At 72.2% G+C, this 57,671-nt stretch carries 46 protein-coding genes, 2 rRNA genes and 3 pseudogenes (1 of these 51 running past the window's edge); 35 read left to right on the forward strand and 16 right to left on the reverse strand.

The genetic code is table 11. The features are described 5' to 3' along the window. The 5 genes and pseudogenes from KPF47_RS25510 to KPF47_RS39760 all read right to left on the reverse strand — a co-directional run. Positions 1–2,266: ribosomal RNA gene (locus KPF47_RS25510) — 23S ribosomal RNA — on the reverse strand; the annotation flags it as partial. A 331-nt stretch (positions 2,267–2,597) separates the two neighbouring features. Continuing rightward, positions 2,598–4,117: ribosomal RNA gene (locus KPF47_RS25515) — 16S ribosomal RNA — on the reverse strand. A 513-nt stretch (positions 4,118–4,630) separates the two neighbouring features. Then, positions 4,631–5,776, reverse strand: coding sequence for a fatty acid desaturase (locus KPF47_RS25520; RefSeq protein ID WP_224391334.1), 1,146 nt, complete (start codon positions 5,774–5,776; stop codon positions 4,631–4,633). A gap of 27 nt (positions 5,777–5,803) precedes the next feature. Next, positions 5,804–5,959, reverse strand: coding sequence for a hypothetical protein (locus tag KPF47_RS39755; protein WP_305080470.1), 156 nt, complete (start codon positions 5,957–5,959; stop codon positions 5,804–5,806). A 286-nt stretch (positions 5,960–6,245) separates the two neighbouring features. Further along, a pseudogene (locus tag KPF47_RS39760) lies at positions 6,246–7,148 on the reverse strand (ferredoxin reductase); the annotation flags it as partial. Between KPF47_RS39760 and KPF47_RS25530 the strand changes: the two are divergent. The 7 genes from KPF47_RS25530 to KPF47_RS25560 all read left to right on the forward strand — a co-directional run bounded on the left by KPF47_RS25530 (position 7,105) and on the right by KPF47_RS25560 (position 14,887). Beyond that, the gene (locus tag KPF47_RS25530; protein ID WP_224391338.1) at positions 7,105–7,890 is read left to right on the forward strand and encodes a MerR family transcriptional regulator; all 786 of its coding nucleotides are present in this window, start codon (positions 7,105–7,107) and stop codon (positions 7,888–7,890) included. The pseudogene KPF47_RS39760 and the gene KPF47_RS25530 sit on opposite strands and share 44 nt — an antisense overlap. A 22-nt stretch (positions 7,891–7,912) precedes the next feature. After that, positions 7,913–9,676, forward strand: coding sequence for an FAD-dependent monooxygenase (locus tag KPF47_RS25535; protein ID WP_224391339.1), 1,764 nt, complete (start codon positions 7,913–7,915; stop codon positions 9,674–9,676). Continuing rightward, positions 9,673–11,559 (forward strand): maleylacetate reductase and hydroxyquinol 1,2-dioxygenase domain-containing protein, encoded by a 1,887-nt coding sequence (locus tag KPF47_RS25540; protein ID WP_224391341.1) that lies wholly within the window; start codon positions 9,673–9,675, stop codon positions 11,557–11,559. Before KPF47_RS25535 ends, KPF47_RS25540 begins: the two co-directional genes overlap by 4 nt. Before the next feature lie 91 nt (positions 11,560–11,650). Continuing rightward, positions 11,651–11,908 (forward strand): hypothetical protein, encoded by a 258-nt coding sequence (locus KPF47_RS25545; RefSeq protein ID WP_224391343.1) that lies wholly within the window; start codon positions 11,651–11,653, stop codon positions 11,906–11,908. Between the two features lie 21 nt (positions 11,909–11,929). Next, a complete protein-coding gene (gene glmS, locus KPF47_RS25550) occupies positions 11,930–13,750 on the forward strand; it encodes a glutamine--fructose-6-phosphate transaminase (isomerizing) (protein ID WP_224391345.1) in 1,821 nt (606 codons plus the stop codon). Next, positions 13,747–14,184 (forward strand): MOSC domain-containing protein, encoded by a 438-nt coding sequence (locus tag KPF47_RS25555; protein WP_224391347.1) that lies wholly within the window; start codon positions 13,747–13,749, stop codon positions 14,182–14,184. The genes glmS and KPF47_RS25555 overlap by 4 nt, the downstream gene beginning before the upstream one ends. Before the next feature lie 115 nt (positions 14,185–14,299). Then, positions 14,300–14,887 (forward strand): L,D-transpeptidase, encoded by a 588-nt coding sequence (locus KPF47_RS25560; RefSeq protein WP_224391349.1) that lies wholly within the window; start codon positions 14,300–14,302, stop codon positions 14,885–14,887. Here the strand turns inward: KPF47_RS25560 and KPF47_RS25565 are convergent. Both KPF47_RS25565 and KPF47_RS25570 read right to left on the reverse strand, forming a co-directional pair. Further along, a complete protein-coding gene (locus KPF47_RS25565) occupies positions 14,880–16,304 on the reverse strand; it encodes a DHA2 family efflux MFS transporter permease subunit (RefSeq protein WP_224391351.1) in 1,425 nt (474 codons plus the stop codon). The genes KPF47_RS25560 and KPF47_RS25565 overlap by 8 nt on opposite strands. Then, positions 16,301–16,900 carry a TetR/AcrR family transcriptional regulator gene (locus KPF47_RS25570; RefSeq protein WP_224391353.1) on the reverse strand — a complete coding sequence of 200 codons (600 nt, stop codon included), beginning with the start codon at positions 16,898–16,900 and terminating at the stop codon, positions 16,301–16,303. Before KPF47_RS25570 ends, KPF47_RS25565 begins: the two co-directional genes overlap by 4 nt. Positions 16,901–17,065: 165 nt before the next feature. On the opposite strand from KPF47_RS25570, the gene KPF47_RS25575 reads away from it, so the two are divergent. Both KPF47_RS25575 and KPF47_RS25580 read left to right on the forward strand, forming a co-directional pair. Then, positions 17,066–18,871, forward strand: coding sequence for an NAD(P)/FAD-dependent oxidoreductase (locus KPF47_RS25575; protein WP_224391354.1), 1,806 nt, complete (start codon positions 17,066–17,068; stop codon positions 18,869–18,871). Next, positions 18,868–20,463, forward strand: coding sequence for a hypothetical protein (locus KPF47_RS25580; protein WP_224391355.1), 1,596 nt, complete (start codon positions 18,868–18,870; stop codon positions 20,461–20,463). Before KPF47_RS25575 ends, KPF47_RS25580 begins: the two co-directional genes overlap by 4 nt. On the opposite strand, the gene KPF47_RS25585 is transcribed toward KPF47_RS25580, so the two are convergent. Then, on the reverse strand, positions 20,439–21,068 hold the full coding sequence (locus tag KPF47_RS25585) for a TetR/AcrR family transcriptional regulator (RefSeq protein WP_224391356.1): 630 nt from the start codon (positions 21,066–21,068) through the stop codon (positions 20,439–20,441). The genes KPF47_RS25580 and KPF47_RS25585 overlap by 25 nt on opposite strands. Before the next feature lie 68 nt (positions 21,069–21,136). Continuing rightward, positions 21,137–21,412: a hypothetical protein gene (locus KPF47_RS25590; RefSeq protein WP_224391357.1), complete on the reverse strand. Its 276-nt coding sequence runs from the start codon at positions 21,410–21,412 to the stop codon at positions 21,137–21,139. 166 nt (positions 21,413–21,578) lie between these two features. On the opposite strand from KPF47_RS25590, the gene KPF47_RS25595 reads away from it, so the two are divergent. The 7 genes from KPF47_RS25595 (at position 21,579) to istB (ending at position 30,129) form a co-directional block, all read left to right on the forward strand. Further along, complete coding sequence (locus tag KPF47_RS25595) at positions 21,579–23,738, forward strand: WD40 repeat domain-containing protein (protein ID WP_224391358.1); 2,160 nt, start codon at positions 21,579–21,581, stop codon at positions 23,736–23,738. Between the two features lie 29 nt (positions 23,739–23,767). Beyond that, positions 23,768–24,400, forward strand: a complete 633-nt coding sequence (locus KPF47_RS25600; protein ID WP_224391359.1) for a LysE family translocator — start codon at positions 23,768–23,770, stop codon at positions 24,398–24,400. Positions 24,401–24,575: 175 nt separating this feature from the next. Beyond that, entirely contained in the window at positions 24,576–25,016 is a 441-nt protein-coding gene (locus tag KPF47_RS25605; protein WP_224391360.1) for a cupin domain-containing protein, read from the forward strand. Between the two features lie 605 nt (positions 25,017–25,621). Further along, the gene (locus tag KPF47_RS25610) at positions 25,622–26,854 is read left to right on the forward strand and encodes an IS110 family transposase (protein WP_224386690.1); all 1,233 of its coding nucleotides are present in this window, start codon (positions 25,622–25,624) and stop codon (positions 26,852–26,854) included. 181 nt (positions 26,855–27,035) lie between these two features. After that, on the forward strand, positions 27,036–27,662 hold the full coding sequence (locus KPF47_RS25615; protein ID WP_224391361.1) for a maleylpyruvate isomerase family mycothiol-dependent enzyme: 627 nt from the start codon (positions 27,036–27,038) through the stop codon (positions 27,660–27,662). 365 nt (positions 27,663–28,027) lie between these two features. After that, entirely contained in the window at positions 28,028–29,329 is a 1,302-nt protein-coding gene (istA, locus tag KPF47_RS25620) for an IS21 family transposase (protein WP_224391363.1), read from the forward strand. Beyond that, entirely contained in the window at positions 29,326–30,129 is an 804-nt protein-coding gene (gene istB / locus KPF47_RS25625) for an IS21-like element helper ATPase IstB (protein ID WP_224388405.1), read from the forward strand. Before istA ends, istB begins: the two co-directional genes overlap by 4 nt. A gap of 261 nt (positions 30,130–30,390) precedes the next feature. On the opposite strand, the gene KPF47_RS25630 is transcribed toward istB, so the two are convergent. Then, positions 30,391–31,233, reverse strand: a complete 843-nt coding sequence (locus KPF47_RS25630) for an IS5 family transposase (protein ID WP_224386276.1) — start codon at positions 31,231–31,233, stop codon at positions 30,391–30,393. A 260-nt stretch (positions 31,234–31,493) separates the two neighbouring features. After that, positions 31,494–32,351, reverse strand: a pseudogene (locus tag KPF47_RS25635) (IS5 family transposase). Between the two features lie 401 nt (positions 32,352–32,752). Between KPF47_RS25635 and KPF47_RS25640 the strand changes: the two are divergent. Next, complete coding sequence (locus tag KPF47_RS25640; RefSeq protein WP_224386384.1) at positions 32,753–34,177, forward strand: NF041680 family putative transposase; 1,425 nt, start codon at positions 32,753–32,755, stop codon at positions 34,175–34,177. Positions 34,178–34,253: 76 nt separating this feature from the next. After that, complete coding sequence (locus KPF47_RS25645) at positions 34,254–34,847, forward strand: plasmid pRiA4b ORF-3 family protein (RefSeq protein ID WP_224386178.1); 594 nt, start codon at positions 34,254–34,256, stop codon at positions 34,845–34,847. Positions 34,848–34,878: 31 nt separating this feature from the next. Here KPF47_RS25645 and KPF47_RS25650 read toward each other — a convergent pair whose 3' ends face one another. After that, on the reverse strand, positions 34,879–35,724 hold the full coding sequence (locus KPF47_RS25650; protein ID WP_224386382.1) for an IS5 family transposase: 846 nt from the start codon (positions 35,722–35,724) through the stop codon (positions 34,879–34,881). A 190-nt stretch (positions 35,725–35,914) separates the two neighbouring features. Between KPF47_RS25650 and KPF47_RS25655 the strand changes: the two are divergent. The 4 genes and pseudogenes from KPF47_RS25655 to KPF47_RS25670 form a co-directional block, all read left to right on the forward strand. Further along, positions 35,915–36,250, forward strand: a pseudogene (locus KPF47_RS25655) (hypothetical protein); the annotation flags it as partial. Further along, positions 36,247–37,911, forward strand: a complete 1,665-nt coding sequence (locus tag KPF47_RS25660; RefSeq protein WP_224391365.1) for a helitron helicase-like domain-containing protein — start codon at positions 36,247–36,249, stop codon at positions 37,909–37,911. The pseudogene KPF47_RS25655 and the gene KPF47_RS25660, both read left to right, overlap by 4 nt. Further along, on the forward strand, positions 37,908–38,123 hold the full coding sequence (locus KPF47_RS25665; protein WP_224391366.1) for an AlpA family transcriptional regulator: 216 nt from the start codon (positions 37,908–37,910) through the stop codon (positions 38,121–38,123). Before KPF47_RS25660 ends, KPF47_RS25665 begins: the two co-directional genes overlap by 4 nt. Further along, the gene (locus KPF47_RS25670) at positions 38,123–39,520 is read left to right on the forward strand and encodes an integrase (protein ID WP_224391367.1); all 1,398 of its coding nucleotides are present in this window, start codon (positions 38,123–38,125) and stop codon (positions 39,518–39,520) included. Before KPF47_RS25665 ends, KPF47_RS25670 begins: the two co-directional genes overlap by 1 nt. Before the next feature lie 123 nt (positions 39,521–39,643). Here KPF47_RS25670 and KPF47_RS25675 read toward each other — a convergent pair whose 3' ends face one another. Beyond that, positions 39,644–41,284 (reverse strand): long-chain fatty acid--CoA ligase, encoded by a 1,641-nt coding sequence (locus tag KPF47_RS25675; RefSeq protein WP_224391368.1) that lies wholly within the window; start codon positions 41,282–41,284, stop codon positions 39,644–39,646. Positions 41,285–41,633: 349 nt separating this feature from the next. Here KPF47_RS25675 and KPF47_RS25680 point away from each other — a divergent pair, with 349 nt between their 5' ends. The 7 genes from KPF47_RS25680 to KPF47_RS25710 all read left to right on the forward strand — a co-directional run bounded on the left by KPF47_RS25680 (position 41,634) and on the right by KPF47_RS25710 (position 47,714). Next, the gene (locus KPF47_RS25680; protein ID WP_224391369.1) at positions 41,634–42,317 is read left to right on the forward strand and encodes an ANTAR domain-containing protein; all 684 of its coding nucleotides are present in this window, start codon (positions 41,634–41,636) and stop codon (positions 42,315–42,317) included. Between the two features lie 88 nt (positions 42,318–42,405). Further along, positions 42,406–43,683: a S8 family serine peptidase gene (locus KPF47_RS25685; RefSeq protein ID WP_224391370.1), complete on the forward strand. Its 1,278-nt coding sequence runs from the start codon at positions 42,406–42,408 to the stop codon at positions 43,681–43,683. After that, a complete protein-coding gene (locus tag KPF47_RS25690; protein ID WP_224391371.1) occupies positions 43,680–43,910 on the forward strand; it encodes a hypothetical protein in 231 nt (76 codons plus the stop codon). Before KPF47_RS25685 ends, KPF47_RS25690 begins: the two co-directional genes overlap by 4 nt. A 228-nt stretch (positions 43,911–44,138) precedes the next feature. After that, on the forward strand, positions 44,139–44,348 hold the full coding sequence (locus KPF47_RS25695) for a hypothetical protein (RefSeq protein ID WP_224391372.1): 210 nt from the start codon (positions 44,139–44,141) through the stop codon (positions 44,346–44,348). 34 nt (positions 44,349–44,382) lie between these two features. Continuing rightward, positions 44,383–45,588, forward strand: a complete 1,206-nt coding sequence (locus KPF47_RS25700; RefSeq protein ID WP_224391373.1) for a CoA transferase — start codon at positions 44,383–44,385, stop codon at positions 45,586–45,588. A 10-nt stretch (positions 45,589–45,598) separates the two neighbouring features. Next, complete coding sequence (locus KPF47_RS25705) at positions 45,599–46,048, forward strand: VOC family protein (protein ID WP_224391375.1); 450 nt, start codon at positions 45,599–45,601, stop codon at positions 46,046–46,048. 373 nt (positions 46,049–46,421) lie between these two features. Next, positions 46,422–47,714: an HNH endonuclease signature motif containing protein gene (locus tag KPF47_RS25710; protein ID WP_224391377.1), complete on the forward strand. Its 1,293-nt coding sequence runs from the start codon at positions 46,422–46,424 to the stop codon at positions 47,712–47,714. A gap of 110 nt (positions 47,715–47,824) precedes the next feature. On the opposite strand, the gene KPF47_RS25715 is transcribed toward KPF47_RS25710, so the two are convergent. Continuing rightward, the gene (locus tag KPF47_RS25715; RefSeq protein ID WP_308015489.1) at positions 47,825–49,915 is read right to left on the reverse strand and encodes a glycosyltransferase family 39 protein; all 2,091 of its coding nucleotides are present in this window, start codon (positions 49,913–49,915) and stop codon (positions 47,825–47,827) included. A 128-nt stretch (positions 49,916–50,043) separates the two neighbouring features. Between KPF47_RS25715 and KPF47_RS25720 the strand changes: the two genes are divergently transcribed. Next, entirely contained in the window at positions 50,044–50,733 is a 690-nt protein-coding gene (locus KPF47_RS25720; protein WP_224391379.1) for a DUF899 family protein, read from the forward strand. Here KPF47_RS25720 and KPF47_RS40450 read toward each other — a convergent pair. Then, positions 50,718–51,332 carry a TetR/AcrR family transcriptional regulator gene (locus tag KPF47_RS40450; RefSeq protein ID WP_224391381.1) on the reverse strand — a complete coding sequence of 205 codons (615 nt, stop codon included), beginning with the start codon at positions 51,330–51,332 and terminating at the stop codon, positions 50,718–50,720. The two genes, KPF47_RS25720 and KPF47_RS40450, sit on opposite strands and share 16 nt — an antisense overlap. A 92-nt stretch (positions 51,333–51,424) precedes the next feature. Between KPF47_RS40450 and KPF47_RS25730 the strand changes: the two genes are divergently transcribed. From KPF47_RS25730 to KPF47_RS25740, 3 genes are read left to right on the forward strand one after another with little or no spacing between them, the layout of a single operon-like run. Then, on the forward strand, positions 51,425–52,537 hold the full coding sequence (locus tag KPF47_RS25730; RefSeq protein ID WP_255660475.1) for a nitronate monooxygenase family protein: 1,113 nt from the start codon (positions 51,425–51,427) through the stop codon (positions 52,535–52,537). Beyond that, positions 52,534–54,069, forward strand: coding sequence for an acetyl-CoA acetyltransferase (locus KPF47_RS25735; RefSeq protein ID WP_224391385.1), 1,536 nt, complete (start codon positions 52,534–52,536; stop codon positions 54,067–54,069). The genes KPF47_RS25730 and KPF47_RS25735 overlap by 4 nt, the downstream gene beginning before the upstream one ends. 16 nt (positions 54,070–54,085) lie before the next feature. After that, positions 54,086–54,535 (forward strand): SRPBCC family protein, encoded by a 450-nt coding sequence (locus KPF47_RS25740; protein ID WP_224391387.1) that lies wholly within the window; start codon positions 54,086–54,088, stop codon positions 54,533–54,535. Here the strand turns inward: KPF47_RS25740 and KPF47_RS25745 are convergent. Continuing rightward, positions 54,463–55,797: an aspartate aminotransferase family protein gene (locus tag KPF47_RS25745; protein ID WP_224391424.1), complete on the reverse strand. Its 1,335-nt coding sequence runs from the start codon at positions 55,795–55,797 to the stop codon at positions 54,463–54,465. The genes KPF47_RS25740 and KPF47_RS25745 overlap by 73 nt on opposite strands. Positions 55,798–56,005: 208 nt before the next feature. Here KPF47_RS25745 and KPF47_RS25750 point away from each other — a divergent pair, with 208 nt between their 5' ends. Continuing rightward, complete coding sequence (locus tag KPF47_RS25750) at positions 56,006–56,740, forward strand: MerR family transcriptional regulator (protein WP_224391389.1); 735 nt, start codon at positions 56,006–56,008, stop codon at positions 56,738–56,740. 164 nt (positions 56,741–56,904) lie between these two features. Continuing rightward, positions 56,905–57,671, forward strand: the 5' portion of a protein-coding gene (locus KPF47_RS25755) for a thermonuclease family protein (protein WP_224391391.1). The gene runs 313 nt beyond the window's last position; only the first 767 of its 1,080 coding nucleotides appear in the window; its start codon is at positions 56,905–56,907; the stop codon falls past the right edge of the window.

Here is a 57,671-nt window from a genome sequence, read left to right on the forward strand (position 1 = left end):
GTCCCGGGGTCTTTCCGTCCTGCCGCGCGTAACGAGCATCTTTACTCGTAGTGCAATTTCGCCGAGTCTGTGGTCGAGACAGCGCCCAAGTCGTTACGCCATTCGTGCAGGTCGGAACTTACCCGACAAGGAATTTCGCTACCTTAGGATGGTTATAGTTACCACCGCCGTTTACTGGCGCTTAAATTCTCCGCTTCGACCCCGAAGGAGCTAACAGGTCCTCTTAACGTTCCAGCACCGGGCAGGCGTCAGTCCGTATACATCGTCTTGCGACTTCGCACGGACCTGTGTTTTTAGTAAACAGTCGCTTGGGCCTGGTCTCTGCGACCGGCCGTCCCTAGCCCGCAAGGAGCCTCAAGACAACCGGCCCTCCTTCTCCCGAAGTTACGGAGGTATTTTGCCGAATTCCTTAACCACAGTTCGCTCGATCGCCTCGGTATTCTCTACCTGACCACCTGTGTCGGTTTGGGGTACGGGCCGCAACAGCACTCGCTAGAGGCTTTTCTCGACAGCATGGGATCACTCTCTTCGCCTCAATCGGCTACGCATCACCTCTCACCCTTCACGATCCCCCGGATTTACCTAGGAAATCAGGCTACAGGCTTACACCACGACAACCACCGCGTGGCGGAGCTACCCTCCTGCGTCACCCCATCACTTACCTACTACCAGATCGGATCCCACGCTCCCCCACAAACAACACTCCCGAAGGAGCGAAGGTGGGTTCGGATGGTTAGCATCACCGGCCTCGGCATGGACGCACTATCACGAGCACGGGAATATCAACCCGTTGTCCATCGACTACGCCTGACGGCCTCGCCTTAGGTCCCGGCTCACCCTGGGCGGAACAACCTGGCCCAGGAACCCTTGGTCATCCGGCGGCAGAGATTCTCACTCTGCATTCGCTACTCATGCCTGCATTCTCACTCCCACACCCTCCACCCGTAAATCACTCCCGGGCTTCACCAGATGCAGGACGCTCCCCTACCCAACAACACAACAGTGTCATTGCCACGGCTTCGGCGGTGCGCTTGAGCCCCGCTACATTGTCGGCGCAGGACCACTTGACCAGTGAGCTATTACGCACTCTTTCAAGGGTGGCTGCTTCTAAGCCAACCTCCTGGCTGTCCGGGCGATCCCACATCCTTTCCCACTTAGCGCACGCTTAGGGGCCTTAGCCGGTGATCTGGGCTGTTTCCCTCTCGACCACGAAGCTTATCCCCCGCAGTCTCACTGCCGCGCTCTCACTCACCGGCATTCGGAGTTTGGCTGACTTCGGTAAGCTTGTCGGCCCCCTAGGCCATCCAGTGCTCTACCTCCGGTAAGAAACACACGACGCTGCACCTAAATGCATTTCGGGGAGAACCAGCTATCACGAAGTTTGATTGGCCTTTCACCCCTACCCACAGCTCATCCCCCAGGTTTTCAACCCTGGTGGGTTCGGGCCTCCACGACGTCTTACCGACGCTTCACCCTGGCCATGGGTAGATCACTCCGCTTCGGGTCTACACCCCGCGACTACAACGCCCTATTCGGACTCGCTTTCGCTACGGCTACCCCACACAGGTTAACCTCGCCACGAAGCATAACTCGCAGGCTCATTCTTCAAAAGGCACGCCATCACCCCGTCCGAAGACTCAAGGCTCTGACGGCTTGTAAGCACACGGTTTCAGGTACTATTTCACTCCCCTCCCGGGGTACTTTTCACCTTTCCCTCACGGTACTTGTCCGCTATCGGTCATCAGGTAGTATTTAGGCTTGACGGGTGGTCCCGCCAGATTCACAGCGAATTTCACGGGCTCGCTGCTACTCGAGAACACGCCCACAACAGAACCAGACATTTTCGCGTACGGGGCTATCACCCACTACGGCCGACCATCCCAGAGTCGTTCCGCTAACACCGGCTCTTGCTGTCCCATCCTCGGCAGAAGATGAACGACACGTCTCACAACCCCGCACCCGCAACACCTGCCGGCTTGACACGGACACGGTTTAGCCTCTTCCGCTTTCGCTCGCCACTACTCACGGAATCACTATTGTTTTCTCTTCCTGTGGGTACTGAGATGTTTCACTTCCCCACGTTCCCTCCACGCACCCTATGAATTCAGGTACGGGTAACGCCCCATGACGGGCGCTGGGTTTCCCCATTCGGACACCCTCGGATCACAGCTCGGTTGACAGCTCCCCGAGGCCTATCGCGGCCTCCCACGTCCTTCATCGGCTCCTGATGCCCAGGCATCCACCATGTGCTCTTAACAACTTGACCACAACAAGATGCTCGCATCCACTATGCAACACTCAACCCACAACCACACCAGACCAAGAAGAAGCCACCACACCCGGAACCAACCGGGGCGTTAGGACAACCCTCAACCTGAGCGGCCAAAGAAAACAACCCACAGCTCCGAAGAACCTCGGGGTGTCCCCTCAGGACCCAACAGTGTGCCAAGCCAAACGGTCCGACGACCTGCGTTCCACCCAACGCACCCGACCCACGAACGGGGCCGCAAATGCGATTCAATGAAGGAACCACAGACACCTTATGAGCAGAACTCACAGAGTATTGTGGTGCCCCATCACATGATGGGACTCCTTAGAAAGGAGGTGATCCAGCCGCACCTTCCGGTACGGCTACCTTGTTACGACTTCGTCCCAATCGCCAGTCCCACCTTCGACAGCTCCCTCCACAAGGGTTGGGCCGCCGGCTTCGGGTGTTACCAACTTTCGTGACGTGACGGGCGGTGTGTACAAGGCCCGGGAACGTATTCACCGCAGCGTTGCTGATCTGCGATTACTAGCGACTCCAACTTCACGGGGTCGAGTTGCAGACCCCGATCCGAACTGAGACTCACTTTAAGGGATTCGCTCCACCTCACGGTCTCGCAGCCCTCTGTATGAGCCATTGTAGCATGTGTGAAGCCCTGGACATAAGGGGCATGATGACTTGACGTCATCCCCACCTTCCTCCGAGTTGACCCCGGCAGTCTCCCATGAGTCCCCACCATTACGTGCTGGCAACATGGAACAAGGGTTGCGCTCGTTGCGGGACTTAACCCAACATCTCACGACACGAGCTGACGACAGCCATGCACCACCTGCACACCAACCACAAGGGAAGCCCTATCTCTAGGGATGTCTGGTGCATGTCAAACCCAGGTAAGGTTCTTCGCGTTGCATCGAATTAATCCACATGCTCCGCCGCTTGTGCGGGCCCCCGTCAATTCCTTTGAGTTTTAGCCTTGCGGCCGTACTCCCCAGGCGGGGCGCTTAATGCGTTAGCTGCGGCACAGAAACCGTGGAATGGTCCCCACACCTAGCGCCCAACGTTTACGGCGTGGACTACCAGGGTATCTAATCCTGTTCGCTCCCCACGCTTTCGCTCCTCAGCGTCAGTATCGGCCCAGAGACCCGCCTTCGCCACCGGTGTTCCTCCTGATATCTGCGCATTTCACCGCTACACCAGGAATTCCAGTCTCCCCTGCCGAACTCAAGTGATGCCCGTATCGACCGCACGCTCAGAGTTAAGCCCCAAGTTTTCACGGCCGACGCGACACACCGCCTACGAGCTCTTTACGCCCAATAATTCCGGACAACGCTCGCACCCTACGTGTTACCGCGGCTGCTGGCACGTAGTTGGCCGGTGCTTCTTCTCCAGGTACCGTCAATTGCTCTTCGTCCCTGGCGAAAGAGGTTTACAACCCGAAGGCCGTCATCCCCCACGCGGCGTCGCTGCGTCAGGCTTCCGCCCATTGCGCAATATTCCCCACTGCTGCCTCCCGTAGGAGTCTGGGCCGTGTCTCAGTCCCAGTGTGGCCGGTCGCCCTCTCAGGCCGGCTACCCGTCACCGCCTTGGTAGGCCATCACCCCACCAACAAGCTGATAGGCCGCAGGCCCATCCCCCACCGAAAAAACTTTCCACCACCAACCATGCGATCAATGGTCCTATCCGGTATTAGACCCAGTTTCCCGGGCTTATCCCAGAGTGGAGGGCAGGTCACCCACGTGTTACTCACCCGTTCGCCGCTCGTGTACCCCCGAAAGGGCCTTACCGCTCGACTTGCATGTGTTAAGCACGCCGCCAGCGTTCGTCCTGAGCCAGGATCAAACTCTCCAACAAAACCCTGACAAACAAACAACTGGCCACAACACCCGACGGGGTCGAATGCTGCAACCACAATTTGGCACAAAACGCCAAACCGAATAAAAATAGCTCGACACACTGTTGAGTTCTCAAAAGACCCCCGCACCGCACTCACCCACCCCCACACAAGGAGCAGGATCCTGAAGACGGATCATCTCGACCCACCAAGACAATCACACCGAGAAACTCGGCGAACCACCGGGGGTCATGTCCGCGGGGCCTGTTGACCGGGCCTCCCAGGCCCGTTCTGTCCGGCTCACTCGCTGACAGAGAGAAAGTTACACGGCCCGTCGGGCGCCGTTCACAGGGGGGTCGGTTTTCGGCATCGTCGCAGGTCAGCCCCCATGTCGGCGGCCGGGACGACGCAGCCGCCGCGGGTCCGGCTGCTCGTCGCCGGGGGTACCCCACGCCGACCGAGCCCCCTCGGTCGTCCTGACCCGGCGGGCACGCTCGCGGCCGCCGCGCAACGGCGGCCGCGATCGCGGTGGCTCAGGCCGCGCGGGCGGCCGGTCGGCGCAGCAGCCCTCGGCGCTCACGGCGGTGCTCGGACTCGCGGATCCCGCGCGCCGGCAACGACAGCCGCCAGATCGAGCGGGTCGCCTGCCAGAACTGCCGCGGGAACGGCCCGGTCGTGTAGGGCAGGTCGTACTTCTCGCAGAGCGCCCGGACCTTCACCGCGATCTCCGGGTACCGGTTCGACGGCAGGTCCGGGAACAGGTGGTGCTCGATCTGGTAGCCGAGGCTGCCGGACATGACGTGCATCAGGCGGTTACCGGTGAAGTTGGCCGACCCGAGCAGCTGCCGCAGGTACCACTCGCCGCGGGTCTCCCCGTCCAGCTCCTCCTCGGTGAAGACCTCGGCCCCGTCCGGGAAGTGCCCGCAGAAGATGATCGCGTAGGACCAGATGTTGCGGACGACGTTCGCGGTGGCGTTCGCGGTCAGCGGCGAGACCGCCGCGGGGCCGGTGAGCAGCGGGAACAGCACGAAGTCCTTGCGCATCTGCCGAGCGTGCTTGCGGCCGACGTCGAGCAGCTTGCGGCGGAGCTCCTCGGGATCCTCGACCTGCATCTTCAGCAGGCCGTCGACGTCGAGGTCGTGCAGGGACACCCCGTGTTCGAACAGCAGCATCAGCAGCACGTTCCAGATCGGCTGCCCCAGGTAGGCGGGGTGCCAGGGCTGGTCGGCACGGACCCGGAGGATCTCGTAGCCGACGTCCTTGTCCTTCCCGATCACGTTCGTGTACGTGTGATGCAGGTAGTTGTGCGAGTGCCGCCACTGCTCGGCCGGGCAGACGTTGTCCCACTCCCACGTCGACGAGTGGATCTCCGGATCGTTCATCCAGTCCCACTGGCCGTGCATGACGTTGTGCCCGATCTCCATGTTCTCGAGGATCTTCGCGACCGAGAGCATGGCGGTGCCGGCGAGCCACAGCGGTGGGATCCGGCTGCCGAACAGCGTCACCCGGGCGGCGACGTTGAGCCGCCGCTGCCAGGTGATCATGGTGCGGATGTAGTCGGCGTCGTGCTGGCCGCGACGCTCCTCGACGTCGGCGCGGATCGCGTCGAGCTCCTGCCCGATCGCCTCCACGTCGGCCTCGGTGAGGTGGGCGAACTCCTTCACGTCGGAGATGGCCACGACGGTCCTCCTTCGGTGGTGGTCGGGTCAGATCTCGAGCACGCAGTCGCCGGCGGCGGCGGTGATGCAGGTCTGGATCTTCTCGGCGGGGGTGTCGGGGTCGCCACGGCGTTCGGTGCCGTCCCGCAGGTCGCGCACCGAGCCGGACCGCAGGCCGACGGTGCAGGTGTGGCAGATGCCCATCCGGCAGCCGTAGGGCAGGTCGAGGCCGGCCTGCTCCCCCCGCGTCGAGCAGGGTGGTGGCGCCGTCGATCTCGACCGTGGCGTCGCCGTCGCCGTCGGAGGTGGCGGGCGAGCCGCGGCGGACGAAGGTGACCGTGCCGCCCTCGGCCTCTCCCCCGCGCAGCGACGCGGAGAACCGCTCGACGTGCAGCGCCCCGCCCCGGCCCGCGGACTCCCACAGCTCCTCGGCCTCGTCGAGCATCGCCTCCGGGCCGCACGCCCACGTGCTGCGCTCGGCCCAGTCCGGGCAGTGCTCCGCCAGCCCGGCCGGAGTCAGCCTGCCGCGCTGCCCGGTCAGGTGCAGCTGCACCCGCAGCGACGGGTGCCGTGCGGACAGCTCCTCGAGCTCGGCGGCGAAGATGACGTCGCCGTCGCGCGGGGCCGAGTGCACCAGCACCACGTCGGGCACGGTGTCGCGCCGGTCCAGGGTGCGCAGCATCGCCATGATCGGGGTGATGCCGCTGCCCGCGGTGAGGAAGAGCAGGCGCTGCGGCGGCGGGTCGGGCAGCACGAACTCACCCTGGGGGAGCGCGAGACGCACGACCGTGCCGGGCCCGACGCCGTCGACCAGGTGGCGGGACAGGAAGCCCTCCGGCATCGCCTTGACGGTGATCGAGATGTGCCTGCGGTCGCGGCGCGGCTCGGAGGTCAGGGAGTAGGAGCGCCAGTGGAAGCGACCCTCGACCTCGACACCGATGCCGACGTACTGACCGGCACGGTGGTCGAACGACCAGCCCAGACCGGGCCGGATGACCAGCGTGGCGGCGTCGGCGGTCTCGGCCACGACCTTCACCACCCGACCGCGCAGCTCCCGCACCGACCACAGCGGGTTCAGCAGCAGCAGGTAGTCATCGGGCAGCAGGGGCGTGGTGAAACGGGCGGCCGCTTTCCGTGCGCGGCGCAGCCCTTTCGGCAGTACGGCGTCGGTCATGGGCCCACCTCGTCGTCGGGGTCGGGCACCATCGGACCCGATCTCGGTGACGGCGGCAAGTTGGGACGGCGACCACCTCGTCACCAGCGACGACGGCATCGCAGCCCGACCTGTGGGAACGTTACATCGATTCTCCCGAAGACCATGTCGAGATCGACTCCCTAGGATCGGCTGGATGGCGGACTTCCCGATCGAGGAGCTGGCCCGCCGGGCGGGCATGACCGTGCGGACGGTGCGCACCTACATCACGCGCGGACTGCTCCCCCCGGCCGGCCGCGCGGGTCGGGCCGCCCGCTACACCGGCGACCACCTCGACCGGCTCGACCTGGTCAACGGGCTCCGGCGACGCGGCTTCTCGCTGGGGGCGATCGAGGTGCTCGTCGCCCAGGACACCGAACGGACGGCCGAGGACGCGCTACGGCTCTACCGCGGGATGCTCGCCCCGTGGCAGCCGGAGGAGCCCGTCGAGGTCGACGAGGCCGAGCTCCCCGGCCGTCTCGGCCTCACCCCGGCCGCGGTGTCCGCACACGAGCTGCTCCGGCACCTGGACGAGGCGGGCGTCGTCGAGGCGGCGGGCCCCGGGCGGCTGCGCATCCTGGCGCCGGACCTCGCCCGGGCCGCGGCCGAGGCCGTGCGGCTGGGAATCCCGCCCGCCGCCCTGGTCGGGCTGCGCCGACGGCTCGACGACCACACCGGCGCCGTCGCCGAGATGTTCGTCGAGCTGTTCGCCCGGCAGGTGTGGGACGACTACGTCGACGCCGGTCTGCCCGCCGGGGACGCGCCCCGGATCCAGCAGACGGTGGAGCAGCTGCAGCCCGTCGCCACGCTGGCACTGCTGTCGTCGTTCCGGTCGCGGATGCAGGACGTGATGGACGCCTTCATCACCCGGATCTCCGACGACATCTCCCCCGAGGCCGGGCGCGCCATGGGGATCCGGACGACGGACCTGGACGATCGTTGACTCTTCAACGATGATGCCCCGGGTGAGCACCGTGACGACCGACGTCCTCGTGATCGGCAGCGGGCCTGCGGGCTCCTCGGCCGCGCTGTTCCTCGCCGGGCTCGGCGTGGACCATCTCGTCATCACCAAGTACCGCTGGACGGCCGACACCCCGCGCGCGCACATCACCAACCAGCGGACCGTGGAGATCCTGCGCGACCAGGGCGTGGAGGCCGACGTCGTCGCCGAGGGGACGCCGTCGCACCTGATGGGCGAGACGGTCTTCTGCACCGCGCTGGCCGGTGACGAGCTCGGCCGGGTGCGGACCTGGGGCACCCACCCGGCCCGGCGCGCCGACTACACCCTGGCGAGCCCGTCGTCGCACTGCGACCTTCCGCAGAACATCCTGGAGCCGATCCTGGTCGGGCGTGCCGCCGAGCGCGGCAGCCGGGTCCGCTTCGACACCGAGTACCTCCACCACGTCCAGGACGAGGACGGCGTCACGGTCACCGCACGGGACCGGATCACCGGGGCGGAGCTGACGATCCGGGCCCGCTACCTGATCGGCGCCGACGGGGGGCGCAGCGCCGTCGCCCGGGACGCGGGTCTGCCCCTCGCCGGCCGCGGCGAGCTCGCGGGCAGCATGAACATCGTGTTCGACGCCGACCTCACGGCACTGGTCGAGCACCGTCCGAGCGTCCTGTACTGGGTGCTGCAGCCCGGCGCCGACGTCGGCGGGATCGGGATGGGCGTGCTGCGCATGGTGCGGCCGTGGACGCGCTGGATGGCGATCTGGGGCTACGACCTCGCCGGGCCCCCGCCGGAGCTGGACGACGCGGCGGCCACGGCGATCGTGCACGACCTCATCGGCGACGACGCGGTCCCGGTGACGATCCGCTCCACCTCGGTGTGGACAGTCAACGAGCAGTGGGCCACCCGCTACCGGTCCGGTCGGGTGTTCTGCGCCGGCGACGCCGTGCATCGGCACCCGCCGTCGAACGGGCTGGGGTCCAACACCTCGATCCAGGACTCCTACAACCTGTGCTGGAAGCTCGCGATGGTGCTGCGCGGCCAGGCCGGGCCGGGCCTGCTGGACTCCTACGACGCCGAGCGCGCCCCCGTCGGCGAGCAGATCGTGCGCCGCGCCAACCGCTCGGTGGAGGAGTTCGGCCCGATCTTCGCCGCGCTCGGGCTGGAGCCCGGCGCGGACCCGGCGGCGATGCGTGCCTCGATGGCCGCCCGCGCCGACGACACCCCCGCCGGGGCCGCGACCCGCGCGGCGCTGCGCGCGGCACTGGAGCACAAGGACTACGAGTTCAACGCGCACGGCGTCGAGATGGGACAGCGCTACGCGTCCGGCGCGGTGGTGCCCGACGACACCCCGGAGCCCGCCCACGACCGCGACCCCGAGCTGTACTACCACCCGACGACCTGGCCGGGGGCGCGGCTGCCGCACTGCTGGCTGGGTCGCGACGGGCACCGCGTCTCCACCCACGACCTCACCGGCAAGGGCCGGTTCGCGCTGCTCACCGGCATCGCGGGCGGGGCGTGGGCCGCGGCCGCGCGGACCGTCGCGGCCGAGCTGGAGATCGAGCTGGCCGCCCACGTGATCGGCCCCGGCCGTGAGGTCACCGACGTCTACGACGACTGGGCCCGGCTGCGCGAGGTCGGCGAGGACGGCTGCGTGCTCGTCCGCCCGGACGCCCACGTCGCCTGGCGCGCCGACGCCCTCCCCGACGACCCCGTGGACGCGCTGCGCCGGGTGCTGGGGCGCATCCTGGACCGGACCCCGGAGGTGACCGCATGACCGGCTTCGTCCACGACCCCTCGCCCGCGCGGGTGGTGTTCGGCACCGGGACGCTCGACGACCTCGCCGCGGAGGTGGCCCGGCTCGGGCGCTCGCGGGTGTTCCTCGTCGCGGGCCGGCACCCCGCGGGCGCGGCGGACCGGGCGCGGACCGCGCTCGGCTCACTGCTCGTCGGCCGGTTCGACGAGGCCGCCGTGCACACCCCGGTCACCGTGACCGAGCAGGCGCTGGCGGCGTTCACCGCGGCCGGGGCGGACTGCGTCGTCGCGATCGGCGGCGGCTCGCAGATCGGGCCGTCCAAGGCCCTGGCGGTGCGGACCGGTGCGGACCAGGTCGTCGTGCCCACCACGTACTCGGGTTCGGAGTGCACCGCGGTGCTCGGCGAGCTCGGCGTGGACACCCCCGGGCAGAAGACCACCAGGACCGACCCGGCGATCCGCCCGGAGACCGTCGTCTACGACACGACGCTGGTCGCGGACCTGCCGGCGCCGGTGGGCGTGCCGAGCGCGGTCAACGCGCTGGCCCACGCCGTCGAGGCGCTGTGGAGCGTCGACCGCGACCCGCTGACCGACGCCGCCGCCCTGGAGTCGGTGCGGCTGCTCACCGCGGGGCTGCGCGACGGCGATCCGGACGCCCTGCTGCGCGGTGCGTGGCTGGCCGGGACGTGCCTGGACCGGGCCGGGATGGCGTTGCAGCACAAGCTCGCCCACACCGTCGGCGGTTCGCTGGACCTGCCGCACGCGCCGACCCACGCGGTGCTGCTGCCGCACGTGATCGCCTACAACGCCGCGGCCGCACCGCGGATCGCCGAGGCGCTCGGGCCGGACCCGGCCGGGACGGTCCACGACCTGGTCGCCGCCGCGGGCGGGCCGACGTCGCTGGCCGCGCTCGGCGTCGACGAGGCCGACCTGGACCGGCTCGCCGAGCAGGCCGTCGCCCGGCCGTGCCCGAACCCGGTGCCGGTCACCCGGGACGGCGTGCGGGCCCTGCTCGGGCGGGCCTGGGCCGGGGAGCGTCCCGGCGACGCGGTGCGCGCCACCCTGGACGCGCTGACCGCTCAGGTCACCGCGTCGTTCGGGGGTCCCGACGAGCGGCTCCGCACGCTGCTGGCCGGGCTCGCCGCCACGCTGCACGGCTACGCCCGCACCCACGACCTGACCCAGGACGAGTGGCAGGCCGCGATCGACTTCCTCACCCGCACCGGGCACGTCACCGACGAGCGGCGCCAGGAGTTCGTGCTGCTCTCGGACACCCTCGGGCTGTCCAGCGTGGTGGACGTGCTGACCAACTCCCGCACCCCGGACACGACGTCCTCGGCGGTGCTGGGGCCCTTCTACACCGACGGCCCGCCCGAGCTCGACCAGGGCACCGACGTCTCGGCCGGGAAGGCGGGCACCCCGCTGTGGGTGGACGTGGTCGTCACCGACACCGGGGACACCCCGGTCGCCGGCGCCGTCGTCGACATCTGGCAGTCCGACGAGGACGGCTTCTACGACCTGCAGCTGCCCGAGACCGAGGGGCCCGTGCTGCGCGGCCGGTTCCGCACCGACGACGCCGGTCGGCTCCGGTTCCGCTCGATCCTGCCCGCGGCGTACCCGATCCCGGCCGACGGACCGGTCGGGGAGATGCTGCACGCCACCGGGAGGCACCCCTTCCGCGCCCCGCACCTGCACTTCCTCATCGAGGCGCCGGGGCACCGGCAGCTGATCACGCAGCTGTTCGTCGCCGGTGGGGAGCACCTCGACTCCGACACCGTGTTCGGGGTGAAGCAGGACCTGGTCGTGGAGTTCGCCCCGCGCAGTGGTCCGATGCCCGACGGCGCCGACCCCGGGAGCGACTGGCGGCTGCTGGAGTTCACCTTCCGGATCGCACCCGAGGCCTGACCCCACCCACCCCGGCCGATCCTGCCCGTTCTCTGCCCGATTCCGGGCAGGATCCTGGTCCTGCGCCTCGCGGGAGGTCAGGATCGGCGCCGTGGATCCGGATCTCGTGCGGCACGTGGCCGCCACCACCGGGCTCGCCGAGCCCGTGGCGGCCCGCGTGGTCGCCGACGTCGTCGCCTACTTCGGCGAGACCACCGAGGAGTTCGTCCGCCGCCGGCACCGCGAGCTGCAGGCCCGCGACCGGCGCAACGACGAGATCTGGCCGCGGATCGCGGCCGAGCTCGCCGCGCGGGTGGTCGCCCCGGGTGAGGTCTCCCAGCGGCGGCTGCGCCGGATCGTCTACGGCTGAGCGGACGACGGGGGAACACGCATGTGCGGGATCGTGGGATACGTGGGGCCGCGGGAGGCCGCGGGTGTGCTGCTCGACGGGCTGTCCCGCCTGGAGTACCGGGGGTACGACTCGGCGGGTCTGGCGGTGGCGCACCGCCGGAAGGTGACGGTGCGGCGCACCGCCGGACGGGTGGAGGACCTGCGCGCACTGCTGGACGGCGCCCCTCCCCCGGGCCGGTCGGGCGTCGCGCACACCCGGTGGGCCACCCACGGCGAGCCGACCGAGGCGAACGCGCACCCGCACACCGACACCTCCGGCCGGGTCGCGATCGTGCACAACGGCATCGTGGAGAACGCCGACGCGCTGCGCGCCGCGCTCACCGCCCGCGGTGTGGTGCTGCGCAGCGACACCGACTCCGAGGCGCTCGCGCACCTGGTCGCCGAGGCCCTCGGCGGCGGGGCCGCGACCCTCGCCGACGCGGTGCGCACGGCGCTGGCCGGGGTGGAGGGCACCTACGGACTGGCGGTGCTCGACGCCCGCGCCCCCGACGAGATCGTCGTCGCGCGCAACGGCAGCCCGTTCGTGCTCGGGATCGGCGACGGCGAGATGGTCGTCGCCTCGGACCTGGCCGCGGTGGTGCGGCACACCCAGAAGGTCGTGTTCCTCGACGACGGCGAGATCGTCACCGTGCGCGCCGACGGCATCGAGGGCTCGACCCGCATCAGCCCGACCACCGTCGACACCGGTTCCGAGGACTACGCGCTCGGCGGCCACCCGGACTTCCTGGCCAAGGAGATCGCCGAGCAGCCCGACGCCCTGCGCCGCGCGCTGGCCGGGCGGCTCGACACCCGGTTCGCCACCGCCCGCCTGGGCGGCCTGGGGATGGACCCGCGCGAGCTGCGCGGGGTCCGCCGGGTGCTGTTCCTGGGCTGTGGGTCGGCCTACTACGCCGGGGAGATCGGCGCCGGGCTGGTCGAGCAGCTGGCCCGGATCCCGGCGACGGCCGAACCGGCCGGGGAGTTCCGCCACCGCAACCCGGTCGTCGACCCGGACTGCCTCTACGTCGCGGTCAGCCAGTCCGGCGAGACCGCGGACACCCTCGCCGCGGTGCAGGAGCTGCGGCGCAAGGGCGGCCGGGTGATCGGTGCGGTGAACGTGATCGGCTCGGCGATCTCCCGCGAGTGCGGCGCGGGGGTGTTCCTGCACTCCGGGCCGGAGGTGTCGGTCGCCTCGACCAAGGCCGTCACCACGATGAGCGTGTCGTTCGCGATGCTCGCGGTGCTGCTGGGCCGGGTCCGCGACCTCTCGGTGGCCGACGGCAGGCGGCTCCTCGACGGCCTGGCGGCGCTGCCCCGCCACGTCGAGGCCGTGCTCGCCGAGGACGCCGCCCACGGCACGGTCGCCGCGGTCGCTCGGCGCTGGGCACACGCGCGGTCGATGTTCTTCGTCGGGCGCACCCGGTGCAGCCCGGTCGCGCGGGAGGGCGCGCAGAAGCTCAAGGAGATCTCCTACTGCCACGCCGAGGCCTACCCGGCCTCGGAGCTCAAGCACGGTCCGCTGGCGCTGGTGACCCCGGACATGCCCAGCGTCGTCGTGGTGCCCGACGACGAGCTGCTCGCGAAGAACGTCGGCACGATCGAGCAGATCCGGGCGCGGGGCGGGCCGGTGATCGCGGTGACCGACGCCGACCTCCCCGCCGGGCTGGCCGACGCCGTGCTCCGGGTGCCGCGTACCGAGCCGGAGCTGGCCCCGGTCCTGCTCGGGATCCCCCTGCAGCTGCTGGCCCGGCACACCGCGGTGGCGCTCGGCCGCGACGTCGACCGGCCCCGCAACCTCGCGAAGTCGGTGACGGTGGAGTGAGGGTCCTCGGGCTGCACGTCGCCGCCGAGCGGGGTGCGCCGATCCACGACGTCGAGCGGGTGGAGGTGGTCGCGGGCAGCGGTGTCGTCGGCGACCGGTACTTCGGCACCCGGCACCGGCACGTCTCGGTGCAGAGCCGCGACGAGCTCGACGCCGCGGCCGACGCGCTCGGCGCCCCGGTGCCCTCGGGCGGCACCCGGCGCACCGTCACCGTCGACCACGGCACCGTCCCGACGACGCCCGGGACCCGGCTGCGGCTCGGCGACGTCGAGCTGGAGGTGGTGCGGAAGGCCGCACCGTGCCGGGTGATGGAGACCGCCGTCGGGCCGGGGGCGCAGCGCGCACTGCACGACCGCGGCGGCGCGGTCTGCCGCGTGCTGACCTCCGGCGCGATCGCCGTCGGGGACCCGGTGCACATGCCCGACGGGACGTGACCCGTCCGGTCACCGGCCGTCACCCGTCGGTGACACACCGATGTGGGCGGACCGTCACGGGAGCCCCGTCCGTGCGTTGGAGAGGGGGACGGACGTCGACGAGCGGGGAGCACCGGTGACGGAACCGATCAGGCGCCGGAGGACGGCGGCGACGATGGCGGGGCTGGTCGTCCTGGCCGGGGTCGCGAGCGCCGGGGTCGCCGCGGCCGACGCCGGCGCGACCGCCGCCTCGGACGTCGCCGAGGGCGAGAGCAGCCGGGTCGCGCGACAGACGCACGCCGAGTCGCCGGTGCCCGGCACGCCGTGCTCGGTGTCGGCACGGGCGTGCGTGGACCTGGACTCGCAGCGGGCCTGGCTGATCACCGACGGCACCGTGTCCTACGGTCCGGTCCCGGTCGCGTCCGGCGGGGCGGGCCAGGAGACCCCGGTCGGGCACTCGTTCCGGGTGTACCGCACGTCCGCCGACCACCGCAGCGGCGAGTTCGACACCCCCGACGGAGAGCCCGCCCCGATGCCGTGGTCGGTGTTCTTCGCCGACGGCGGCGTCGCGTTCCACGGCGGCGACCGGGACCGCGCCTCGGCCGGCTGCGTCAAGCTCGACCCGGAGCCGGCGGAGGAGTTCTTCGCCGGACTCCGGGTCGGGGACAAGGTGCAGGTGCTCCGCGCCGCCACCGAGCGCGAGCACCGCGCCGCCCTCAGCTGACCGGCGCCTCCGCCACGGTCCGGCGGCGGACCAGCAGCGACAGCAGGACGGCCAGCACACCGACCCCGCCCGCGACGGCGAACGCGGCGTGCAGCCCGGCCGCGTCCGGGGAGGCCCCGGTGGCGGCGGAGCCCAGCGCGGCGACGGTGACGAACAGGGCCGTCCCCAACGCGCCCGCGACCTGCTGCAGCGTCGAGAGGATCGCGCTGCCGTGGAAGTACAGCTCGTCGGGCAGCGACCCCAGCGCCTCGGTCATCAACGGCGTCATCATCAGCGCCAGCCCGCCCATCAGCACCAGGTGGAAGCCCACGACGACGCCGAGCGGCGTCCCCGGACCGAGGGTGGAGAACAGCAGCAGACCGGTCGCCATGAGCACCGCGCCGGGGATCACCAGCGGGCGGGCACCGACCCGGTCGAACAGCGCGCCGACCGGGCGGCCGAGCAGCCCCAGCAGCAGCCCGCCGGGCAGCACCACGAGCCCGGACACCAGCGTGCTGGTGCCGAGCACGGTCTGCAGGTAGAGCGGCAGCAGCACCGCGGCGACGCCGATCAGGGACAGCAGCACCAGCGCGGTGAGCACCAGGGCGACGACGAACTGGCGGCGCCGGAACGGGCGCAGGTCCAGCAGCGCACGGCCGTCGCGCATCAGCCGCAGCTGGCGCAGCACGAACACCGTCAGCGCGACCAGCCCGACGACGACCGGCACCCACGGCGGGAGCCCCCCGCCGCCGTGACCGCCCAGCGAGGACAGTCCGTAGACCAGGCCGCCGAACCCGACGGCGGACAGCAGTACCGACACCACGTCGAGCGGGACCGAGCGACCGCCCCCGTCGATGCGCAGCCACCGGGCCCCGGCCGCGAGCGCGAGCGCCGCCAGCGGCAGGACCAGCCAGAACATCCAGCGCCAGCCCAGACCGGACAGGATCGCGCCCCCGATGGTCGGACCGACCGCCGGCGCGACCGCGATGACGATCGTGATCGTGCCCATCGTCGCGCCGCGCCGCTCCGCGGGCACCAGGCGCAGGATCGTGGTCATCAGCAGCGGGATCATCATCGCCGTACCGCCCGCCTGCACGATGCGGCCGACGAGCAGTACCGCGAACCCGGGCGCGAACCCGGCGATCGCGGTCCCCACGGCGAACAGGCCCAGGGAGGCCAGGAACACCTGCCGCGGGGTGAAGCGGTCGAGCAGGTAGCCCGTGGTGGGGATGACCACGGCCATCGTCAGCAGGAAGCCGCTGGTCAGCCACTGGGTGGTGGTGGCGGGGACGCCGAGGTCGACGCTCAGGTCACGCAGCGCGACGCTGAGCACCGTCTCGTTGAGGATCATCACGAACGCGGCGCCGACGAGGACGGCGATCAGCGGTCCGGTCCGGTTCGCCGGTACCGGGTCGGTACGGGACGGGGTGGTGGTCACGCGGGGTCTCCTGCCCGGGGAAGGGTCGTGGTGGCCGCGCGCAGGGCGCGGCCGAGTCGGTCGACGGGGTCGGCGCACCGGAGGCCGGCGGCGAGCTCGACGGCGAGGTCCTCGCCGCTGATCCGCAGGGCGGCGGCGACGGCGGCGGCGTGCACCCGGACGTCCAGGTCGCCGGGGTCGCGGCCGGTGCGGGCGGCGATCACCTCGGCCAGCACCGGCTCGGCCCGCTCGTGCACCGCCAGCCAGACCGCCCGCAGCCCGGGCTCGGTGCGCGACAGCGCGATGACGGCCAGCGCGGCGTCGGCGGCGTCGCGCGGATCGTCGGGCGGGCGGTGCTCGGCGAGCAGGTGCTCGTCCAGGCCCACCCCGGCCGGCCAGCGCCGCAGGGTGGCGACGACGGCGTCGATGCTGCGCGCGAGCACCGGCTCGACGCAGCTCTCCTTGGTACGGAACCAGCGCCACAGCGTGCGGCCGGACAGGCCGACCTCCTCGGCGATCCGCTCGCCGCTGGTGGCGTGCACGCCGTGCTCCCGGAACAGCGCCACCGCCGCACGGGAGATCTCGAGGCGCTGCAGCTCGCGCCGGCGGTCGCTCATCGGCGCCCGCCCGCGTCTGGTGTCGTCGAGTGTCGTCATGTCACTGCCTGACAGTAATGAGCCGGGGCGGCCCTGCCCACGAGACGCTCGTCTCACAGTGCCTTTTTGGCAGTTTGTGCCACGATACGGGGCAGGTGACCGTGCGACACCGAGGGAGCCACCAGCGTGACGACGACCAGGACCACCGACCCCACCGCGGCCGACCTGGACCGGCTGCGGGAGCGCTACCGCGTCGAGCGCGACCGCAGGCTGCGCCCGGACGGCACCGCCCAGTACCGGCCCTCGACCGGCGAGTTCGGCTCCTACGCCGACGACCCGTGGTCCGGGCCCGGCGAGCGCGGCCCGGTGGACGACGAGGTGGACGTGCTGGTCGTCGGCGGCTTCGGCGGTCTGGGCGCCGCGGCCCGGCTGCGGCAGGCCGGGCACGAGCGGATCCGGGTCGTCGACGTCGCCGGGGACCTCGGCGGGACCTGGTACTGGAACCGCTACCCCGGCATCGCCTGCGACATCGAGTCCAGCATCTACCTGCCGCTGCTGGAGGAGATCGGCGGGATGCCCAGCCGCCGCTACCCGCCGGGCGCGGAGATCCGGGCGCACGCCCGCGCGATCGGCGAGCGCTTCGACCTCTACCGCGACGCCCTGTTCCACACCGAGGTCACCTCACTGGCCTGGGACGACGACGCGCGGGCCTGGCAGGTCGGCACCGACCGCGGCGACGCGGTCACCGCCCGGTTCGTGGTGATCTCCTCCGGGCCGTTCAACCGGCCCAAGCTCCCCGGGATCCCCGGCATCGCCGGCTTCGCCGGGCACACCTTCCACACCAGCAGGTGGGACTACGGCTGGACCGGTGGCGACGAGCGGGGCGGCCCGCTCGACCGGATCGGCGACCGCACGGTCGCCGTGATCGGCACCGGGGCGACGGCGATCCAGTGCGTCCCGCACCTGGCCGGTGCCGCGCGGCACCTCTACGTCGTCCAGCGGACGCCGTCGTCGGTCGACACCCGCGACGACGCCCCCTACGACGAGGCATGGTGGCGCGCCCTGACCCCGGGCTGGCAGCGCCGCCGTCGCGAGGACTTCCTGCACCTGATGGACATGCGACCGGCGCCGCACGGCGTGTCCGGCCCCGACGGCGTCGCGGACAGGTGGACCGACACCGCGCCGATCCGGGGCGCGCAGCGGCTCGCCCGGACCCGGGGCACCGAGGACCCGGCCACCGCGCTGGAGATCGCGGACGCCGAGAAGATGGACGAGATCCGGGCCCGGGTCGACGAGATCGTCACCGACCCGGCGACGGCCGCGGCGCTCAAGCCCTGGTACCGCCAGATGTGCAAGCGTCCGACCTTCAGCGACACCTACCTGCAGACCTTCAACCGGCCGGACGTGACGCTGCTCGACACCGCCGGGCAGGGGGTCGAGCGGATCACCCGCGACGGCCTGGTCGTCGGCGGCGTCGAGTACCCGGTGGACGCGATCGTGTTCGCCACCGGGTTCGAGCTCGGAGCCGACCCCGCCACCCGGGCCGGGGCGGACATCCGCGGCCGCGACGGTGTCACCCTCGCCGAGCACTGGGCCGACGGGCTGTCCACGCTGCACGGCTGGGTCAGCCGCGGCTTCCCCAACCTGTTCCACGTCGGGGCCGGGCAGAACTCGGCGTCACCGAACTTCGCGCACGTGCTGGAGGAGCAGGCCGGGCACATCGCGGCGGTCTGCGCCGAGGCCGACCGGCGCGGGGTCCGCGTCGTCGAGCCGACCGCGGAGGCCGAGGCGGCGTGGGTCGCGACGATCCGCGAGCGGGCCCGCGACCAGCACGACTTCCTCGCCGGGTGCACGCCCGGCTACTACAACTTCGAGGGCCGCCCGCGGAAGCGCAGCGAGCAGTTCGGCGGCGGTCCGGTCGAGTTCCACGAGATCCTGCGCGACTGGCGCGCCGGCGGGATGGACGACGTGCTCTCCGGCGGCACCCCGTGAGCGTGCGCCCGACCGCGGGGCCGGACCGGGGACCCCTGCGGACCGCACCCGGGCTGCGGGCCGAGCCGCTGTGCCCGCCGAACCCGCTGTGGGCGTCCAACGGGATCGTCGCCGGCCCGGACGGACGGCTCTGGATCGCGCAGTTCCTCGGCGGGACGGTGTCCGCGTTCGACCCGGCGACCGGCGGGCTCGAGACCGTGCTCGGGCCGGACGGGCCGCTCACCGCACCCGACGACCTGGTGCTCGGCGACGGCGGTGAGCTGTTCGTGGTCGACCTGCCCGCCGGGCTCGTGTGGCGCCGGGCCCCCGACGGGGCGATGACCGTCGTCGCCGACGGGATCACCGCACCGGACGGGATCGCGTGGCACCGCGGGCGGCTGTTCGTCAACGAGCTGTGCCCGGACGGACGGCTGCTGGAGATCGACCCGACCGGCGGGCCGCCGCGGGTGCTCGCGACCGGGCTCGCGCTCGGCAACGCGATGGAGGTCGGCCCGGACGGGCTCCTGTACTACCCGCACCTACTCTCCGGCGAGGTGTGGCGGGTCGACCCCGACGGCGGCACTCCCGAACGCCTGCTGGCCGGGCTGGACCGGCCGGTCGCCGTGCGCTTCGACACCGCGGGCCGGTTGCGCATCCTGTCCAACGGCGGACGCGGGTCCCTCGGTACCGCCGAGGGCGGACGGATCACCGCCACCCTCGACACCGGCGTCGGCGGTGCGGACAACGTCGTGTTCACCCCGGACGGCTCGGCCTGGGTCACCGGCGCCTTCCACGGCGGGCTGGTCCGGGTCGGGCCGGACGGCACGGCGACCACGGTGCTGCCGCCCGGCCTCTGCGGCCCCTGGGGCGTGACCGCCGACGGCGTGGACGCGCTCGTCGCCGACCACTTCTCGCTGGCCCGGGTGGGCGGCGGCACGGTCACCGTGCTGGGCGACGTCGTCACCGAGGTCCGCGGCGGGGTCCGGGGGATCGCCCGGCACCGCGACGGCACGGTCGTGACCACCGGGACCGGGGTGTGGCACGGGCGTCCCGGTGCGTGGACGCCGCTGGCCGAGGGCCTGGCCGGGGCGAGCGGCGTCGCGACGGTCCCCGACGGCGTACTGGTCGCCGAGACCGGCGCCGGGCGGGTCCTGCACCTCACCGGGGAGGGCGCCGTCTCCGTCCTGGCCTCCGGACTCGACGGGCCGGTGGACGTCGCCGTCGACGAAGCCGGGACGGTCTACGCGACGCTGACCGGAGGCGGGCAGGTCGTCCGGCTGACCCGCGGGACCGACGGCGGCACCGACCCGGGGACCGGCACCGTGCTCGCCGCGGGGCTGCACCGGCCGGAGGGACTCGCCGTCGCCGGGGGTGTGCTGTGGTGTGCCGAGACCGCCGCGGGACGGCTGCTGCGGATCGACCCGCGCACCCGGTCGGTCGGCGTCGCGGTGGCGGGTCCGGCCTTCGACGTCCGCCCGCCGCACGTGCCTGCCGACTGCCGCGGCGGCGCGGCCACCCGGCCCGCACCGTTCGCCGGCGTCGCCGCGGACGGTGACGGCTCCGTGCTCGTGGCGGTGAACGGGGAGGGCTACGTGCTGCGCGTCCGCCCCTGACCGGGGCCGCGTTCGCCGTCGACGCCGTGGGTCGCGGCGTCGACGGCAGTCGACAGCCGCTCGCGCAGCTGCGCGGCGGGCGGGCGACGCCCGTCGGCGGTGGCGGCGGCGATGTCCTCGGTCGCGACCCGCAGCGCGCCGTTGAGCGCGGCGGCCTGCACCCGGACGGCGACGTCGTCGGGGTCGCGCCCGAAGCGGCCGGCGAGGATCCCGGCCAGGACCGGCTCGGCCCGTTCCTGCACGACCAGCCAGATCGCGCGCAGCGCGGGCTCGGAGCGGCTCAGCCGGATCACGGCGAGGACCAGGTCACCGTCGTCCGGGCCGGCGTCGGGGTGCTCGGTGTAGTCCCGGGAGAGGTGCTCGGCGAGCGGGGTGTCGTCGGGCCAGCGGGCCAGGCTCGCGGTGAAGGCGTCGGTGGCCAGGCTCAGCACCGGCTCCACGCAGCTCTCCTTGGTGCGGAACCAGCGCCAGAACGTGCGCGCCGACAGCCCGACCGCCTCGGCGATCTGCTCCCCGCCGGTGGCGGCGACGCCGTCCTCGCGGAACAGCCGGATCGCGGCCCGGGAGATCTCCAGGCGCTGCAGGGTGCGACGACGGTCGCTCATCGGCCGCCGTCCGCGCCGGACCGCCGTCCCCTCCGTCACACCGCACCCCCGAAGTGCTCGCCGGGCGGTCAGCCTAGACGGCGGGCGTTGGCCCGCACCCGGGTGCGGATCGGTTCGAGCGCACGCTCGACGGTCGCCGGCCCCGGCGTCGAGGTGGCCAGCACGACCGCGGCGCGGGAGAACCCGTCCACCTTCTCCGTCCACATCCGGTGGTACTCGCGCACCTCGCGGGCCGGGGGCGGGAAGCCCGAGGTCAGCATCCGGGCGGTGCGCCGCGCGATGACCACGGGCGCGAACACCGCGATCTCGGCGAGCGAGCGGACGGCACGAGCGGTGGCGGACACGGGACGGACGGTAGCCGCTCCCCGGCACCGGCGGAGCGCACGCCGGTCACCGAGTGCGCGACGCCGGTCACCGCCGGGCCCGGTGGCGACACCCCCTCCCCCGTTAACGATGGGGCGCGGGGCCACGACAGGTAACCGGACGCGACCCCGGGGAGGGCTCACACGTATGGCCGTCGAGACGTTCTGGGACGGGCTGGAACGGCGGATCGCCGCCGGCGAACCGCCGCACGGGGAGCACCCGGACGGCACGCCGGCCGGGGTGACGGCCGAGGCACTGCGCCGCGTCCTGGACCTCGAGGCGCACCACCTGCGCAGGCCCGGCTCCGCGCCGGTCGCCCAGCACCTGCTCGCCGGAGCCGTCCTGGCCGGGGAGGCCGCGCTGGCCGGCGCCGCCCGGGCCCGCCTCACCGCCCAGGGGGTGCCCGCACTGACCACCCGCTGGCGCACCCGCCCGCCCTCGCCCGCGCTGAGCCGGGTCCTGGAGGGGCGCGGCGACGCGGTCGTCGCGCTGCTGGCCGGGCCGGACGGGGTGCTGCTGTCCCTCGACGCCTCCGGCGAGAGCGGTGCCTGGGACGCCGGTACCGGCCGGGCGGTCCCGGACCCGGTCGCCGGTCCCGACGGTCCACGGCCCGTGCCGTCCGCGGCCCGCGCCCGGACGCTCGCACTGTCCCCCGACGGCGGCCTGCTCGCCCTGGCCGGTGACGACCCCGTCGTGCGGGTGCTCGCCACCGACGGCCCGGCCCGCGGGGCCGAGGTGACGGCCCTGGCCGGGCGACCCGGCCCGGTGACCGCGCTCGCGGTGACCGGGTCCGCCCGGACCCGGGTGGTCGCGGGTGGCGCCGACGGCGCGGTGCGGGTGTGGGACGTGACCAGCGGGGCGGCCGTCTCGGTCGCCCACGGCCACACCGGCCCGGTGACGGCGCTCGCCGTGACCGGCGACGGCACCGTCGTGTCCGGTGGGGTGGACGGCACGCTGCGCTGCTGGGACCCGGCCACCGGGACGCCGCTGGGGCTGCTGGAGGGCGGGCCCGCGGTCGTCGCCGTGGCCCTACCCGCGCCCGGGCAGCTGCTCGCGGCCACCTCCGACGGCGCGTTGCACGTGTTCGCTCTGGTGCACGGGGTGCCGCAGGACCCGGTGCGGCTGGATGTCCCCGGCGACGGCGTCGCGGTCACCGCGGCCGCCCGCGCCGGTGAGGGCCGGGTCGTCGTCGGACGGGTGGACGGGACCGTGCAGCTCGTCCCGACCACCGGCCCCGGTCCGGTCGCCGAGCTCGCCGGGCACGGGGCCGCGGTACGGTCGGTCGCCGCCGACGCGGAGGGCACCGTCGTGGTGTCCGGTGACGACCGCGGGCGCGTCCTGGTCTGGGACCCGGTGCGGGCCCGGCCCGGCACCGGCGGTCACCACGGGGTCTCCCCCGCGGTCGGCGCGGTCGCCGCGACCGCGGGGCTGGTCGTCTCGGCCGGTCGCCGCTCGGACGGGCTGCTCGCCCACGACCCGGCCACCGGCGCGCGTCGCTGGGGTGTCCCGGCCGGCGCGGGCCGGCTCTGGTTCGACCCGTCCGGGACGCGGCTGTTCGCCGTCACCGGCACCGCGACCGTCGAGGAGCGCTACGCGACGACCGGGGTGCGGGCGGGGGCGGTCTCGCTGCCCGGCCGCGTCCTGGCCGGGCGGGGCGCGCTGGTCGTCACCGGCGAGCCGGACGGCACCGTCGCGGTGCGCGACGCGCGCAGCGGACGGGCCCTGCGCACCACCCGGCTGCCGTCGGCACCGCGGGTGGCCGCGCCGACCCCGGGCGGGGCGACGGTGCTGCTCGCCGCGGACGGCCTGCTGACCTGCTGGCGGCCCGCCTCGGCCGAGGTGCTCGCGGTGGAGCTCCCGGTCGGGCTGGTCACCGCCGTCGCCGTCGACGACGACGGCTGTCACGGGGTGGTCTGCGACGCCGACGGGCGGGTGCACGTCTGGCGGACCGGGTCGCCGGAGGTGACGACGGTCCGCGCCGACGCGGCGCACCTGACCGCGGCGGCGGGCGCGGCCGGATGCCGCGCGGTGACGACCGGCTCGGACGGCGCGGCGGTGCTGTGGGACCTGACCGCGGCGGCCGCCCGCAGCCGGGTGCCGCTGGACGCGCCGCTGACCGGGGTCGCGGTCGGGGGCGGCACGGTGGTCGTCGGCGACGGGTGCGGCGAGGTGCACTGCCTCGACCTGCTCACCGGGGTCGCCGACGTACCGGACGGCGCCATCCCCGAGCAGGGCGCCCCGGCGGTGGTCCCGGCGCCGCGCACCGGGACCACGGACCGGGAGACGGCCGCGCAGCTCGGCGAGTAGCCCTCCGTGGTTGACCCGGTGACCTCCGCGTGCTGACGTGGAGCATGCTCACCGAGGTCCTGATGTTCGCCGGTGTCGCAGCGCTGCTCGTGCTGGTTCCCGGCCCCGCGGTCACGCTGATCATGAAGAACACGGTCCTCCACGGGGCCCGGCACGCGCTGGGGACCGCTCTCGGTGTGTTCACGGCCGACCTCATCTGGGCGGGCGCGTCGATCCTCGGCCTGACGGCCGTCATCGTCGCCAGTGGTCCGGCGTTCCTCGTGGTCAAGCTCGCGGGCGCCGCCTACCTCGTCTACCTCGGAGTCCGGCTCCTGACCCGGCGCGACGACGACTCCGGGACGGGTCCGCTCCGCGGCGGCGGACGCAGGCCCAGGGCGTTCCGTGAGGGCTTCCTCTGCGACATGGCGAACCCGAAGACCGTTCTCGTCTACGCCAGCATCATCCCGCAGTTCGTGCAGCCGGGGGCGGGTGCCGCCCTGCACGTGGCGGTCCTGGGAGTCACGTTCGCCGTGGTCGGCCTGGTCGGGCTGGCCGTGTACACCCTCCTGTTCACCGCGGCGCGCTCGCTGATGGTGCGGTCGCGGGTCAGGAGGTGGATGACGCGGGTCAGCGGAGCGATCCTCACGACGTTCGGGATCGGACTCGCCGCGTCCGCCCGGTGACCTGCGACGACGGTGGGGTGATCAGGTACGGGACGGACACGGTCATGTCCGGGTTTCTTCGATGGACGTGACGAGGACACCGGGCCGAGACTTCGGGCGGCGGCAGTCCGGTACTGCCGTGGGGCCGCACCTGCGACGCGGGGCGGCCGCCGTGACCACCGACCGGAGGACGACGATGGCTCGCCGCGACGATCAGCCGAGCAGGTTCCACGTCAGGGCCCGGGAGCAGCCGGTCGTGGACCAGGGGGACGCCGGGAACGAGACGTGGATGAGGGCCGGGGGCGACCCGCGGGACCAGGGCCGCCTGGTGGAGCTCGTGTCGGACGAGCTGGTGGGGTCGGAGCGCCTCATGGTCGGCCTGGCCTGGCTGAGCCCCGGTGAGGTGCATCTGCTCCATCACCACCCGCACGCCGACGAGTGGTACTACGTGATTCGTGGCTCGGCCCTGTTCACCATCGGTGACGAGGTCATTCGTGGCACCCCCGGTTCCGCGCTGTGGATCCCGACGTCGACGCCGCACGGCATCCACAACGACGATCCGAGCGAGACCGTGGAGTTCCTGTGGGGGTTCGACAAGCCACGGCTGGACTCGGTCGGCATCGTCTGGGACGCGTAGGACGGGACCACTCCGGTCGGCCCCGGACACCCACGGACGGGGTCGGGGCCGACGGATGGCGTTTCCGCTGGTACGCGCCGTCAGCCGGCGTCGGGTGCGGCCACCCGGTAGCCCTCGAACTTCTCCCGGAGTGTCTTCTTGGAGCGCTGGGAGAAGCGACAGGACCCGGCTGCTGAGCAGGGAGAACAGGCGCCCGTTCGTGCCTGAGCAGGAAGCGCGTTCCGTCAGGGTTCCGTGCAGTGGGGCGACGGATTCACAGAGATCCGTGAGCTGCACCGGCTCGGGCTTCTCCCCCACGCGCCCGGCCTGCTGGTGATCTCCTCGCGGCGCGGGTTCATCCCTGCCAGGCCGGGGAGGGGGGTGCAGGGCACGCGGTCCAGCCTTGCACCCGTTACCTTCTTGATCAAGCCCGCTGAGGGCTTGCAGGCCGCCGGCCGCGGTATGACTGACTGCCCCTGTCGCCCGATGATCTGGGGGGTGTTGTCGCCGTGGCCGGAGGGCGCCAACGACCGCTGATAGAGACCTGACCCGTGTGGTCTGCTCGTAACGTGGCTGCCGGCGCGGGTGCTCGTGGTCGGCCTGCCGCGACGAGAAGGGAGCGGCGGTTGCCCGATCCTGACCAGCACCCGACCGGGTTCGCGGTGTTCTGCGGCCTGGACGTGGGCAAGTCCGAACACCACGCCTGCGCGGTCGACACCAACGGGAAGCGGGTGCACGACAAGGCCCTGCCCAACGACGAATCGGCGCTGCGCACCGTGCTGTCCGGGCTGGCCGAGCACGGCGCGGTGCTGATGGTCATCGACCAGCCCGCCTCGATCGGAGCGCTGGCCATCGCCGTCGCTCGTGATCTGGGGATCACGGTGGCCTACCTGCCCGGGCTGGCGATGCGCCGCATCGCCGACCTGCATCCCGGGCAGGCCAAGACCGACGCCCGCGACGCCCACGTGATCGCCGAGGCCGCCCGGACGATGCCGCACACCCTGCGCCGGGTCGGCACCGACGACGAGACCCTCGCCGAACTCACTGTGCTCGCCGGTTACGACGATGACCTGGCTGGGCAGAGCACCCGGCTGACGAACCGGCTGCGCGACGCCCTGCTGCATGTTCATCCCGCCCTGGAACGCCTGCTCGGGCCACGCCTGGACCGCGGTGGCGTGCTCGACCTGCTCGCGGCCGCGCCCACCCCGCAAGCCCTGCGAGAGCTCGGCGCTGACGGGATCGCCGAGACGATGCGGGCCCGGTCGCCTCGACTGGCCCGCACCCTTCCCGCCCAGATCCTGACCTCGCTCGACGCCCAGAGCCTGACCGTTCCCGGCACGGCCGCGTTCGCCCGTGTCATCACCGGCGTCGCCGGGCAGCTGCGCCAGGTCCACACCGAACGCGACCAGCTCGCCGACGAGCTCGAAGCCCGCCTGGAGGCCCACCCTCTTGGACCGGTCCTGACCTCGATGCCCGGACTCGGGGTCAGGACCGCCATCAAGATCCTCACCATCGTCGGCGACGGCTCCGGGTTCCCCACCGCCGGGCACCTCGCCGCTTACGCCGGCCTCGCCCCAGTCACCCGCCGCTCCGGCACCTCGATCAAAGGCGAAACCCGATCCCAGCGCGGCAACCACGCCCTGAAATCCGCGCTGTTCCTGTCCGCATTCGCCGCCCTGGCCGACCCCGCCAGCCGCGCCTACTACGACCGCAAACGAGCCGCCGGCAAACGACACAACGCCGCCCTGATCTGCCTCGCCCGACGCCGCACCGACGTCATCTACGCCATGCTCCGCGACCGCCGCCCCTACAACCCGCCCACGGTCAACAACCCCGATCCAGAACTCGCCGCCGCTTGACGAACCCATAGAGACACCCCTCCCCGGTCTGGCTGCCGTCTCGGCGCGCCGTGAGGAGGTCACCAGTCCTGCCGCACTCCCCTGATCTCCGAGCGGTGTCGGGTTCGGGCGGAGCCCGGCCGCCGGAGGCACCCACATGATTCGTTGTCGAGATCGCGATACCCCGTTACCGTGCCCGTTCGTGACCGCGCCCACAGACACCATGAGCATGGCCCGAGCCGAGCGCGCCGACCTCGCCGACTTTCTCGACGCGCTGACCCCAGCTCAGTGGGAGTCGCCTTCGCTGTGCCCGGGTTGGCGGGTACGGGACGTGGTGGCCCACATGTTCAGCTACGACGAACTGAGCACGGTCGGTCTGATCGGCCGGTTCGTGCGAGGGGGCGTTCTTCCGGACCGAGTGAACGCGGTCGGTGTCGATGCCTACGCCCGCTACACGCCGGATGAGTTGCTGGCCCTGGTCCGCCGGTGCCAGCAGCCCCGCGGGCTGACAGCCGGTTTCGGAGGGAAGATCGCTCTGACCGATGGGACGATCCACCACCAGGACCTCCGGCGTCCGCTGGCGATCCCACGGGAGATCCCGGCCGATCGACTGCGCGCGGTGCTGGACTTCGCCCGCACCGCTCCCACGATCGGGGCGTCGAAGCGGGTGCGTGGTCTTCGGCTCATCGCCACGGACGTGGACTGGTCTGCTGGCGAGGGACCTGAACCAGGTGAGGCGTTGCTGATGGCGATCGCAGGACGTCGGATCGTCGCCGACGAACTGTCCGGGGCGGGGCAACCGACAATGGCAGCGCGCCTGACCGGGTAGCGGATCGACGCCTCGGTCGGTGCCGATGCCGCGTCTGATCGAGGACCGCTCCGTGTGGGAGGGGCCGGGTAGGCGGGCCGACGGCCGCCCCGGGCCGGAGGTAGAGGGGTGGACGGCGGGCCGGCGTGGCCGGCCCGCGCCGCCGGAGGCGGCGCCTTGATCCTCAAGAGCCGGAATCGGCAGCTGACCGACCTGAGCCGAGTCGTGGTACACGACACGGACTACGACTGAGTCGTATCCGCAATGACAGTCGTACTACTGCCAGAACCAGCTCAAATCCAGCTCACACGTCGCGGCTGTCGACGGATCCTGAAATCTGACCCCCTGGCGTTCCGGGAATCGTGACCCCTCCCAACGCTGGGGAGGTGCTGAACGTGGAGGACTGGGCGGAGATCCGTCGTCTGCATCGGGCCGAGGGTGTCCCGATCAAGGAAATCGCCCGCCGGCTCGGGGTAGCCCGGAACACGGTGCGGGCGGCGCTGCGCTCGGAGGGGCCACCGAAGTACGAGCGCGTGTCGCGGGGCTCGGTCGCTGATGCCTACGAGCCGCAGGTACGGGCGCTGCTGGTGCAGTGGCCGAGGATGCCGGGGCCGGTGATCGCGCAGAAGATCGGCTGGCCTTACTCCGAGGGGCCGCTGAAGAAGCTGTTGGCCCGGATCCGGCCCGAGTACGTCGGGATCGATCCGTCGGACCGGACCGTCTACGAGCCGGGCGAGATCGCCCAGTGCGACCTGTGGTTCCCCGAGACCCTGATCCCGGTCGCGGCAAGGCAGGCGCGGATCCTGCCGGTGCTGGTGCTGACCTTGGCGTTCTCCCGGTTTCTGTCGGCGACGATGATCCCGTCGCGCCAGGGCGGTGACATCCTGTCCGGGATGTGGCAGCTGATCGCTGCCCTGGGCCGTGTCCCGAAGACGCTGGTCTGGGACCGGGAATCGGCGATCGGCGGCACCGGGAAGGTCTCGGCCCCGGCCGCCGGGTTCGCCGGAACTCTGGCCACGAGGATCCGGTTGGCTCCGCCGAAGGACCCCGAGTTCAAGGGCATGGTGGAGCGCAACAACGGGTTCTTCGAGACCTCGTTCCTGCCCGGACGCGAGTTCGCCTCCCCAGCCGACTTCAACGACCAGCTCGCCGAGTGGCTGGTGACCAGGGCGAACACGCGCACCGTCCGCGCCATCCATGGCCGGCCGGTGGACCTGCTCGAGGTCGACCGCCAGGCGATGATCGTCCTGCCGCCGGTGGCTCCACAGGTCGGTCTGACCCACCGGATCCGGCTGGCCCGTGACTACTACGTGCGCGTCGACGCCAACGACTACTCCGTCGATCCGCGGATGATCGGCCGCTTCGTCGAGGTCGCCGCATCACCCACTGCGGTCGAGGTGTTCTGCGGCAACGAGCGAGTCGCCAGCCACGACCGCAGCTGGGGCCGCCACCTGGTGATCACCGACCCGGCCCACGTCGCCACCGCCGCCGACATGCGCCACGCACTGGCTGAACAACGCCGCGCCCAGCAGCGGTCCCAGCAGTCCGGGACGCGCCGCCACAACGATGGCCACGCCGTCGCGATCCGGGCCCTGCCCGACTACGACGCCCTGTTCGGCGTCGACTTCACCCCCACCAGCCCGGCCGACCCCACGGCCGCGCCCGCAGCGGAAGCGAGCAACCCATGACCGCCACCACGACCGGGACTGCGCCGAGCGAGGGGTTGCCCTCGATGCTGGCCTACCTGACCCGGGTGCTGAAGACCCCGACGATCGGGCGCTGCTGGGCTGAGCTCGCTGAGCAGGCCCGCGACGAGACCTGGTCGCACGAGGAGTATCTGGCTGCGGTCCTGCAACGCCAGGTCGCCGAACGCGAGTCCGCCGGCACCACGATGCGGATCCGGACCGCGCATTTCCCAGCCGTGAAGACTCTCGAGGATTTCAACCTCGACCACCTGCCCTCGCTGCGTCGAGATGTGCTGGCGCACTTGGCGACCGGGACGTTCGTGGCCAAGGCTGAGAACGTGATCCTGCTCGGCCCACCCGGGCTCGGGAAGACCCATCTCGCGATCGGGCTCGGGGTCAAAGCCGCCCACGCCGGCTACTCGGTGCTCTTCGACACCGCGAACAACTGGATCACCCGCCTCACCGACGCCCACCAGGCCGGACGGCTGGAGGCCGAGCTGAAGAAGATCCGCCGCTACAAGCTGATCATCATCGACGAGGTCGGCTACATCCCCTTCGACCAGGACGCGGCGAACCTGTTCTTCCAGCTCATTGCCTCCCGCTACGAGCAGGGCTCTGTGATGGTCACCTCGAACCTGCCCTTCGGACGCTGGGGCGAGACCTTCTCCGACGATGTCGTCGCCGCAGCCATGATCGACCGTCTGGTTCACCACGCCGAGGTTCTGACCTTGACCGGAGACTCCTACCGGACCCGCCAGCGCCGCGAGCTGCTGGCCAAACAGAACCGCGCCGACCGGGACTGACAGACCAACCGAGGGGTCAAACTTGCCGATCCCCAGGGGGGTCAATCTTCAGGATCCGTTGACAGCGGCAGAGACGGGCGCGGAAGGCGACTCCCAGAACAAGAGATTGTTTAGAGGTCGTTTCAGAACGACTTGTCGAGTTTCCATTGACCCCTCGACGACAGATCAAACGGCAGGTCAGATAGCCGCTTGTCGTCTACAACAGACACGTCGACCTCGTTCTGAAATGACCTCTAAGAGGTCGCGCGGATTGGTTGGTGATCATGGACGTCGTGCAGGTCGGGCGTTCCAGCGGTGTGTGGTCCAGGCCTGCCGAATCAAGCTACGGAGTGTGACGATCGTGTCGGCGAGGTCGAAGAACGCGTCGACGACGATTTCTCGTCGTTCGTAGCAGCGCTGCAGCCGGTTGAAGCTGTTGTGCCAAGCGTTGGTCCGCTCGACGTGCCAGCGGCGGGTGGCCTGGATCGGCGCTTTCTCACCCTTGTGCGCGATCTCGCCGTGCAGGCCTCGTTCGGCCAGCGTGTCGCGGGTCTTGCCGGAGTCATAGCCGGCGTCGAGGTGCACGGTGATGTCGTCGGGCAGCGGGCCGAGAGCATCGAGGCGGTCGAGGGTGGGGCCCAGTAGCGGGGAGTCGTGCCGGTTGGCTCCGGCCAGGACTCGGCCCAGCGGGATGCCGTATCCCTCGACGAGCACCGAACGTTTCATACCCTGTTTGCGCCGGTCCACCGGCGACGGACCGGCGACCTCGCCGCCGCCGGGGGCCTTGGTGATGGCGCCATCGACGGCGATGTCGTGCAGCAGCAGACCGACGATGCGGTCGTAGGCGTCCAGGACGATCCGACGCAGCTGGGCGAAGACCCCGAGCCTGATCCACTCGTCACGACGATCGCGGATGGTGGTCGCCGAGCAGGTGCTGTCAGCGATGCCCTCATACGAGCAGCCGAACCGCAGTACCTGCAGGAGCTTGTCGAACACGATCCGATCCGCGATCCGGCGGCGATGGCAGCCCAGCGGATGGGTGGGATCGAACTCGTCTCGATGAGGCAGCAGCGCGGTGAACTGGTCCCACAACGGCTCGGTCAGCCATGATGGCAGGGTGGGCACGCGGCCTCCAGACGATCACGAAGCGTAGATAACTTCATGATCGGCAGGCCCGTACCCGCCCTCGCCCCCAGACACTCGACCGCGGCCAAGCTGTGACCAATCCGCGCGACCTCTTAGAGGTCGTTTCAGAACGACTTGTCGAGTTTCCATTGACCCCTCGACGACAGATCAAACGGCAGGTCAGATAGCCGCTTGTCGTCTACAACAGACACGTCGACCTCGTTCTGAAATGACCTCTTAGAGCGTCCGGCGATTGATGGTTATCGGAGTCGACGGGTCGTGGGTCGGGTTGTCCAGCGGTAGCGGCTGCGGGCACGGTTGATCAGCCGGCGGATCACGGTGAGCGCGGCGGCGAGGTTGAGGTAGAACTCGACGATGATCTTCCGGCGATCGGTGAACCGGCGCAGCTTGCCGTAGCCGTTCATCCAGGAATGGGTGCGCTCGACCGGCCACCGCATACCGACCTGGATCGGGGCGGGCCGGCCCTTGGTGGCGATCTGTGCGTCGAACCCGAGTCGTTCGAGCAGATCGCGGGTCTTGCCTGAGTCATAGCCCCGGTCCAGGTGCAGGCACGGTCGCTCGGGCCGCGGCCCGATCATGTCGTAGATCCCGATCAGGGTCGGTTTCAGCAACGGCGAGTCGTGGTCATTGGCGCGGGCGCTGATCAGGTGCAGCGGGATCCCCGCACCGTCGCAGACCACGGAGCGTTTGGTGCCCTGTTTGCCCCGGTCGACCGGGTTACAGCCGGCGACCTCGCCACCGCAGGGAGCCTTGGTGATCGCTCCGTCGGCAGACAGATCGTCGAGGTCGAGACCGATCATCTAGTCATAGCCGGCCAGCGCGGCCCGAAGGACCTGCTCCCCGACGCCAGCGGCGGCCCACTGGGCGAGACGGCGGCGGATCGTGCGGTCCGAGCAGCCGGGGGTGGCAATGCGTTCGTAGCCGCTGCCGTGCACCAACGCCGCGAGCACGTGCTCGAACACCAGGCGGTCGGGGATACGGCGGCGGTGACATCCCCACGGATGGGCCGGGTCGAACTCCGGGCGCCGCTCTGCCTCGATCAGGGCAGCGAACTCGACCCAGAGGGGGTCGATCAGCGATTCTGGCAATAGAGGCACGGACCCTCCAGGCGACCATCAGGACATCAGCAATCCCATGATCACTTGCAGGTCCGTGTCTCTACCATCACCGACACACGGCCACCTCTACTGCCGGACGCTCTTAGAGGTCATTTCAGAACGAGGTCGACGTGTCTGTTGTAGACGACAAGCGGCTATCTGACCTGCCGTTTGATCTGTCGTCGAGGGGTCAATGGAAACTCGACAAGTCGTTCTGAAACGACCTCTTAGCTTGATCTTTAACCTTCCGGAGCTGCTGCTGGGAGGTTGATGTAGTTCGGGCGGCGTGTCGGCGGGACATGGGTACGGCCACCGCTTGATCATCTTCGGGTTCCTTCCACAGAACATCGAAGACGAAAGCGGTGGCCGTGGTGGTCAGTGTGGCTTCTGCCGGGCCAGTGGTGCTCGGTGACACTCCGGTCGGGCGGGGTGATCTTGCCGGGTTTCGGCAGGAGTTCTACGCGTCGTTGACTGCGCGAGCGGATGCGCTGTTCGAGCTCACCGACGCCGTGTTGTGCGCGGACGGCCCGGTTCGCTCGCTACCGGAGCTGACCTTGGTGGCTGAGCACCGTCGCGGGCACGGCGCGATGTACGACGCGTTGGCCTGTGGCAGGATCTCCGCCCGGAGGCTGCGCCGGGTGCTGGCCGGTCTCCCGTTGCCCCGTGCCGTCGACGGTCGGATCGTGCTCGCCGTGGATGTCAGCCCGTGGCTGCGCCCGGACGCTACGACCAGCGATCAGCGGCTGTTCTGCCATGTCTACGGACGCGGAAAGGGCAACGCGCAGCTGATCCCGGGCTGGCCATACTCGTTCGTCGCCGCCCTGGAGACGGGCCGGACGTCGTGGACGGCGGTCCTGGACGCGGTTCGACTCGGCCCGGCCGACGACGCCACCGCGGTGACCGCCACCCAGCTACGCGCGGTCATCGAGCGACTGACCAGCGCCGGGCACTGGCGCCCCGGGGACCCGGACATCGTGATCGTCACCGACACCGGATACGACATCACCCGCCTCGCCTACGTACTGGCCGATCTGCCCGTCGAGCTGGTCGGACGACTGCGCTCGGACCGGGTCCTGCGCCTGCCCAAGCCGCCACGGCTGCCCGGCACGACCGGGCGCCCACCCAAGCACGGCCCGGAGATCGCCTTGAACCGGCCCGCCACCTGGATCGAACCGGTGCACACCACGACGACCAAGACCACCCGCTACGGCACTGCCGTCGCGACCAGCTGGGACCGGGTCCACCCCCGGCTGACCCGGCGCACGTGCTGGATCGACCACGCCGGCGAACTGCCGATCATCGAGGGCACCCTGCTCCGGCTGCAGGTCGACCACCTACCCGGCGACCGCGACCCGAAGCCCGTGTGGCTATGGAGCTCCGCCACCGACGCGAGCGCCGCCGACGTGGACCGCTGGTGGCAGGCGTTCCTCCGCAGATTCGATCTCGAGCACACATTCCGCCTGCTCAAGCAGACCCTCGGCTGGACAACCCCGAAGCTGCGCACCCCCGAAGCCGCCGACCGCTGGACCTGGCTGATCATCGCCTCCCACACCCAACTCCGCCTGGCCCGACCACTGGCCGCCGACCTACGCCGCCCCTGGGAACGACCCGCCGCCCCCACCCGGCTCACCCCGGCCCGGGTTCGCCGCGCCTTTCGGAACATCCGCGCGCGGACCGTCCTCCCGGCCAGTGCACCGAAACCCAGCCGACCCGGTCCCGGCCGCCCACCCGGCTCCCGCAACCGGCACACCCCGACCAGCCACGACGTCGGGAAAACGGTCAAACGCGACCGCACCATCACCGCGCGACGACAACACACAGGTTAAAAACCAAGCTTAGACGTCGTTTCAGAAGTGGTGGGCCCGGTTCTGCCGGTGACGGCGGGGCTGGCAGCATCGGCTGATGGTCGCGCCTCGTGTGTCTGAGAAGACGAAGATTTTCGAGTTGGAGATCGTCCTGACCGAGGTGGTGCCGGCGGTCCGGCGTCGGGTGCAGGTGCCGGGCGAGGTCGACTTGGCGGTGTTACACGAGGTGGTGCAGTCAGTGATGGGCTGGACGAACTCTCATCTGCACGAGTTCGAGATCGTCGGGCGCCGCTACGGGATCCCAGACCCGGACTGGCCCGGACAGGATGTCGCCGACGAGACGAAAGAGAAGCTGTTTCGGCTGGTCAAGGCTGGTGACCGGTTCGGTTACGTCTACGACTTCGGTGACAACTGGGCCCACGAGATCACCGTCGAGGCGGTCGCGGCCGTCGAGCCGGGAGTGTGCTATCCGCGATGCGTCGCCGGGCAGGGGGCGTGCCCGCCCGAGGACGTCGGCGGGATCGGGGGGTATGAGGACTTCCAGGCCGTGCTCGCCGACCCTGACCATCCCGACCGCGCCGAGCGCCTGGAGTGGGCGGGCGGGCCGTTCGACCCGCACCGCTTCGACCCTGACGAGGCCGACCGGGCCTTGGAGTGGCTGGCCTGGCGGCCGCTGGCCCCGACCTCGTAGGCGAGTGCCTCAGCGAGGGCTGGGTCGACCATCACTTCGGCTTCGGCTTCGGCTTGGTGAGGCGGCGGTGGCAGATCAGGGCGCAGGCCAGCGATAACAGCGCGGTGATCGTGGATTCGGCGCGGTCGTAGCGCAGCGCGAGGCGGCGGAAGTCCAGCAGCCAGGACATGGTGCGCTCGACGACCCAGCGGACCCGCCCGAGCCGGGTGGAGTCCTCGATCCCGCGCCGGGCGATCCGCACCCCGATCCCACGCCCACTCAGGTAGCGGCGGCAGCGGGGATAGTCGTAGCCCTTGTCGGCGTGCACCTTGTCCGGCCGACGTCGCGGACGCCCCGGCTGTCCCGCCCGTTCGCGGACGCCGGGGTTGGTGTCCAGCAGCGGGGCGAGCATCCGACTGTCGTGGGCGTTCGCCCCGGTGACCAGCGCATGCAGCGGGAGCCCGCCTCGGTCGCAGAGCACGTGGTACTTGCTGCCCGCCTTCCCGCGATCGGTCGGCGAGGGCCCGGTGGCCTCGCCGCGGCGCTTGGCCCGCACGCTCACGCTGTCCACCGCCGCCCGCGACCAGTCCAGCAGGCCCTGCTGGGCGAGGCGGTCGAGCATCACCCGGTGCAGCTGGGCCCAGACCCCGGCCTGCTGCCACTGCCGTAGCCGCCGCCAGCAGGTCACTCCGGACCCACAGCCGAGCTCGGCGGGCAGCGCGTTCCAGCTGATCCCGGTCTTGAGCACGAACACGATCCCGGCCAGAGCGGCCCGATCCGGCACCCGCGGACGGCCTGTCCGTCCCCGCTTGTGCTTGCGCGGCTTGGGCAGCAGCGGCTCCACCAGCGCCCACAGCTCGTCGCTCACCAATCGCTCGACACAAGATCGCCGCGCCACGACCGGACATGATCAGCTACCAGCGCCGATCCACACAGGACCGACACGCCGACTTCTGAAACGACCTCTAAGAGGTCATTTCAGAACGAGGTCGACGTGTCTGTTGTAGACGACAAGCGGCTATCTGACCTGCCGTTTGATCTGTCGTCGAGGGGTCAATGGAAACTCGACAAGTCGTTCTGAAACGACCTCTAAGGACACCGTCCCGGTGCGGGAGCTGTTCCCGCGCCGCATCTGCCTGCGCGTGGCCACCAAGTCCCACGTCGGGATGGTGCTGGGCGACAACGCCTACGACCGGGGTGCGTGGGCGAACCGCATCGGCGAGTCCGAGGCCGGCGTTGGGTATCTGTTCGGCGAGGGCGTCCGCGAACCCCTGCGCGTCCGGGCCGCCTGGGTACCCGACGAGGCGATCAAGGCCCTGGAGCGGTTCGTCGCCGCGCCCTCGCCGGATCCGGCCCGGAGGCCTGCGCCGGTGCTGCCCTTCCGCCCCGGCACGCCCGCCCTGCCCACCGGAGGTGCCGCATGAACACCACCGAGACCGACTCCGAGCCGATCGATCAGGACAAGCTCACCCGCGCCCAGAAGGCCATGCTGGCGCTGTCCAACGAGGTCGCCACCCAGCTCGCCGAAGACCACGGCGTCTGCGTCCGACCGCTCGCCATGCGCCGCATTGACCAGAGCAGCGGCCGGGTCGACGTCGTCCCGGTGCCGTGCGGTTCGACGCGGGAGGACCAGTGCCGCCCGTGTGCGGAGAAGGCCCGACGCCTGCGCATGGTCCAGTGCCGCGAGGGCTGGCACCTCGAGGACGAGCCGATCGCCAAGCCTGCTGACCCGACCGCGGCGCAGAAGGAGCTGATGACGGTCCGGGCGGACCTGCACGCCGCCTACACCGACGCCCGCGCCAAGGGCGACGAGGAGGAGTGCGAGGAGATCCGCGAGACCGTCGCCGAGGTCGACCAGGAGCTACGCGCCCTCGGGGTCCGCGGCCGCCTGGCCCCGCTCGACCCGACACCACAGACCGTGCGGCGCTCGACCCGGCGTCGGCAGGACGCACCGAACCTGCCCCGCCGCCCGGTGGAGGACCGCACCCTCGGGCGGGTGTTCGGCGGCAAGTACCGGCCCTCGACCTTCCTCACGCTCACCCTGGACACCTATGGGCGGGTGGACAAGCACGGGGCCGCGCTCGACCCGGACTCCTACGACTACCGCCGGGCCGCCCGCGATGCGATCCACTTCCCCAAGCTGCTCGACCGGTTCTGGCAGAACACCCGCCGCTGCGTGGGCTGGGACGTGCAGTACTTCGGCACCGTGGAACCCCAGAAGCGTGGGGCACCGCACTTCCACGCCGCCATCCGCGGCACCGTCCCGCGTTCGGAGCTCCGAGCGATCACCGCCGCCACCTACCACCAGGTCTGGTGGCCGGCCCATGACGAGATCGTCTACAGCGGGGACCGGCTCCCGCGCTGGGACCACCACTACAAGGCGTTCGTCGATCCCGAGACTCGCGAGCCGCTGCCGACCTGGGACGAGGCCACCGACCCGGACGTCCTCGCGGTTCCGGCGCACACGGTGGTGTTCGGGCCGCAGGTCCACGTGAAGGGCATCCTCGGCGGTTCTGAGGAGGCCGGTCGGCACATCGGCTACCTGACGAAGTACCTCACCAAGAGCGTCGGGCAGGCCGCCGGCCTCGACGAGTCCGCGACGTCCCGTCAGCGCGAGCACGCCCGCCGCCTGGCCGCCGAACTCGCGATCACGCCGTGCTCGCCGCGCTGCCCGATCTGGCTGCTCTACGGCATCGAACCCAAGGGAGCCCGCCCCGGAACCACACCCGGGCACTGCAAGGGCAAAGCCCACAAGGCCGAACACCTCGGCATCGCCGGGCGCCGGGTGCTGGTCTCCCGCAAGTGGTCCAACAAGTCGCTCTCCGACCACCGGGCCGAGCGGACGGCGTTCGTTCGGCAACTCCTCGACCGGGCCGGGGTACAGCCCGCCTACGCCGTCGACGACGGCCCCTTCACCTGGGAGACCACCAAACCCGGTGACGGCGACGTCCCACCCCGCACCGTGCTGCTCCTTCACGCGATCAACCAACGCTCCCGATGGCGCGCCGACTACGACGCCGCCGTCCTGGCCACCAGCGACGCCCCGCCCGACGACCGTTCGGCAACCGAGGGAGCAGCGGCATGACGACGACGATCGACCGGGACGAGCTGCTGACCGTGCGCCAGGTCCTCGAACTGCTCGGGGGCGTCTCGCGGGACACGTTCTACGAGTGGCGCGAGAAGCGCACCGCCCCGCCATGCCTGCGCCTACCCAACGGTCATCTCCGTATCCGGCGCGGTGACCTGCTCGACTGGTTGGAAGCGCTGCGAGATGGCCCGGACCGGCGGGCCGCGTAATGCACGGCTCGACGACGTTCGACGTAAGCGTCTGGAAGATCGCGACCGCCTCGAACCGCCGTCGGAAGTACGGCGTGCGGTGGCGGACAGCGGGCAAGGAGCACTCCGAGTGGTTCGCGACGAAGGCCCTGGCGGAGTCGTTCCGGACGGACCTCATCCGCGCGCAGCGGGCCGGTGAGCGCTTCGACGTCGCTACTGGCCTTCCGGAGTCAGCACGGAGACGTCAGAACGAGCGGTCGTTGCTCGACGTCGCCACGAGCTACGTCGACCACCTGTGGCAGAGCGGGGCGCCACCGAACACCCGGCGGGCGGCGGTCATGCATCTGTCCGCCGCGGTGCCGTTGTTCGTGCGTCGTCTGGACCGTCCGCCACCGCGGACCGAACTTCAACGACTCCTCTCCACCCGCTTGCTTCCTCCGCCTCACCGCTCGTTGCCGTTGACCGGCACGGAGATCGCGAACGCGTCGTGGCTCCGTCGCGCGTCCCGGCTGGTGGGCGAGATGGGGCAGGGCCAGGAGGTAGTCGAGCTGCTGGGCGCACTCGGTCGGACCGCGGACGGACGCCACCTCGCGTCGTCGACCTGGGACACGCGGCGGTCGATTCTGCATCGGGCGCTCGCGTTCGCAGTGGCCTCGGGGTGGCTCGACGTCAACCCGCTCACGGGACGACGGCTTCCGCTCGCCGGCGGGGCGGGCGCGATCGATCCGAGGGTGGTGGTGAACCCGCTGCAGGCGCGCCAGCTTCTCGCCGCGGTGAGCTACGTGACGACGCCGGTCCGCACCGACCACCGCGACCGTGGACGGCGGCTGCACGCGTTCTTCTGCTGTCTCTACTACGCAGGTCTACGCCCCTCCGAAGCGCTGGGCCTACGGCGCACCGACTGCGTGTTGCCCGCCGAGGGCTGGGGAGAGCTACGGCTCGCGCGAGCACGCCCGGACATCAGCGGACGTCACTTCCGCGATACCGGCAGCGACGCCGATCGCCCACTGAAGCACCGCCGTGCCGAGGCCGTCCGAGTGGTCCCGATCCCGCCTGTACTGGTCGCGACTCTCGCCGCGCACCGGGACGAGTACGGCACCACTCCGGACGGCCGACTGTTCCGTGGTGTCGGCGGCGGTGGAGTCCCGACCTCGGTGTACACGGACGTGTGGACCATTGCTCGGCAGATCGGCCTCACCCCGGAACAGGCGGCGTCACCGCTCGCACGGCGCCCCTACGATCTCCGTCATGCGGCTGTGTCGACCTGGCTGAACGCGGGTGTGCCACCCACGGAGGTCGCCGCTCGGGCCGGCCACTCGGTGGCGGTGCTGCTCACCGTCTACGCCAAGTGCATCGACGGCGAGCGGGCGACCCACAACGCGCGGATCGCGGCGCTGCTGGACGGACCGTCCACATGAGACACGGGTCCGGCTCACTGTTCCGTCAGTGTTCCGTGGACGCCCACACACGGCACCGGTCGGCCCCGGACCCCCACAGACGGGGCCGGGGCCGACGGATGGCGTTTCCGCTGGTACGCGCCGTCAGCCGGCGTCGGGTGCGGCCACCCGGTAGCCCTCGAACTTCTCCCGGAGTGTCTTCTTGGAGAACTTGCCGACGCTGGTCTTGGGCACCTCGTCGATGAACTCGACGGCGTCGGGCAGCCACCACTTGGCGACCCGGTCGGTGAGGAAGGCGAGGAGCTCGTCGGCGGTGAGGGTCTCACCGTCCTTCACCACGACGCAGGCCATCGGGCGCTCCACCCAGCGCTCGTGCGGGATCGCGATGACCGCGGCCTCGGCGACCTTCGGGTGCGCCATGATCTCGTTCTCCAGCTCCACCGAGCTGATCCACTCGCCACCGGACTTGACCAGGTCCTTGGTGCGGTCGACGAGCTTGACGTACCCCGAGCCGTCCACGACCGCCACGTCCCCGGTGCGCAGCCAGCCGTCGCCGGTGAACTGCGTGCCGCCCCCCTCGCCGCGGTAGTACTCCGACGCGATCCACGGGCCCGCCACCTGCACCTCGCCGCTGCTGGTGCCGTCCCAGGGCTGCTCGGCGCCGGTCTCGGGGTCGGCGATGCGCAGGTCCACGAGCGGGACCGGCGGGCCCTGCAGCGACCGCACCGTGGCCTTCTCGTCGTCGGACAGGTCGTCGTGCTGGGACCGCAGCACGCCCAGGGTCGCCACCGGCGAGGTCTCGGTCATCCCCCAGCCCTGCAGGACCGGCAGGCCGATCGCCGCGCGGAAGCCCTCGGACATGGACTTCGGCACCGCCGATCCGCCGCAGAGCAGGACCCGCAGCGAGGAGCAGTCGTACTCGCCGAGCCTGGGCAGCAGGCCCATCCAGATCGTCGGGACCCCCGCCGCGACGGTGACCCGGTGGTCCTGGATCAACGACAGCAGCGCGTCCGGGGTCATGCCGGGCCCGGGCAGCACCAGCGAGGTCCCGGCGAGCAGGCAGCCGTAGGGCAGGCCCCAGGCGTTGGCGTGGAACATCGGGACCACCGGCAGGACCACGTCACGCTCGCGGAGCCCGACGCCGTCGGCGAACAGCGTCGCGAGCGAGTGCAGCAGCGTCGAGCGGTGCGAGTAGACGACGCCCTTGGGGTTGCCCGTGGTGCCCGAGGTGTAGCACATGGCGGCGGCGGTGTTCTCGTCCGCGACGTCGAAGCGTCCGGCGAACGGCTCGGCCGCGGCCAGGAGCTCCTCGTAGTGCCGGATGCGCGGGTCGTCGGGGATCTCGGTCGGCGCGCCGTCGTCGATGACGACGACGTGGCGCACCGTGGTCATCCGGTCCACGTGCGGCCAGAACAGGCCGAGCAGGGAGCGCTCGACGAACACGACCTCGTCCTCGGCGTGGTCGGCCACGTAGACGAGCTGGTCGGGGAACAGGCGCAGGTTGAGCGTGTGCAGGACCCGGCCGGTGCACGGAACCGCCAGGTACAGCTCCAGGTGCCGGTCGGTGTTCCAGCAGAACGTCCCGACCCGGCCGTCCGACGAGATCCCGAGGGTGTCGAGCACCGTGGCCAGCCGGCGGGTGCGCACGGCCCACTCGGCGACCGTGGTCGTGCGGACCGTGCCCGCCGGGGTGGCGGTGTGGATCTCCTTGTGTCCGAAGTACTGCTCGGCACGGTGGAACACGTGCGGCAGCGTCAGGGGACGGTCCTGCATCAGACCGAGCATCGTTGCTCCTGGGGGCGGTCGGGTGGGGTCGGCGCGACCCTACCGTAATGTCGTATACGGAATGGACTATCCGGTCACGGCATCCGGCGGTGGCGGACCCGGCGTCCGGAGCAATCGGACACCCACTGTCCGCACCGGTGACGCACTGTCCTAACGTTCTCGACGACGTCCGCGAACCGTCAGGTTCCGGGCGCGAGCACGCAGGGTCAAGCAACCGGCCCGGCATCCCGGGTCCCCCGGGAACCGTTTCCGCGCAGACACCATCTGCCGGTCGCGCCGGGCCAGGCCTCCGGTGCCGCTCGCCGCGGCATCCGCCGAACCGTCGCGTTCCGGCGCGGCGGAGGTCGAGATGCTTTCCGGGTCCTCGGACGCGCTGCTGTTGCGCGCCTGCTGCGACGATCCCGCGTTCCGCGCCACGCGCTCCCCCTACGCGGTCCTCGACCACGACCTCACGGTCGTGGGGGCGAACGAGGCCTTCTGCACGGCGACCCTGCGCGTGCCCGGCGAGCTGGTCGGCCGGCCGCTGACGGAGGCGCTGCCGGACGACCCGCAGCGGCCCGGCGCCGACGGCGTCGCCACGCTGACGGCGTCCCTGTCGCGGGTGCTGCGTCTCGGGCAGCGCGACCACCTGCCCGTCCGACGCCACGACGTGCCCGCCGCGACGGCCACGCCCGGCTTCGTGGAGCGGCTGTGGGTCACGGTGAACTCGCCGCTGGCGGCTCCGGACGGGCGGGTGGTCGGGGTGCTGCACCACGTCGAGGACGTCACCGGGCTGCTCGGTCCCGGGCCCGGCGACGGCGACCTCGCCGCCGCCGCGCTGGTCCGCGCGCTGGACACGGAGAACACCCACCTGCGCGCCCGCTTCGCCCGGCACGTGAGCATCGAGCAGGCCAAGGGGGCGCTCATGGCCCGGCGCGGCTGCTCCGCCGACGAGGCGTTCGCCCTGCTGCGCCGGCTCTCGCACGAGACCAACCGGAAGCTGCACGTGGTCGCCGAGGCGCTGCTGGAGGACACGGTCGAGCCGAGGTCGTGAGGCCGACACACCCGTACGCCGCAGACCGTGCCGGAGCGCGATCACTGGGGCACGATGGGTGGCCGAGACGTCGATCGACGGAGGCGACATGGTGGACCCGCACGCGGCCGTTCCGGGACGGACCGCAGGCACGCTGACCGGCCGGTACCTGCTGGTGCTCAGCGACGACCTGCTGGCCGACCACGACACGGCCCGCTCGGCGGTGGCGGAGCTGACCGGCCTGTCCGAGGTGACCAGCAGCCGCGACGACACCCCGGGGGTCCACCCGACGCTGTTCGCCCGGCTCGGCGTCGCCGTCGCCGAGCTGGACCCGGCCCGGCTGCGCACGGTGCGCGGCGACCGGCGGGTGCTGTCGGTGGAGCCCGAGCGCGTGCAGCGCGCCCTGTCCGACCTCCCGGCCGGGCCCGGGCTGAGCGCGGACTACCTGCGCGGGTTCGCCGACGCGGCGGGCTTCCTGGCCGAGCGCGCCGCCGCGACCGGGGCGGCCGACGCACCCGTCGCGGCCCGGTTCGCCGACACCGACCAGGCCACCTGGGGGCTGCAGGCCACCGGGGCGGACGTCGCCGCCGAGACCGGCGCCGGGATCACCGTCGCCGTCCTCGACACCGGCCTGGACCTCGGCCATCCCGACTTCGCCGGCCGGCAGATCGAGTCGCGCTCCTTCGTCGACGGCCAGGAGGTCGCCGACGTGCAGGGGCACGGCACGCACTGCATCGGCACCTCCTGCGGGCCGCTCGCCCCCGGCTCGGGACGCCGTTACGGCATCGCCCACGAGGCGCGGATCCTGGTCGGCAAGGTGCTCGGCGACGACGGCTCCGGCACCGACGCCGGGATCCTCGAGGGCATCGAGTGGGCGATCTCCTCCGGCGCGCAGGTCGTGTCGATGTCGCTGGGTGCGGACCTGAACGAGGTCTCCGCCGCCTACGAGAACGCCGGGCGTCGCGCCCTGGACGCCGGCACCCTGATCATCGCCGCGGCCGGTAACAACGCGGAGCGCTCGACCGGGAACGTCGGCTTCGTCGGCGTCCCGGCGAACAGCCCGTCGATCATGGCGGTCGCCGCGGTGGACGCCGCCCTGGCCATCGCCGACTTCTCCGCGGCCAGCTCCGCGGTGGAGGGCGGGCAGGTGGACATCGCCGGACCCGGCGTGGACGTCTACTCGTCGTGGCCGATGCCCCAGCGCACCAACACGATCTCGGGGACCTCGATGGCCACCCCGCACGTCTCCGGCATCGCGGCACTGTGGTCGCAGCGCACCGGCGCCCGCGGACGTGACCTGTGGACCCAGCTGACCCAGGCCGCCCAGCGGCTGCCGCTGCCCTCGGGCGACGTCGGCGCGGGCCTCGTCCGGGCCCCGGACCGATGAGCACGACCGGGCGCCTGCTGGTGTCGGTGGCCGACGGGCACGTCGCCGACGACGTCGCACGGGCGTGTGCTGCCGCCGGGCTGCAGGTGGAGAAGGTGCTGGCGGGGGTCGGGGTGGTCGTCGGGACGTGCGCGGACCCGGACGCCCTGCGGGCCGTCACCGGGGTCGCCGCGGTCGAGCCGGACCGCGAGGTCCACCTCGATCGCGATCAGCCGGGTCCGGCATAACCGGTCGACGCGCGACCCGCGGGTCCGCTACGGTGCGAGCAGTCGACCGCGCCCGGTAACACTCCGGCGGCGGCGGACGACGAACCGCCCGGACCGTCCCCGGGAGGCGCCGACCCGGCGCCCCGGCCACGGCCGGTGCCACCGACCTCGTACCGGCACCGCGCGATCCCGCGCGGCGCGGCACTCAGCCGCGTACCGGACACCACCTCGACCGAAACGACTTCTCCTGTGCAGGCCTCCGTCCACCCGTCCGTCACCGACCCCACCGTCCGGGCCGCCGTCGACCGGCTCGCCGCCGAGTTCGCCGGCCGGGCGTCCCCGGACCTCGTCGACCACGTCGTGCGCGGCTCCCGACGCGACCTCGACGTCGTCCCCGCCGCTGCGCTCCCCGAGATGGTCGAGCGCCTGGCCCGGCAGCGGCTGATCGACGCCCTCTGACCGGCCCCCGCCCGGACCGGGCAGGATGGTCGGCATGTCGCGCCCGCTGTCCGGTCTGCACGTCGTCGAGTGCGCCAGCTTCGTCGCCGGTCCCACCGGCGGCATGACGCTCGCCCAGCTCGGTGCCTCGGTGATCCGCATCGACCCGATCGGCGGCGGCCCCGACCACGGACGCTGGCCCGCCGCCGGGCACGGCACCGGCGACTCCTACTACTGGGGCTCGCTGAACAAGGGGAAGCGTTCGATCAGCATCGACCTGCGGTCCGACGAGGGCCGCGAGCTGGTCCTCGGCCTGGCGACGGCGCCGGGCCCGGACCGTGGGGTGCTCGTCGACAACGTCGTGGGCCGGCGCTGGATGGCCAACGACGCACTCGTCGCGCGCCGCCCGGACCTGGTGCACGTGCGCGTGCAGGGCTACCCAGACGGCCGTCCCGCCGTCGACTACACCGTCAACGCCGAGGTCGGGATCCCGCAGATCACCGGCAGCGAGGAGGGCGCGGCCCCGGTCAACCACGTGCTGCCGGCGTGGGACCTGGTGACCGGCATGTCGGTCGCGACGGCCGTGCTCGCCGGGGTGTACCAGCGCTCCCGCACCGGCGCCGGGGTGTACTCCGAGATCGCGCTGTCCGACGTGGCGCTGGCCGGCGTCGCGAACCTGGGCTGGCTCTCCGAGGCCGACGAGCGCGGACACGAGCGGCCACGGCACGGCAACCACGTCTACGGCAGCTTCGGTGTCGACTTCGCCTGCTCCGACGGGAACCGGGTGATGGTCGTGGCGCTGACCCCGGCCCAGTGGAACGCGCTGGTGTCGGTCACCGGTACCGGCGCGGTGTTCGCCGCGCTGGAGCCCGCCCTCGACGCCGACCTGACCTCGGAGACCGAGCGGTACCGGCTGCGCGAGACGATCGCCGCCGTGCTGCGCCCCTGGTTCGCCGCCCGGGACTCGGCGACCGTCGAGTCCGAGCTGAACACCGCGCGGGTGCTGTGGGGGCGCTACCAGGGCATGACCCACGTCGTCGCCGAGCACCGCGCGGGCGGGCACCCCCTGCTCGCCGACCTCGCACTGCCCGGTGGTGCCACCGGGATCACCGCGCGCTCGCCGATCCGGTGGGACGCCGACCACGGCGACGCCGGCGCCGCCCCCGAGCTCGGCCGCGAGACCGACGAGGTGCTCGCCGACGTCCTCGGGCTCGACGAGCGCACCATCGGCGGGCTGCACGACCGCGGCGTGGTCGGGTAGAGAGTCCCCCGTGACCGACGCACAGCTGACCGAGGCGCGGTGGACCCACGTCGCGCTGCCCACCGGCGACCTCGACGCCGCCATCGACTTCTACACGACGATGACCCCCCTCACCGTCGTCGAACGCTTCTCCGACGCCGCCGGGCAGAGCGTCTGGCTGTCCAACGCCGGTCAGGTCCAGACGCCGATGGTGCTGGTGCTGGTGTCGTTCGACGCCGAGCGGGGCGGGGAGCTGGGCCTGCTGCGCCCCTTCGCCCACCTGGGGATCGAGGTGCCGTCGCGCGAGGACGTCGACGTCGCCGCCGACCGCGCCCGGGCCGCCGGGTGCCTGCACTGGGAGCCGCGGCAGATGCCGGGGCCGGTGGGCTACATCTGCGCGCTGACCGATCCGGACGGCAACGTCGTGGAGTTCTCGCACGGGCAGAAGGTGTTCACCTCGGTGCGGGAAAAGTGGGGCTGAGGTCCCCGTCGGGCTCTGCGGTTCCAGGTCGCGTCGTCCGGGTGGCAGCGTCGCTCCGGTGGCCGCACTCGTCCGCGCGTCGTCCCCCGGCGCGGTCGCCGGACCCCGGCCCGGACCAGTGCCCGGGGCCGTGCGCGATCCGTCCTCGCCACCTCCTGCCGGTGGCAGCCACGCAATCACGACGGGTACCCGGTGCGGCCGTCCCTCTCGCGCCACTCACGATGCAACCGGTCGGCATCTCACTGGCCCCTTCGGCGCGCAGTCACCACACCACGAGGCATCGTCGCGAGCGGTCCGCATCACCGCAGGCCACGGATTCGCGATCGCGAACGGAAACTAGTGATCGAACGCACGTTCGAGTATCCTCGATGGTGTGACCGCCACCCAGGAACCACCCGCCCACGCCACCGGCGTGCCCGGCGACGGGTTCCCCTCCGGTGACCTCACCCTGCTCCGGTTCCACGTCGACCACGCCCTCGCAGCCGACACCTCCACGTTGTCCGAAGCCGAGCTGATCGACGAGATCCAGGAGATCGAGTCGCTCCAGGCCTCGCTCGCCGCACTGCAGTCGACGCGCATCCGGGCCTTCGCCCGCACCCACGTGGAGAACGGCCCGACCGACCTGGATCCCGACAAGCTCCACCGCACCGTCGTCGCCCAGATCCAACTGGCCTGCCGGGTCTCCACCACCGAGGCCCGAACCCGGGCCCGCGACCTGCACGCCGGGCTCGACGACGTCCGACGCCTCCATGTGACCGGTCAGCTCAGCGCCGCCAAGGTCACCGCGGTCGCCGTCGAATGCCGCGACCTCAACACCACCCAACGCGCGCGGGTCGACGCCCGGCTCGCCGCCGTGCCCGACCTCGTCCGCTACGGCATCGGCCGCCTGCGGGCGATTACCCGGCGTCTGGTCGCCGAGATCGCCCCCGACCGGTTCCGCGCCCGCGTCCACGCCGCCAGGGTCGAGCGCCGGGTCACCCTGCGGCCCGCGCCGGATGCGATGAGCTACCTCACCGCCTACGTGCCGGTCGAACAGGGCGCCGCCTGCCTGGCCGCGCTGCAGAAGGCGTTCGTCGAGGTCCAGGTCGACCCCGAACCCTTGACCCGCACCCGCGGGCAGGTTCTGGCCGACACCCTGGTGGAGCGGGTGACCGGGCAGGCATGCGCGACGGCGGTGAACCTGGAAGTCCAGGTCACCGTGCCCGTGCAGGCCCTGCTCGACCCCACCTCCCCGCTGCCAGCGGAGATCCCCGGCTTCGGACCGGTCCCGGCCGAGCTGCTCGCCAACCCCGAGGGCGCCAAGTCCCTGCGCAGACTGCTCACCGACCAGGGCATCGTGATCGGCGGCGACTCCCGACAGCGCACTTTCACCGGACTCCTCGCCACCCTCGTGAAGGCACGCGCCGGGAACCGGTGCAGCGAGCCCTACTGCGACGCACCCGTCCGCCACATCGACCACATCCACCGCGACGCCGACGGCGGACGCACCGAGCTCGACAACGGGCGCGGGGTGTGTGAGTTCCACAACCACGTCCGCGAACAACCCGGGTGGCAGGTCTTCCGCGCTCCGGACGGCATCGTGGTCACCGTGACACCGACCGGACACAGGTACTGCGGTCCGGCACCACCGCTGCCGACCGCACCACCACCGCGCGCACCGACATGACCTCGACGCCGACGACCGGGCGTGGATACAGCTCCTCGCCCGGGCACCCACCGGCAACGCCGCGCGCACCCCACCGATCCGATGGGGTGCGCGAGGTGGTGACGAGCGGGTCAGGAGGTCGGGGCGGACAGGTCGTAGACGGTCCGACCACCGACGGTCGTCGCCGTGTAGTGCTCGGCGACCCAGGTCGCGATCCGGCTGCTCGTCGAGTCCCTCTGCCCACCGGGGCCGCCGCCCTGGTCGCCCGCCACGTAGTAGGCGATCCGGCCCTGCTCCACGTCGGACCGGAACTCGGCGAGGGTGACCGCGGAGTCGCTGCCGGCCCACCCATCGGTCGACATGACCGCGGTCCCACTCGCCAGCTCCAGCGACGCTGCGGTCTGGGACGTGGCGACCGCGGCCGCCCAGGTCGTCCCGGGCGAGGACCGGGTCGCGGCGAGCAGCGAGGTCAGCTCCGCCGAGGTCGCGCCGCCGGAGCCGGGTCCAGCACCGTCCTGCCCGGGTGCGATTCCCCCGGCACCGCCCGAGCCTGACGCAGCACCCGCACCCGCACCCGGACCGCCCGAGCCCGGGGCCGGGCCCGAGCCCGAGCCGGGGCCGGGGCCGGAGCCGCCGAAGGGAGCCGAGGCCGTGCCGAACGAGCTCGACACCGTCCCGACCGAGGGGATGCTGCCGGTGTGCCCGGTCGACGCCGTCGCCACCGCGTACACCCCGGTCCCGAGCATCCCCGCCATCAGTACCGCGACCAGTCCGGACCGCACCACCGCGCGCCCCCGGCCGGGCGCGAGCACCAGCCCCGCCGCGACCACCGTGACCGCCCCGACCGGCCAGGACAGCCAGGAGAACGACTCCGCGCTCGCCGTCAGCAGCGCGACCGCCCAGCCACCGGTGACGAGCACCGTCGTCGCGGCGACGATCCGCGCCCACCGGGCACCCCGCTCCCGCCACAGCGCCGCCCCGCCGACCGCCACCACTCCGGCGAGCCCCGGGGCCAGCGCCACCGTGTAGTACGGATGCATCGTGCCGCTCATCATCGAGAACACCGCCGCCGTGACGAGCGTCCAGCCACCCCACAGCAGCAACGCCGCGCGGGTCCGGTCGGTCCGCGGCGCCCGCCGGGTGACCCACAGCCCGGCGACGAGCAGGATCAGCGCGGCCGGCAGCAGCCAGGAGATCTCGTAGGCGAGCTCACCGGTGAACAACCGCAGCGGACCGGCCGATCCGCCGAAACCGGCGTTGCCACCCCCGCCACCCCCGCCGCCGTTGCCCGACCCCCCGAACAGCCGACCGATCCCGTTGTAGCCGAGCGCGAGCTCGAGCAGCGAGTCGGTCGTCGACCCGCCGATGTAGGGCCGCTCGGACGCCGGCCACAGCTCGACCAGCGCGATGAACCAGCCTGCGGCGACGACCGTCGCGACCACCGCGGCGCCCAGCTGCACCAGCCGGGTCCGCAGCCTGGGCGCGCCCGCGACCAGGTACACCAGCCCGAGCGCGGGGACGACCAGCAGTGCCTGCCCCATCTTCGTCAGGAACGCGACCCCGACCGCCGACCCGGCCGCGACCAGCCACCAGGTGGACGTCCGCACCGAGGCGGCGTCGACGGCGCGGGAGGTCGTCCAGGCCGCGACGACCAGCAGCAGCGTCAGCAGCGCGTCCGGGTTGTCGAAGCGGAACATCAGCACCGCCGCCGGGGTGAGGGCGAGCGCCGCACCGGCGAACAGGCCCGCGCCGGGGCCCGCCCACCGCCGCACGGTGGCGTGCAGCAGCCCCACCGCGCCCACTCCCATCAGCGCCTGCGGCACGAGCAGGCTCCACGAGGAGAACCCGAACAGCCGCGCCGAGGCCACCATCACCCACAGCGCCGCGGGCGGCTTGTCGACGGTGATCGCGTTCCCGGAGTCCAGCGACCCGAACAGCCACGCCGTCACAGACTGCGTCCCGGCCTGCACCGCCGCGGCGTAGAACTCGTTCGCCCAGCCCGACGACGACAGGTCCCACAGGTACAGCAGCGCCGTCCCGGCGAGCAGCACCGCCAGCCCGGGCCGCGCCCAGCGCGGGTCACCCGCCGGGCCCCGCAGCAGGCGGGCCACCCGCCCCGGCGGGACGGCGGGCGGGGCGGTCTGCGGTGCGGCGGTCTGCGGCGGGACGGGCGGCGCTCCGGCGCGGTGCCGTCCCGGCCGGACCGGGGTCGCGGTGCTCACGGACGATCTCCTCAGGGGTCGTGGCGGTAGGACCCCACCGTCGACGCCGGCACTGTCGCGATGCTGTCCGGTCGCTGTGCGCGGTCTGTGAGCGATGAGTTCCGGACGCGACGGCGGTCACCCCTCACATGACCGACACGACCACCGCCCTGCCCCCCGTCGTCGACGCCGCCACCTGGGAGCGCGAGCTCGCCGCGCTGCGCGTCCGGGAGAAGGCCGCCACCCGCGAGCTCGACGCCGTCGCCGCCGCCCGTCGCCGGCTGCCGATGGTCGAGATGCCCGACTACGTCCTCCAGGGCGAGGACGGCCCCGTCCGCCTCGCCGAGATCTTCGACGGCCACCCGCAGCTGATCGTCTACAGCCACATGTGGCACGACGGTGCCGAGTGGCAGTGCGGCGGGTGCACCGGGTTCACCTCGCAGTTCACCCGGCTCGCCGGGCTGGAGAAGTTCGACGCCCGCTTCGTGATCGTGACCCAGGGCCCGATCGACGAGGCGCTCGCCTACCGGCGTCGCGTCGGGAACACCATGACCTGGTACTCGACGGCCGACAGCAGCTTCGGCGCCGACGTCGGCGCTCCGCCCGGCGGCGGCTTCGCGGTCAACGTGTTCCTGCGCGACGGCGACCGCGTCTTCCGCACCTGGCACACCGACGGCCGCGGCACCGAGCAGCTGTCCCACCTGTTCCCGCTGGTCGACGTGCTGCCCTACGACCGCCAGGAGGTCTGGCAGGACTCACCGGAGGGCTGGCCGCAGGGCCCCACCTACAGCCGGTGGGCCGGACCGCAGGAGATCGCCGCGGCCTACGGCGAGGGCTGAGCCCGCGCCCGCACCCCGGCCAGGACGGTGTCGACGACCGCGGCCGCGTACCCGCGGGCGTCGTCGCGGGCGGCGAGGTGCGCGGGGGTGGTCGCGACGTGGTTGCGCACCGCCCCCGCGACCAGGTCCGCGACCAGTGCCACCGACGTCCCGGCCGGGAGCTCGCCGCGCTCGATGCCCCGGCGCACCATCGTCCGGGCGCCGCGGACGTGCTCGGGATAGGCGTCGTCGGCGAGCGCACCCGCGATCTCCGGGACCCGGTGGGAGTCGACGAGCAGCCGCTCGACCAGCCGGCCGTCCACACTCGTGGCGAACGCCGTCCACTGCTCGGCGAAGGTCACCAGGTCCTCGCGCAGCGAGCCGGTGTCGAGGTCGGCGACGAACCGGGCCCGGTCGCGCACCGCGGCCACCAGCAGCGCCGCCCGGGTCGGCCAGCGCAGGTACAGCGACCCCTTGCCGATCGACGACCGGCGGGCCACCTCCTCCAGCGACAGCCCCGACCAGCCGCGCTCGCCGTAGACCTCGCGGGCGGCGGCGAGGGCGCGACGGTCGACGTCCGGGTCGCGCGGACGTCCGCTGCGGCGCGACGGCGGGGGCACGGCGGCGATCCTGCCAGACGCCGCTGTGACCACCGACCCATTTCTGGACGGTGTCCGTCCGTAATAGGCTCGACGCTGTGATCAGGACAGCGTTGACCGATCTGCTGGACGTCGAGCACCCGATCGTCGGGTTCAACCGGTCCCCGGCGGTGGTGACCGAGGTGAGCCGTGCCGGCGGGTTCGGGGTGCTGGCCGCCGTCACCTACACCGCCGAGGAGCTCGACGCGCAGCTGCACTGGATCGAGGAGCAGCTCGACGGGCGGCCCTACGGCGTCGACCTGCTCGTGCCGGAGCGGACCGCCGACGTCGACGCCGACCGGGAGGACCTCGTCGCCGCGCTGCGCGCGCAGCTCCCGGCCGAGCACCTCGCCTTCGTCGACGACCTGCTCGACCGCTACGGCATCCCGCGGCTGCCGGTCGACCCCGGGCGCGACGCGATCGCGGCGGGGATGAGCCGGCGCGGTGCCGAGGCCCAGCTCGACGCGGTGTTCGCCCACCGGCCCGCGCTCGTCGCGAACGCGCTCGGCACCGCGCCGCCTCATCTCGTGGAGCGCGCACACGACGCCGGGATGGCCGTCGCCGCGCTGGTCGGGACCCGCCGGCACGCCGAACGGCAGCTCGCGGCCGGGGTCGACGTGCTCGTCGCGCAGGGCACCGAGGCCGGCGGGCACACCGGCACGATCGCGACGACCGTGCTCACCCCGGAGATCGTCGAGGTCGCCGGGGACCGACCGGTGCTCGCTGCGGGCGGCATCGCCTCGGGCGACCAGATGGCCGCCGCGCTCGCGCTGGGCGCGGCCGGGGTGTGGTGCGGCTCGGTGTGGCTGTCCAGTGTGGAGGACGTGGCGCCGGAGTCGGTGAAGCGCAAGTTCCTCGCCGCGGGCAGCGGCGACACCGTCCGCTCCCCCGCCCGGACCGGCAAGCCCGCGCGGCAGCTGCGCAGCGCCTACCACGACGCGTGGTCCGCGCCCGGCGCGCCGGCGCCGCTGCCGATGCCGCTGCAGCCGCTGCTGACCCTGCAGGCCTGGTCGAGCATCGACGCCGCCGCCGACGACGGGAACCCCGGCGCGCAGGAGCTGCAGTCGTTCTTCGTCGGGCAGGTCGTCGGCGCGTTCACCGAGCTGCGCGGCGCGGGCGAGATCACCCGGGAGATGGCGCGCGACTGCGAGCGGCGCATCGCCGCGCTCGCGGGGCTGGTCGGATGAGTCTCGACCCACGGACACCCGTCGTCGTCGGGGTCGGGGAGGCCTCCGAGCGGATCGGCGAGCCCGGCTACGCCGCCCTGTCACCGGTCGGGCTCGGCGCCGCCGCGGCCGCCGCAGCGCTCGCCGACACCGGCGCCGACCCGGCCGCGGTCGCGGCGGCGCTGACCGTCGTCGCCGGGGTGCGGCAGTTCGAGATGTCGGTGCCCGGGGCGGTCGCGCCGCTGGGCCGGGCGGACAACTACCCGCGCGCGGTCGCCCGCCGCGTCGGCGCCGACCCGCAGCGGGCGGTGCTCGACGTCGTCGGCGGGCAGTCCCCGCAGCGGCTGGTCACCGAGTTCGCCGGCGCGATCGCCCGCGGGGAGGCCGGGGCGGTGCTGCTCGTCGGGGCCGAGGCGATGTCGACCGTGCGGGACCTGATGTCGCGCCCCGAGGCCGAGCGGCCCGACCACGGCGAGCACGTCGGCGGCACGCTGGGGGACCGCGGGTACGGCTCGGAGCTGCGCAGCCCGGTCGCCGAGGCGCACGGTGTGCTCTCCCCCGCCGCCTACTACGCGCTGTGCGAGAACGCCCGCCGCGCCCGGCTCGGCCTCGGCCGGGACGCCTACGCCCACGGGATGGGCGAGCTGTTCGCCCCGTTCACCCGGGTCGCCGCCGGGCACCCGCACGCCGCCGCGCCGCAGGTCCGGGAGCCGGACGAGCTCGTCACGCCCGACGACCGCAACCGGATGATCACCGACCCGTACCCGCGGTTCCTCGTCTCGCGCGACCAGGTCAACCAGGGCGCCGCGGTCGTCCTCACCTCGGTCGGCACCGCTCACGACCTGGGGATCGACCCGCAGCGGTGGGTGTTCCTGCACGGCCACGCCGACCTCACCGAGCAGGCCGTGCTCGACCGCCCCGACCTGGGCGCCTACCCGGCCGCCGAGGCCGCCGTCCGGCACGCCCTGGAGCTGGCCGGGACCGGCGTGGACGACCTCGCCGCGATCGACCTGTACTCCTGCTTCCCGATCGCGGTGTCCAGCGTCGCCGACCCCCTCGGGCTGGCCGCGGACGACCCGCGCGGGCTCACCGTCACCGGTGGGCTGCCGTTCTTCGGCGGGCCGGGGAACGACTACGCGATGCACGCGGTCGCCGAGGTCGTGCGACGCCTGCGGGCCGACCCGGGCACGTACGGCCTGGTCGGCGCGAACGGCGGGTTCCTGTCCAAGTACTCCGCCGGGGTCTACTCCACCCGCCCCGCCCCCTGGCGCGACGACGACAGCGGCGGGATCCAGGCCCGGCTCGACGCCGTCCCCACCGTCCCGACGACGACCGCCGCCGACGGCACGGCGACCGTCGAGACCTGGACGGTGCGCCACGACCGCGACGGCAGCCGGCACGCGGTCGTCGTCGGCCGGCTCGACGACGGCGGTGCGCGGTTCGTCGGGTGCGGCCGCGACGACGCGCTGCCGGAACTGCTCGCCGGCGACCCGGCCGGGGCGGCGGTACGGGTCCGGCCCGACGGGAAGCTGATGATCGTCACGCCGCGCTGACGGGTAACCGGGCCCCATGACCGAGAAGGCGCTGCGCGCCAGCCGTCACGTCGCCGCGCCGCCGCCTGCGGTGTTCGACCTGCTCGCCACCCCCGCCCGGCACCCGGAGATCGACGCCTCGGGCACGGTGCTCCGGTCGCGCACCGGGGGCAGGCTGACCGGCGCCGGGGACGTGTTCGTGATGGAGATGCACGGCCGCGACATGGGCGACTACCTGGTCGACAACCACGTCGTCGCCTTCGTCGAGGACCGCGAGATCGAGTGGGCGCCCGCCACCCACGGCGGCGACCGGGGCGGGCAGCGCTGGGCCCACCACCTCGCCCCCGAGGGCGACGGCACCCGGGTCACCCACGTCTACGACTGGTCCGAGGTCACCCTGGAACGGCTGCTGCCCTACCTGCCCGTCGTCGACGCCGACGGGCTCGCCGCGACGCTGGACCGGCTCGCGGCCGCCGTCGAGGGCTGAGCCACCTCCCCCAGGGCCGTGCCGAGGATGTCCACGCCGCGGCGGATCTCGGCCTCGGTCGCGGTCAGCAGCGGCGCGATCCGGAACGTCCCGCCCATCCCGGGCAGCTGCACGATGTTCATGTGCAGGCCCAGCTCGGCGCACCGCGCGGTGACGGCCGCCCCGAGCGCGTCGGTGTCGGAACCCGCCAGCTCCAGCCCGACCAGCAGGCCGCGGCCGCGGACGTCGCCGATCATCCCGGTCGTGCGGGCCAGGTCGCGCAGACCGTCCTGCAGCAGCGTGCCCAGCTCACGGGCACGCAGGTCGAGCCGGTCGCGGGTGAGCACGTCGAGCACGGTGAGCCCGACCGCCGCCGGGAGCGGGTCGTTGACGTGGGTGGTGAAGAACAGGAAGCCGCGCTCGTGCGCGACCTGCTCGATCGCGGCCGTGGTGAGGACGGCGGCGAGCGGCAGGCCCGCCCCGAGCGTCTTGGACAGCGTGAGGATATCCGGGACCACGCCGTCGCGCTGGTGGGCGTACCAGTCCCCGGTGCGGCACAGACCGGTCTGGGCCTCGTCGAGGATCAGCAGCATCCCGCGCTCGTGGCACTTGTCGCGCAGCGCCGCCAGGTAGCCCGGTGGCAGGTCGACGACCCCGCCCGAGGACAGCACCGGCTCGACGATGCAGGCGGCGAGGCTGCCGACGGACTGGGCGTCGATCAGGGCGAACCCGAGGTCGAGCTGGCGGCGCCAGTCGAGCTCCCCGGCGTCGTCGACGAGGTCGGGGCGGTAGCGGTCGGGCACCGGCAGCGCGAAGTTGCCGGGGGCGGCGGGGCCGTAGCCGGCGCGGCCGGCGACATAGGTCGCGTTCGCCGCGGCCTGGGTCATGCCGTGCCAGGAGCGGGCGAAGGACACGATCTCGTGCCGGCCGGTGACGAGCTTGGCCATCCGGATCGCGGCCTCGTTGGACTCCGCGCCGGTGGTCAGCAGCATCGCCCGGTCCAGGCCACCGCCGACCGAGGCGCACAGCCGCTCGCACAGCTCCAGCACCGGCCGCGACAACATCCCGCTGTAGAGGTGGTCGAGCCGCCCGACCTGGTCGCGGACGGTCGCGACGATCTCCGGGTGCGCGTGCCCGAGGATCGCGCTCATCTGCCCGGAGGTGAAGTCGAGCAGCTCCCGGCCGTCCTCGAAGGTGACGGTGCTGCCGTGGGCGCGGTCGATCACCCCGGGGGTGAAGCCGCCGTGGCCGGAGTAGCGGATGAGGTGTTCGGTCACAGCCAGGTCCTCTCGCGTGCCCGCACGGTCCGGGCGACGGTGTCGTCGGCCGGGGTCGGCACACCGGGCAGCGGTGCCGTCCCGACCTCCCCCGGGCGCAGTCTGGCATCCCGGGGACCGTCCGGGCAGCCCCGACGACGTGCCCGCACGGGACGCCGCGGCGGCGGATACGGCAGGCTGGGGACAGGAGCAGGAACCGGACGAGGGGGACGTCGTGACCTGGAGCACCCGTGAGGTCGCCGAGCTGGCGGGGACCAGCCTGCGGGCGGTGCGGCACTACCACGAGATCGGACTGCTGGCCGAGCCCGAACGGCGGACGAACGGCTACAAGCAGTACGGGGTCGCGCACCTGGTGCGGCTGCTGCGGATCAAGCGGCTCGTCGACCTCGGGTTCTCGCTGGCCCAGATCTCCGAGATGAACGACGCCGACGCCCACCCGGAGGAGGCCGCCCGCGCGCTCGACGCCGAGCTGGCCGCCACCATCGAGCGGCTGCAACAGGCCCGCGCCGAGCTGGCGCTGATCCTGGACGGAGCCGCGCCGACCGACCTGCCCACCGAGTTCGCCGCTGCCGCCGACCAGCCGATGTCCGACGCCGACCGGTCGCTCACCCAGGTCCTGCCGCGGGTGCTGGGGTCGGAGCGGCTGCAGGCCGTCGCGGACATGCTGGCCCGGACCGGCCCCGACCCGACGCAGGACCGGTTCGACTCGCTCCCGGCCGACGCCGACGAGGCCACCCGTCAGGAGCTCGCCGACCTGATGGTGCCGTACATGCGCACGCTCTACGAGACCCATCCCGGCCTGGTCGCACCGAACACCGACGCCCCGATCGGTGAGCAGCGGGCCGAGCAGACCCTGGACCGGGCGATGCGGGAGCTCTACAACGCCGCCCAGCTCGACGTGCTCGTCCGTGCCGGGAAGGCGCTCGCCGCGGAGCGCAGGGCGGGCTGAGCTCCTCCGGCCGCCCTCACCGACCGCCGGTCATCACTTGTGGGGATCGGCCCCGGTGTCCGATAACGCCCCGCCGTCCCTTCCACGATGCGCCGTGTGCAGCAACGGATCGGGTACGGACGCCCTCGAGCGTCCGGGGAGCAGGGGTCGGCGTGGTCGGGAAGATGATCGTTGCCGTGGTCGCGGTCGCCGCGGCCGTCGGCGGGATCGGGCTCGTGGTGAGCGGCTCGTCGGACGAGGCGGTCGTGACCCGCATCGTCGACGGCGACACGTTCGAGGCGACCCTGGACGGCCGCAGCACCACGGTCCGGCTGCTCAACATCGACACCCCCGAGACCGTCGACCCCGACTCCGCCGTCCAGTGCCTCGGTCCGGAGGCGGCCGCCCGGCTCGCCGCGCTCATCCCGGTCGGCAGCACCGTCGGCCTGTCCTACGACGACGAGCGCGTCGACGGCCGGGGCCGCACCCTGGCCGGGGTGCACGACACCGCGGGGCGGCTGGTCAACGCCGAGCTCGCCCGGGAGGGACTCGGCACCGCGATGGTGGTCGGTGGCGACGACCGCTACCTCGACGAGGTCGCCGCGGCCCAGGAGGAGGCCCGCGCCGCGGGTCGCGGGCTGTACGCGACGACGGTGTCCTGCACCGTCCCCGCACAGGTGGAGCGGGCCCGCGGCACCGTCGCGGGGCTGGCGCAGCGGGCGTCGTCGCCGGACCCGGCGCAGCTCGACGCCGCGGGCCGGGAGACCGACGACGCGCTGACCGTGCTGGCGGGGCTGGACGCCGACGTCCGGGCACACCGGGCGGGTGTGGCCTGGGCGGTGCTGTCCGAGCTCGACCGGGCCCGCCTGACCGGGATCCTCGACACCGCCCGGAGCGACGCCCGGACGCTGCAGGCCCGCTTCGCCCAGCAGGCCTCGGACGCGCGGGAGGC

Origin of the sequence: Pseudonocardia sp. ICBG1293 (assembly GCF_020131355.1) — a bacterium.
GTDB lineage: Bacteria > Actinomycetota > Actinomycetes > Mycobacteriales > Pseudonocardiaceae > Pseudonocardia.

Coding starts and splice junctions, on each gene's coding strand:
- KPF47_RS39755 (WP_305080470.1), bottom strand. CDS start 5,959: ATGGGCATCTGCCACACCTGCACCGTCGGCCTGCGGTCCGGCTCGGTG.
- KPF47_RS25530 (WP_224391338.1), top strand. CDS start 7,105: ATGGCGGACTTCCCGATCGAGGAGCTGGCCCGCCGGGCGGGCATGACC.
- KPF47_RS25540 (WP_224391341.1), top strand. CDS start 9,673: ATGACCGGCTTCGTCCACGACCCCTCGCCCGCGCGGGTGGTGTTCGGC.
- glmS (WP_224391345.1), top strand. CDS start 11,930: ATGTGCGGGATCGTGGGATACGTGGGGCCGCGGGAGGCCGCGGGTGTG.
- KPF47_RS25570 (WP_224391353.1), bottom strand. CDS start 16,900: ATGAGCGACCGCCGGCGCGAGCTGCAGCGCCTCGAGATCTCCCGTGCG.
- KPF47_RS25585 (WP_224391356.1), bottom strand. CDS start 21,068: ATGAGCGACCGTCGTCGCACCCTGCAGCGCCTGGAGATCTCCCGGGCC.
- KPF47_RS25595 (WP_224391358.1), top strand. CDS start 21,579: ATGGCCGTCGAGACGTTCTGGGACGGGCTGGAACGGCGGATCGCCGCC.
- KPF47_RS25605 (WP_224391360.1), top strand. CDS start 24,576: ATGGCTCGCCGCGACGATCAGCCGAGCAGGTTCCACGTCAGGGCCCGG.
- istB (WP_224388405.1), top strand. CDS start 29,326: ATGACCGCCACCACGACCGGGACTGCGCCGAGCGAGGGGTTGCCCTCG.
- KPF47_RS25645 (WP_224386178.1), top strand. CDS start 34,254: ATGGTCGCGCCTCGTGTGTCTGAGAAGACGAAGATTTTCGAGTTGGAG.
- KPF47_RS25660 (WP_224391365.1), top strand. CDS start 36,247: ATGAACACCACCGAGACCGACTCCGAGCCGATCGATCAGGACAAGCTC.
- KPF47_RS25665 (WP_224391366.1), top strand. CDS start 37,908: ATGACGACGACGATCGACCGGGACGAGCTGCTGACCGTGCGCCAGGTC.
- KPF47_RS25670 (WP_224391367.1), top strand. CDS start 38,123: ATGCACGGCTCGACGACGTTCGACGTAAGCGTCTGGAAGATCGCGACC.
- KPF47_RS25675 (WP_224391368.1), bottom strand. CDS start 41,284: ATGCTCGGTCTGATGCAGGACCGTCCCCTGACGCTGCCGCACGTGTTC.
- KPF47_RS25680 (WP_224391369.1), top strand. CDS start 41,634: ATGCTTTCCGGGTCCTCGGACGCGCTGCTGTTGCGCGCCTGCTGCGAC.
- KPF47_RS25685 (WP_224391370.1), top strand. CDS start 42,406: ATGGTGGACCCGCACGCGGCCGTTCCGGGACGGACCGCAGGCACGCTG.
- KPF47_RS25690 (WP_224391371.1), top strand. CDS start 43,680: ATGAGCACGACCGGGCGCCTGCTGGTGTCGGTGGCCGACGGGCACGTC.
- KPF47_RS25700 (WP_224391373.1), top strand. CDS start 44,383: ATGTCGCGCCCGCTGTCCGGTCTGCACGTCGTCGAGTGCGCCAGCTTC.
- KPF47_RS25720 (WP_224391379.1), top strand. CDS start 50,044: ATGACCGACACGACCACCGCCCTGCCCCCCGTCGTCGACGCCGCCACC.
- KPF47_RS25735 (WP_224391385.1), top strand. CDS start 52,534: ATGAGTCTCGACCCACGGACACCCGTCGTCGTCGGGGTCGGGGAGGCC.
- KPF47_RS25740 (WP_224391387.1), top strand. CDS start 54,086: ATGACCGAGAAGGCGCTGCGCGCCAGCCGTCACGTCGCCGCGCCGCCG.